The sequence below is a fragment of the Microbacterium sp. GXF0217 genome (genome assembly GCF_054798195.1).
On the sequence record NZ_JBSJZG010000007.1, the window covers coordinates 55,261 to 112,146 of the forward strand.

The following is a 56,886-nucleotide window of genomic DNA, read 5'->3' on the forward strand; positions in this document are numbered from 1 at the left end:
GGTACTTCGCCGCCAGCCGCTCGCCGAGCTCCCGCTCCGCCTGGCGGATGCCGCGCCCGTACTCGTCGTCCAACTGCACCGGGAGGTCAGCGATGAGCTTGTCCGGCAGGTCGGCGGCGACGTCCTTCTTCTTGCGTCGCACGATTCCCATCGAGATCACGGCGTCGCGGGCCTCGGCGTAGAACGCCTTGTCAGCCGGGGTGAGTCCGGTCGCGTCGAGCTTCTCCATCAGCTCGGACCCCGGCTTGTCCCCCGTCGTCCAGCCCAGGAAGCGCCAGATCGCGTCGAAGTCCTCGACGTCGTTGATGAGCGGCGTACCGGTCAGCGCCAGCATGAGCGGATTCCCGCCCGGAGTCTGCGCGCGCACGCGCGACGCCAGAGCCAGGACGTTCTGCGATCGCTGCGAGGAGAGGTTCTTGATGAAGTGCGCCTCATCGACCACCATGCCGCGCAGCCCGATCGAGCCGAGCCAGGACAGATGCCGATCGAGGATCTCGTAGTTCACGATGAAGACATCGGCGAACGCATCGATGTCCGCTCCGTCGCCCTGGATGACCGTGGCCCGGCGCTGCGGCGTCCACCGCTCCACCTCTCGGGCCCAGTTCATCTTCACGACGTTCGGCACGACCACGAGCAGGGGATAGGCACCGGCCACGGATGCCGCGAGCACCGACTGAGCCGTCTTGCCGAGGCCAGGCTCATCCGCGAGCAGGAAGCTGCGGTGCCCTGCCTTGACCGCCTCGAGGAAGCGCGACTGATGCACCATGACCTCGAGCCCCTTCGGGGACACGTGGTCGAACTCGGGCGTCGGCGGCAGATCCATCGTGGCGGACGCACCACCCGCACCGGTTTCGAAGGCCTTGTAGAGCGGCCCCATCAGCTCCCAGCCGTCCAGGCGACGACGCGGGTTCGACGTCTGGCGCGGCGTCAGATCCGGGGCGAGGAACGGATTCGCGAGCTGACGCGCCTCGACCGAGGGCGGCGTCACCTGGCGCTCCGCGACCGCGGCCGACACCACCGGCGCCGGAGCGACCGGCGCGATGTCGGTGATGATGAGCTCCTCCGGCGCGAGTTCGGCGCCCGATTCGAGCAGCCAGTCCCGCCGCATCCGCTTCGCCACCGGGCTCGTCGCCGAATCCACCTCGAGCAGCTGGATCAGCGACGTATCGCGTGCCGCCGTCTTGGCGAGAATCGTCGCGACGCCGTCCAGGCGCTTGAGCAGCTCCGCGCGCGCGGCGTCGGCGATCTCGGCATCCGACTTCACCCTGGCGCGCTCCTCGCGCACCAAGAAGGCGATGACCTGGAACTTGACCCGATTGGTCGGGCCGAGCTTTCCGCGTTGCGCCTTCGCCTCCACTTCGCGCACCTTGCGCGCGAGGATCGGAATCAGCGGGGCCTCGTCGTCTCGACGGGACGTCTTCCTGCGCCGCGTGGCGGCGGTTGCCGTAGTCGGCATGCTCCTCCTGAGCGTGAATCGCCGGAGTGCCGCAGACGACCTCCGAGCCGTTCTCGATGTCCGCGTGTGGCGCCAGCCAGGACCGTGCGGACGGGGTGATACCCGACTCCTCGTCGTTCGTCACATCGAACGCTCTGTGGAGTCTGGGGCCATTTTACGCCATGGTCGGCTCGGTCGGCACCGCAGCGGTCCACCCGGCGCGGCGCACTGCCGTCGGCGCGGTCGCCACGGCGATCCTCAGGGCTGATCGGCGAGCAGTTCGCGCGCGGCATCCACATCCGCGCCGATCTGCACCTTGAGCTTCTCGATGCCCTCGAACGCGACCATGCCGCGCAGCCGGTGCGTGAACTGCACGGTCACGTGGTGCCCGTACAGGTCCAGCCCGGTCTCGTCGAGGACGTGCGCCTCGACCTGGCGGCGGGCCACGTCGTCGAACGTCGGGTTGGTCCCGACCGAGACGGCGGCCGGATGCCGGATACCGGTGTCGTGGTCGATCAGCCACCCGGCGTAGATGCCGTCCGCGGGGACGAGCGCGTCGACGACGTCGGACAGGTTGGCCGTCGGGAAACCGAGCTCGCGTCCTCGCTTGAGACCGTGCACCACCTCACCGCGCACGTCGGGAACACGCCCGAGGAGCGCTGCGGCCTGATCGACATCGCCGTCGGCCAGCAGTTCCCTGATCCAGCTGGACGAGACGCGGCGGTCCGATCCGGGCAGGTAGACGTCGTCCACGACGTCGACCGTGAAGCCGTACTCGGGCCCGAGTTCGCGCAGCAGGTCGGGCGTGCCCGCACCGCCACGACCGAACCGGAAGTCGCGGCCGACCAGCACCGTCTCGACCTTCAGCGCCTCGACCAGGATCAGCCGGACGAAGTCGACCGCGTCGACCCCAGCCAGTTCTTCGTCGAAGCGGAGAACGAGCGCGGCATCGAGCTCGAGGTCGCCGAGCAGTTCGAGCTTGCGCTCGGTGCTCACGACGCTGTCCGGGCAGAGCTCCGGCCGCAGCACCGCGAGCGGGTTGCGGTCGAACGTCACCGCGACCGAGCGTGCACCGGCGGCCGCCGCATCCTCCCGCAGACGATCGATGACGGCACGGTGTCCGGTGTGAACTCCGTCGAACTTGCCTATCGCGACGACGGACGGCCCGAATTCAGCGGGCACCTCCGCTGGGTCCCGGAAGATGATCATGCGCCGACCTCGGACGGGCGATGTGCGCGCAGCCACCAGAGCCCGAACACCGGCAGGACGAGCGGGATGAACAGGTAGCCTCTGCCGTACAGCGACCAGACCGTCTCGTGCTGGAAGAGTTCGGGATAGACCAGGCTCAGCGTCCCCACGACCAGCACACCGGCGAGTTCGAACACGATCGCGACCCACGCGACCGTGTACCAGCCGCGACGGTTCGAGAGCACGAGCGCCAGCGTCGCGAGGATGTAGACGACAGCGGCGAGGGCGGACAGCGAATAGCTCAGCGGCGCCTCGTCGAAGCGCTGCACGATCTGGACGAAACTGCGACCGGTCGCGGCCAGCGCCATGACGGCGTAGACGATCACGAGGACACGGCCGATGCCGGTCATCCTGGTGGGGGTGGCGGTGGTGCTCATAGCGCCTTCCAGTTTAGGCGCGCGCGTCACGCGACCTGCACGGTCCAGATGACCTGCATGCGCCACGCCATGATCGCAACGGCCAGAGCGACCACGCCGAGGATGACGGTGCTCCACCGGCTGCGCTCCATGAGCGCCCAGAGCACCCCGCCGACCGGCAGCAGGACCGCGGCCACCAGATACACCCAGAACTCCAGCAGATCCCCCGTCGGCGGGTTGCCGGCGAACGGCGCGACGATCGCGATCACGACCTGCACGATCAGCAGCAGTTCGACCAGCGCCAGACTGCCGACAGTGAAGTCGCTCGGGCGTCGGGCCAGAAGGCCCGCGCCGACGCAGAACAGCCCGGCGGCGACGGCCACGACGATCTGCAGGATCGTGAACCACAGGATCATCGTGCCTCCTCCGGCATGTTCATCGCGCTCTTGACATCCGCCCCGCGCCGCTCGACGATGCCGACGAGCGCGCCGTCAGGATCGATGGCCGCGGCAGGGAAGGCATCCACTCTGGTGGCCTGTCCGGCGAGCCGCTTGCCGTGCCGCAGGTCGCGCGCCTCGTCGGCGGTGACGTCGAGGCGTGCGAGCACGAGCGCGGCGGCCTCAGCGGGGGCGAGCGTCGCCGCTCCGACCAGGTCGTCCGTCGTGACGGCCTCGGCGACGTCGAACGGACCGATCCGTGTCCGCCGCAGGGCCGTCAGATGCCCGCCGACGGCGAGTCCGGCTCCCAGGTCGCGTGCCAATGCTCTGATGTACGTGCCCGACGAGCAGTCCACCACGACGTCCAGGTCGATGACGCCGGCGTCGTCGCGCCGCTCGAGTACGGCGAATCGCGAGACCGTGACCTCGCGCGCCTTGAGCTCGACGGTCTCCCCCGCTCGGACGCGGTCGTACGCGCGGCGGCCGTCGACCTTGATCGCCGATACGGCGCTCGGCACCTGCGAGATGGCTCCGGTGAGAGCCGCGACACCCTCGGCGATGCGCTCGTCCGAGACCGCGGCGATGGCCGCGGCATCCGACGTCTCGATGATCTCGCCCTCGGCGTCATCCGTGGTGGTCGCCTGCCCGAGGCGGATGGTCGCGGTGTACGTCTTGTCCGCACCCACGATGTAGGTGAGCAGCCGGGTCGCGCCCTCGATCCCGATGACGAGCAGACCGGTCGCCATCGGATCGAGCGTGCCGGCGTGACCGACCTTGCGCGTGCCGAAGGCCCGCCGCGTGCGCGCGACGACGTCATGACTGGTGATGCCGCCCGGCTTGTCTACGAGCAGGATGCCGGGAGAGACCATTCCCCCAGCTTAAGCCGTGTCTCAGCCGCAGACTTCGTACGACGGCTCGTCACGCGTGGTGACGGTGACGGCCCAGGCCCGATCCGCGCCGGTGAGGAACTGGAAGAAGATCTGTCCGTCGGCGTCCGAAGGCACGCGGATCCACTCTCCGTCGATGCTCGCCGTGCCCTCCTCGGCATCCGGATAGGCGGCGAGGATCTCATCCCTCGTCGCACCGATGCCCAGGCTCTCCGCCGTCTCCGGCCCCACGGGCCCTGTGACCGAGTCCGCCATCGCGGATGCCGAGACCTCGGAGATCGGCTCGCTCTGATCTTCCGCACCGCGGACGAAGCGGATGCTGAAGGACGCGTCTGCGGCGTTCCAGAACGCCGCCCATGAGCACGCGGCGCCATCGCTCGTCCACGTGGTGGGCAGCTCCGCCAGCGTGGCGTCGAAGTCCCCGCCGATCAGGATCGGCCCGATGCCCTCGGCTCCCACGATCCAGGTCGAAGGATCTTCGAGATCCGGGTCGTCGGCACCGGGAGCGCTCGGGTCCGGCGACGCGCTCGGGTCCGGCGCCGCGCTCGCGCTGGGCGCGGGTTCGGATGACGTCGGCGACTGCTCAGGGCCGTTCGCCGGCGTGGCGCATGCCGAGAGCAGGAGCGTCGCGCTCAGCAGCATGACGGCAGCGGTGCGGATTCTCATGTCGATCTCCCAGCCCTCCCCCGCGAACGAGCTGGTTGATCCGTCTAGGCTAACCAGGTGCCTGCGCCATCGACACCCCTGCCCGACCTCGTGGAGGTCTCGGACTGGTATCGGTCGGACGCCCGCGACCTGCCATGGCGGCGGCCGGAGTTCCATCGCCGATACGCCGCCTGGGGCACGCTCGTGAGCGAGTTCATGCTGCAGCAGACCCCTGTCGCCCGCGTCATCCCGCATCTGGACGCCTGGTTGCAGCGCTGGCCGACGCCGCCGGCGATGGCGGCGGCAACGCCGGCCGAGGTCGTGACCCAGTGGGCGAACCTCGGATATCCGCGCCGCGCGCTCTGGCTGCACGGTGCGGCGATCGCCGTCACCGAGCGGCACGGCGGTGTCGTTCCGCGCGACGTCGACCTGCTGCTCGCACTGCCCGGCATCGGCGATTACACGGCGAGGGCGGTCGCCGTGTTCGCGTACGGCGACCGCCATCCGGTCGTCGACACGAACACCCGTCGCGTACTCGCCCGCGTCGTGGACGGCACGGCGCAGCCGGGTCCACCCGGCCGACGCGACCTCGAGACGATGCAGGGCCTGCTGCCGGTTCAGGATGCCGAATCAGCGCTCTTCAACGCCGCCGTGATGGAGCTCGGCGCCGTGGTGTGCACGGCGCGCGCTCCGAAGTGCGAGCAATGCCCCATCCGGACCAGCTGCCGCTGGTTCGCCCTGGGGCGTCCGGTCGGCGAGGACACCCGACGCCGGCAGGCGAGATACGAGGGCTCCGATCGTCAGGCGAGAGGTGCCGTCCTGCGGATGCTGCGTCAGGCGCAGTCCGCCGGAGTGCCGCTGGATACGGTGATCCCGGATTGGCCGGACAGCGCACAGCGCGACCGAGCGATCGACTCGCTGATCGCCGACGGCCTCGCGGAAGTCGACGGCGGCCTGCTGACGCTGCCCGCCTGACGACTCAGATGTGCTGATCGGTGCGATGCGCCAGCACGGTGAGCTCGACGCGGCTGCGCACGTCCAGCTTCACGAAGACCCGACCGAGGTGCACCTCGATCGTTCGGACCGAGAGCCCGAGGTCATCGGCGATCTCGCGGTTGGGGGCGCCGTCGACGACCATCATCGCGACCTGGAGCTCGCGCTCGGTCAGCAGCGGTGCCCACGCCGCCCGGCACGCCTCCAGCGGGTCGGACGCCGCGACAGGGATCGGCACGGTGTCGAGGCCGGCGAGGCGCTCGATCTGCTCGCCGAGCCTGCCCAGCCGGCGCGCGATGCTGTCTCGCCACGCGTCAGCCCCGGCATCCTCGAACAGGCTCCGCGCGGAGTGCAGGTGCCGCCGACCGGCGGCGCGATCACCGCGGATCACGCACGTGGTGCCGAGGAGTGCCTCGACACGGCCGCGCTCGAACGGGGACCGCACCGCACGCGCGCGCTCCGCGATGTCCGGGTACTCGCGCTGCCACGCCCCGTGCGCGGCGGTGCGGATCCGCCGGTACAGCTCCAGCGCGAGCACGCGGTCGGGCGGTTCGACAGCATCCGCTTCGGCGACGTCGCCGATCTCCTCGAGCCCGGAGACAGCGAGCACCGGGCTCGGCCGCCCACGGTCGTGCCACAGCTGCAGCTGCGCGCCGGCATCCTGAACCGACCCGGCGAGATAGGCGCCCAGCGCGCGGTCCACGAGCAGGTCCGGTCGGATGCCGGCGGGCAGCGCCTCGGTAAGGCTTCTCGCCGCAGAACCGACCACGCCCTGCACCGCCACGTCGAGGCGGCGCGCCAGGACGACTCCGAGGCCAGCGAACGGCATCCCGATCGGAAAGCGGACCATCGCCTCGTGCAGGCGAGCGCGCGCTGTCGCGATGTCGCCGCGCCACAGCCGCAGGAGCACCTCGGTCACGCACCGGTATGCGGATGCGAGCGGAGTCCGCTCGAACCCCTCCAGGAAGGGATCGGGTTCGCCCGCGATTCCGGCCTCGTGCCGTGCCAGCACCTCGAGGGCTTCGTCGATCTCACCGCCGAGCGCCAGGCGCACGGCGGCGACGATCCCGTACGACAGCGTCTCCTGCTCGAGCGGCGCATCCGAATCATCGCCGCTGAGAAGCCAGCACAGCGCCACGGCAGGACCGCGGATCGTGCCGTCTGCGCCGGCGCGGGCATCCGCATCGCGCACCTCGGCCAGCCACATCCGCATCGCGCCGTCAGCGCCGCGTTCGGCCGACAGCATGGCCGCCATCCCTACGGCGCGGGCCCAGCCGGACCAGAGTGCCGCGTCGTCATCGTCGTCCGGACGATGCGCGGACGGGTCGGCGATCGGCACGGCGCCGCGAAGCGTCGTCTCGGCGATCACGAGAGGCGCGAGTGCGCGTGCCCTCTGCTCGGCCGAGCCGTGCGGAAACAGGCTTCCGAGCCACGCCACGGCGTCGGCCATGAGCCCGGCGCACAGTGCCGCGTTCCCGGCGACCTGTCGCGCTTCGTCCGCATCGGCACCCTCCGCGTGGTCGAAGACCTCGACGGCGACATGGAATGCGGCCAGCGACTGGCCATCATCAGCCAGCCGACGCGCGGTGGGCAGGAGCAGCGGCACGACGTCCGGCATCCGCGCCGTCGCGCCGCGTGCGGCATGCCAGGCGGCTCGTTCGGCATCGCCTTCGCGCGCGTGCAGCTCCCCCAGCTCGCTGTGCGCCCAGGTGCTCTCCGCCGGCGAGATGGTGCCCTCGATCCACTCCGCCAGTGCGGGGTCGCGCATCGACACGTGCGCGGCGTCGACGATCAGGTGCTCCCCCAGCGCTCCGCCGGACAGATCGGCAGCGGAGAGCCCAGTGATCGTGAGCAGCACGTCGACCCTATCGGTCGTCGCGAGTGCGACGACGACGAGCGCTGCGCGCTCAGCATCCGACAGCGCGATGCCGTCCTCGAAGCCGACGGCCGCCGCCGACACCGGCAGCGGGACAGGAAGAGCGCGCAGCCCATGACGCTGGCTCTCGCTGAGCGTCTGCACGGTCGACAGGACGACGTCCCGCGCCGTGCCGATCCTGGCGTGAACGCGGGCCAGGACGTGCGGGGCGATCGAGATGCCCTCGACGCGGAGATCGTGCACCCCGTCCAGGACGCTGCGGGGATCCGGAGCGCTCAGCGGGCGCGATTCAGCCGCCCTTCGCGCCTCCGAGTCGCCCATGACCCCGCTCTCCCGATACCGCTGAGAGCGGTCCCGAACGACGCCAGGCTAACAAACGCAGGCACGTCGCGCGCGGAGCGCGCCGGTCAGGAAGTCAGTCCTCTTCGTCCTCGGTGCGGTACGGGTCCGCGTCGCCGGCGTGCTTCGACGTCGCCGCGAGCTTGGCGACCTCCGCATCGCGCTCGTGCGCCTCGCGCAGCAGCGCCGAGATGTGGTCTGCGTTCTCCGGCAGCGCGTCGGGGATGAACTCGAGCGTCGGCACGAGGCGGGTGCTCAGCTGACGGCCCACCTCTGTACGAAGCATCCCCGTGGCCGACGTCAGTGCCGCGGCGCTGGAGACGCGCTCCTCCTCGGTGCCGAGCACCGTGTAGAACACGCTCGCGTGCTGGAGGTCACCAGACACCCGGACGTCGGTGATGGTGACGTAACCAAGGCGCGGGTCGCGCAGGCCCTTGTCGAGTCGCTCAGCCAGGATCACACGAATGCGATCCGCCAGACGCGCCTGTCGTTCTCCAGCCATTTCCTACTCCCTCGTTGAGACTCATCGGGCGGGGATGCACTCGCATCCCCGCCCGACGATCAGACTCGATCAGCCGCGAGGCTTCTCGACGAGCTCGATGGTCTCGATCTCGTCGCCGACCTGGATATCGTTGTACTTGCCGAGGCCGATACCGGCTTCGAAGTCCGTGCGGACCTCGGTGACGTCGTCCTTGAAGCGGCGCAGCGACTCGATGGCCAGGCCATCGGCGAGCACGACGCCGTCGCGGATGACGCGCGCCTTGGCGTTGCGCGTGATCGTACCGGAGCGGACGATGACACCGGCGATGTTGCCGACCTTCGAGGAGCGGAACACCTCGCGGATCTCGGCCACACCGGACTGGACCTCTTCGTACTCCGGCTTGAGCATGCCCTTGAGCGAGCTCTCGATCTCGTCGATCGCGTTGTAGATGACGGAGTAGAAGCGGATGTCCACGCCCTCGCGCTGAGCACGCTCGCGCGCCTTCGTGTCCGGGCGGACGTTGAAGCCCACGATGATCGCATTGTCGATCGTCGCCAGGTTCACGTCGGACTCGGTGATCGCACCCACACCGCGGTGGATGATGCGCAACTGCACCGAATCGTCGACCTCGATCTTGAGGAGCGACTCCTCCAGCGCCTCGACGGCACCGGACACGTCACCCTTGATGATGAGGTTGAGCGACTCGACCTTGCCCTCCTCGAGTGCACGGGTGAAGTCCTCGAGCGAGATGCGCTTGCGGGCCTTGGCCAGCTGGGCGTTGCGCTCGACGGCTTCGCGCTTCTCAGCGATCTGACGCGCCATGCGGTCCTCTTCGGTGACGATGAAGACGTCACCGGCGCGGGGCACGGAGTTCAGACCCTGAACCTGCACGGGGCGCGACGGGTAGGCCTCGAGAACAGCCTCGCCGTTCTCGTCCGCCATCGCACGCACGCGGCCGTACGCCGTCCCTGCGACGATCGCGTCACCGATCCGGAGCGTTCCGGACTGGATGAGCACGGTCGCGACGGAACCGCGGCCCTTGTCGAGCTTCGCCTCGATGGCGACACCACGGGCGGCCTTGTTCGGGTTCGCCGTGAGGTCGAGGCCGGCATCCGCCGTCAGCAGGACCGCGTCCAGGAGCTCCTGGATGCCGGTGCCGGCACGAGCAGAGACGTCGACGAACATGACGTCTCCGCCGTACTCCTCGGCGACCAGACCGTACTCGGTGAGCTGCTGGCGGACCTTGGCAGGGTTGGCCTCCGGCTTGTCGACCTTGTTCACCGCGACCACGATCGGCACGTTCGCCGCCTGAGCGTGGTTCAGTGCCTCGACCGTCTGCGGCATGATGCCGTCGTCGGCCGCGACCACGAGGATCGCGAGGTCGGTCACCTGCGCACCACGGGCACGCATGGCGGTGAACGCCTCGTGACCCGGAGTGTCGATGAAGGTGATCGCGCGCTCGATCTCCTCGTGCTCGGTCCAGACCTGGTAGGCACCGATGTGCTGGGTGATGCCGCCGGCTTCGCCCTCGATGACGTTGGTCTTGCGGATCGCGTCGAGAAGCCGGGTCTTACCGTGATCGACGTGACCCATGACGGTGACCACGGGGGGACGGATCTCGAGATCCGAGTCGTCCTCCTCGGCCAGCTCGGCCTCGAGGTCGAGACCGAAGCCCTCGAGGAGCTCCTTGTCCTCGTCCTCGGGCGAGACCATCTGGATCTTGTAACCGAGCTCCTCCCCGAGGACCTCGAAGGTCGCTTCGTCCAGGGACTCGGTGGCCGTGGCCATCTCACCCAGGTTGAAGAGGATCGTCACGAGCGTTCCGGGCTGCACGGTGTAGCCGCGCAGCGCCTCGAGCTTGTCCGCGAAGTCGGCGATCGATGCACCGCGACGCAGGCGGATGATCTCGCCGTTGCCCTTCGAGACGTTGACGCCGCCGACGACCGGCGCCGACCGCATCTCGAATTCCTGCCTCTTCGCCCGCCGCGACTTGCGCTGCTTGCTCTTGCCGCCTCCCTTTCCGAAGGCGCCTGCCGTACCGCCGCCGGGGCCGCGACCGCGACCGCCGCCACCGCCAGGGCGACCGGCGAACCCGCCGGCCGGACGCTGGAAGCCACCGGCACCGGCACCGGCACCGCCCGGGCGACCGGGACCGCCGGGGCGCTGCTGGAACGGAGCGCCGCCGGGACGACCGCCCTGACCACCGCGCGGAGCGCCGGGACGGGGGGAACCGGGACGAGGTGCGCCCGGACGCGGAGCGCCGGGACGGGGAGCCTGCGGCCGCGGGATGTTACCCGGGGTCGGGCGCTGGCCCATGCCCTGCGCCGAAGCGAAGGGGTTGTTGCCAGGACGGGGTCCTGCCGGGCGCTGGCCCATGCCCTGCGCCGACGAGAAGGGGTTGTTGCCTGGACGAGGAGCACCGGGCTTGGGTGCGCCCTTGTCCGCCGATTTCGGAGCGGCGGGGGCAGCAGGTGCTGCGGCCGACGGGGTCGCGGCAGCCGGCTTTGCCGGAGCCTGGGGCTCCGGGGTCGCGGCCTCTGGCGCCTTGGGCTCAGGGGCGGGCTTCGGACCGGGCTTGGGTCCGGGGGTCGGCGCCGCAGCGCCGGGCTTGGGGGCGGGCGCAGCCTTGGGCTTCGCAGGCGCCGCCGCGGCCGCGGGCTTCGCGGCTCCGTCGGCCTCGATCGCCGCGCGCAGCTTGCGCGCCACCGGCGGTTCGATGGTCGATGACGGGCTCTTCACGAACTCGCCGAGCTCCTTGAGCTTCGCGAGTGCGACCTTGCTGTCGACGCCGAGTTCGGCGGCGATCTCGTGCACACGTGGTTTGGCAGCCACAATTCTCCTGTCTGGGTCGGTCCACCCAGGCAGGGCAGACCACTAGTCGCGGACGGGTCTCATTTCGAGCCGTTCACTTTGTTTCCATAGCCGTTCAGCCGTTTCTCGATGGTCTGCGTGTCCAGCGGAGCTGTGACACGGAGTGCTCGTGCGAAGGCCCGGCGCCGCAGCGCCTTGTCCAGGCACTCGGGTTCCGGATGCACCCACGCACCTCGCCCCGGCAGAACCGCGCGTTCATCGAGGATGAGAGCGCCGTCCTGGGCGACCACCCTGAGGAGGTCTGACCGGGAGGCACGTGCGCGGCAACCGACACACGTTCGTACAGGATCCATCTTACACCTCAGAGCCGAGGCCCGAGCGACGCCGGCCGGCGGTCGCTCGCAGCATCATTCGTCGAGGATGCTATCCGGCTGGATGTCGATCTTGGCGCCGGTGAGCTTCGCGGCCAGACGGGCGTTCTGGCCCTCCTTGCCGATCGCGAGCGAGAGCTGGTAGTCGGGAACCAGCGCCCGGACGGCCTTCGTGTTGGCGTCGAGCACGAAGGCGCTCGTGACCTTCGCCGGCGACAGCGCCTGAGCGACGAACGTGGCGAGGTCCGGGTTGTGATCGACGATGTCGATCTTCTCTCCCGACAGCTCCTCGGTCACGGCGCGGACGCGGCGTCCGAGCTCGCCGATGCACGCGCCCTTGGCGTTGATCGCCGGGTCCTTCGCGGTGACGGCGATCTTGGTGCGGTGGCCGGCTTCGCGGGCCAGCGAGACGATCTCCACGAGACCCGCCGCGATCTCGGGAACCTCGAGCGCGAACAGCTTGCGGACGAGACCGGGGTGCGTGCGCGACACGGTGATCTGCGGCCCCTTCAGGCCCTTGGCCACGCTGGTGACGTAGACGCGGAGCCGCTTGCCGTGGGTGTACTCCTCACCGGGAACCTGCTCCTCGGGCGGGAGGATGGCCTCGACGGAGCCGAGGTCGACGTGGATCATCCGCGGGTTCGGACCCTGCTGGATGACACCGGCGACGATGTCGCCCTCCTTGCCACGGAATTCCCCCAGCACGGCGTCGTCGGCGATGTCGCGCAACCGCTGGCTGATGACCTGCTTGGCGGCGAAGGCGCCGATGCGACCGAAGTCGTCCGGAGTCGCGTCCTCTTCGCCGATGATCGCGCCGTCCTCATCCGTGACGGGCTGGAGCACGGCGACGTGACCGGTCTTGCGGTCGAGCTCGACGCGGACGCCAGTGGGTACCGCTCCGTCCTCGGAGACGTGCTTGCCGTATGCGGTCAGCACTGCCTGCTCGATGATGGCGACGAGTTCGTCGAACGGAATCGCCTTCTCCTTCTCGATCCCGCGCAGCAGTCCGAGTTCGATATCCATGGCGGCCTCCCTGTATTCAGCTCTCATCCGCGGGCATCCCGCGGGCATCGGACCAGGATACCGGACGCGGCGGCTTTCGACCGCGTCGGGTCCGACGCGACGACGCCCTCCCGGCTCCGGTTCAGGAGCGGGAGGGCATCGTCGGCGACGACTCAGGCCCGGTGCACCTGGACCACGGACGGGCGCGGCGCGGTGGAGACATCGCCGGGGGCCGTGGAACCGTAATCCGGGAACAGCGACCGAGGCGCCTCGAAGGTGCCGTCCTCACCCGGGTGCTGCACGGCCACGAAGACCAGTCCGTCCTTGTCGTGGATGACGGGACCGCAGGTCTCGGCATCCCGAGGTACGGAGAGGAACTGCTGGACGTGGCCGCGCTCCTTGCCGCGCAGCGGCACCTTGAACAGGCCGTCGCCGTAGCCGATCGTGCCGGGCTGGCCGTCGGTGGAGATCCACAGCTCGCCCTCCGAGTCGAACGCGAGGTTGTCGGGGCAGGAGATCGGCGAGACCTTGTCCTTGGGGAACCCGGCGAAATAAGCGTTCCCGAACGTGCTCGGGTCGCCGCACAGCAGCAGGATGCTCCAGCCGAACTTCGTCCCCGACTGCCCGGCCGTCTCGGTGATCTCGAGCACGTGCCCGTAGCGGTTGCCTGCGACGGGGTTGATCTCGTCGACCGCCGTGCGGTTGGAGTTGTTCGTCAGCGCGACGTACACCTTTCCGGTCACCGGGCTGGGCTCGACATCCTCAGGACGATCCATCTTGGTCGCGCCGACCGCGTCGGCCGCGAGCCGGGTGTAGACGAGGACCTCTTCCGTGCTGAACCCTGGGACGACGCTCTTGCCGCCACGGGTCAGCGGGATCCACTGACCGCTCCCGTCGAACGCGCCGTCCGACGGGAGCGCACCGGTCCCGGTGATCTCGGCGGCCGGGGAGTCACCGGAGAACTTCGCGACATACAGGTCGCCCTCGCTGAGCAGACGGAGGTTCTTCTTGCGCGACCCGGAGACGCGGTTCTTGGAGACGAACTTGTACAGGTAGTCGTTGCGCTCGTCGTCGCCCATGTACGCCACCGCGCGCCCGTCCTCGGCGATGCGGATGTTGGCGCCCTCATGCTTGAAGCGCCCCATCGCGGTGTGCTTCAGCGGGGTGGAGGTGGGATCCTGCGGGTCGATCTCGACGATGTAGCCGAAGCGGTTCGGCTCGTTGACGTACTCGGGGTCGTGCGCGTTGAAGCGCGGGTCGTACGTCTCCCAGCCGGTCGACGTCGACGTGGTGCTCGAACCGCTGTACCGCTTCTGCTGCGGGGTGTCGGCCGCCCAGGCGAAGTACCCGTTGAAGTTCTCCTCACCGGAGAGGATCGTCCCCCACGGCGTCGTTCCGCCTGCGCAGTTGCCGAGCGTGCCGTGGACCCAGCGGCCCTCCGGGTCCGCAGCGGTCTTGACGAGGTCGCTCCCTGCGGCCGGACCGGTCAGTTCGAAGACGGTCTCGACCGTGATGCGACGGTTGCGACGTCCGTCGACGACGTAGCTCCACGGCTGGCCGGTGCGACGGCGGCGGATGTCGACGACCGACAGCCCCTGCGCCGCCTTGTAGATCTCACCGCGACGCTGGAGCTCAGCGGCATCCGCGGTCGAGGGGAACATGATGTTCGGGTTGACGTACTCGTGGTTGTTCACCAGGACGCCGGTCTTGCCGCTCTTGTCGGCGATGATGTCGAGGTAGTCGCTGTTGTAGCCGAACTGCCCGGCCTGCGCCTCGGGTGTCTGCGCGTCGATGTCGAACGCGGGCGTCCGGGAGAAGAGCGGGTCTCCCCAGCGAATCAGCGGGTCCCACGTGTACCCGGTCGGCACGGTGAACGCGTCGACGTCGGCGGGGACCGGCGCGATCGCGTCGAAGAGAAGGCTGCCGCGTGCCGGTCGCCCGAACGACGCGCCGGAGCCCGCGAGCCCTGCAGCCTGCGGCGACGAGGTCGGCGTCCCGCGTCCCGCTCCGACGACCACCGCGACGGCGGCTGCTGCGCCGAGTCCGAGGACGGCACGGCGGGAGAACACCGTCGATGCGATCGAGCGGAAGTCCTCGTTCGACGACGTGTTGCACTCCGGCCCGAGGCAGGCGTTCGCGCACTTCAGCTCGCACGTCATCGCCGAGCGCTTCCCGCTCACATGGGGTGCCATCGGCAGAGAGCGGCGGGGGATGTCAGTCAGGCTCATCATCGGTCCTTCGTCGTCGGGTGCTGGTGCCCCGGCTACGTTGCTCCCACCGGATGACCACCGGATGAACGACCGCTGAACCGCGCGTTTACTCAGCCGGCAGAGGCGAGGGCGTTGAGCGCGTCGATCAGCCGGTACAGACCGCCGACCTCGCGCTGTCTGAGCCGCAGGGCGATGCGCGGCAGCTCGATCCGGTCGTGATCGCTCACCTCGATCGGCAGCGGGTCGATGCGCTCGATCCGCCCGGACGCGATGAGCGCGGCGAACTCGGAATCGAGCGCGTCCACCTCGGCATCCGTCGGCTCGTGCTTCAGCCGCAGGATCAGCAGGTCGTCGACCCAGCGCAGCGAGTCGTAGTTCCGCCAGAAGCCGGTGATCCGGGCGACCGCCTGCTCGGCGGAGTCCGTGACGAGCACCCGATCGAAGTCGTTCGGCGAGATGACACCGGCAGGGATCAGCTGGTCGATGACGAAGCGTTCGAGCCCCCGCCAGAACGTGCCGCCCGGAGCATCCAGGAGCACGATCGGCGTCGGCTCTGCCTTTCCGGTCTGCTGCAGCGTCAGCAGTTCGAACATCTCGTCCATGGTTCCGAAGCCGCCGGGCAGGCAGATGAATCCGCTGGATTCCTTCACCAGCATGAGTTTGCGCGTGAAGAAGTACTTCATCTCCACGGAGTGCGCGTCGTGCGCGACGACCGCGTTCGGCTTCTCCTCGAACGGCAGCCGGATCGAGACGCCGAGCGCCATCTTCTGCCCTGCACCCTCGGCGGCGGCCTGCATGATGCCCGGTCCGGCGCCGGTCACGACCATCCAGCCGCGCCTGGCGAGTTCCGCCGCGACATCCCGCGCCGAACGATAGAGCGGATCCTCCTGCTGCGTGCGCGCCGAACCGAAGACGGTCACCTTGGGCACTCCGGCGTACGGAGCGAACAGCTGGAAGGCGTCGCGCATCTCGCTGAGCGCCGACGAGGCGATCTTGAGATCCAGACGCTGGGTGCGGTCCTGTCCGAGCTGGATGCCGGAGAGCAGTATGCGAGTGATCAGCGTGCGGTTGCCGGTGACCCCGGTCTCATCCAGAAGGGCATCGATGCGGCTGCGCAGCTCGTCCATGGCTCTACTCTTGCACGTCAGGAGCGCTCACCCTCGAGGGTGAGCGCTCGCACTCGCACGGGCGTCGTGGTCCACAATGGTTGCCGTCGCGGAGCGAATGCCGCGTCAGCTGAGGGAGCGTTCCATGGGTGAGATCATCGACAGGATCCGAGCCAGGCGCAGGGCGCGTGCCGAGCTGAAGAATCCGGCGTACGAGATCTTCATCGGCATCCTGTCGCTGCTGTCGATCCTGAACCTCGTCTTCGTGTACGCGTTACAGGGCGACACCGCGATGCAGGTCGTACTGACCGTCATGAACGGCCTGTTCAGCGTGATCTTCCTGATCGACTTCATCTTCCGGATGGTCACGTCCGAGGCCAGGTGGCGCTACTTCTTCCGAGGGTTCGGCTGGGCCGATCTGCTGGCCAGCCTTCCGCTCCCGCAGCTCAAGGTGCTGCGCGTCTTCCGGCTCCTCCGCGTGCTGCGGCTCATGCGCGACCTGGGTCCGAAGCAGATCTGGTCGACGCTCGTCAAGGACCGCGCCAACAGCACCCTCATGACACTGCTGCTGCTGGGCATCCTCGTGCTGCAGTTCGGGAGCCTCTCGGTGCTGGCGATCGAGGAGGACGCCGAGGGGGCGAACATCACGTCGGCCTCCGACGCGCTCTGGTACACGATCGTCACCATCTCGACCGTCGGCTACGGCGACCAGTATCCGGTCACCGATGCGGGGCGTGTGCTCGGCGTGCTCATCATCATCGTCGGCGTCGGCATCTTCGGCACGTTCACCGGTTACCTGGCGAATCTGTTCCTCGGGCCGTCGGATGCCGCCGATGACCGCAGCGAGGTCGGCAGCCTCTCGGACGGCGATGCAGCGGCTGCACCGGCCGGTCCGTCCGTCCTCGACACCGCAGCGGGAATGGCCGCCGGTGCGGCGTCCGGCGCCGTCGCCGTCGGCGCTTCCCTGTCCGATGCCGTCGCAGATCGTGCGGATCAGGATGCCGTCGCGGATCGACCGGATCCGGATGCCGGAGCGCACGCCGAGCGACTAGCTGTGCTGCTGGCGCAGTCGGAGATGATCACCGCCGAGATCAGGCGACTGATCGACGACGGCGCGGCCGGAGCCGAAGCGCGGTAACCGCGCTCAGGCGGTGAGGCGAGCGATCGCCTCGTCGACCGAGAGCGCGTCCCGCTCCCCCGTCCGGCGATCCCAGAGCTCGACCTGACCGTCTGCAGCCCCACGACCGACGACGAGCACGCGCGGGATGCCGACGAGCTCGGCGTCGCCGAACTTCACGCCGGGCGACACCTTCTGACGGTCGTCGTAGAGCACGTCGAGACGGGCGTCCTCCAGGCGCTCGGCGACCTGCTCCGCGACGTCGAACGCGACCTGGTCGCGCCCGGCGGCGACGACGTGCACGTCGAACGGCGCGACGGATTCGGGCCAGATGAGGCCCTTCTCGTCGTTGTTCAGTTCGGCGATGATCGCGAGGATGCGGGTGATGCCGACGCCATACGAGCCCATCGTGACGGTGACCAGCTTGCCGTTCTCGTCCAGGACCTTGAGGCCGAGCGTCTCGGCGAAGAACCGGCCGAGCTGGAAGATGTGGCCGATCTCCATGCCGCGAGCGAGCTCGACAGGACCAGAACCATCCGGGGCGGGGTCGCCCGCGCGGACATCGGCGATCTCGACGACGCCGTCGGCGAAGAAGTCGCGTCCAGCGACCACGTCGTGGGCGTGCTTCTGGTCGATGTTCGCGCCCGTGATCCAGCGGGTTCCCTCGCTGACACGGGGGTCGACGAGATAGCGGATCCCGGTGGCCGACTCCTCGCCCAATACGGCACCGGTCGGCGACCACGGGCCGATGTAGCCCTTGACGAGCAGCGGGTTGCGCTCGAAGTCGTCCGGCGTCGCGGTCGTGACCTCCGCAGGAGCGAACGCCACCTCGGCGCGCTTCTCGTCGACCTCGCGGTCGCCGGGGATGCCGACGACGACGAGTTCACGGGAGCCGTCGGCATGGGTTAGCGCGAGGACGACGTTCTTCAGCGTATCCGCGGCGGTGTACTCGCCCTCGAGCACCGCGTTCGAGTGCGCGACGAGCGTCTCGATGGTGGGGGTGTCCGGAGAATCGAAGACCGTGGCCTCGCCGATCCCCTCGAACGGCACCGGCTCGGGGATCGCCGTCGTGAACGCCTCGACGTTCGCGGCATAGCCGCCGGCCGACCGGACGAAGGTGTCCTCGCCCACGGGCGTCGGGTGCAGGAACTCCTCACTGCGCGCGCCGCCCATCAGTCCGTTGTCCGCGTTGACGATGACGTACTCGAGGCCGAGGCGCTGGAAGATGCGCTCATACGCATCCCGCTGCTTCTGGTAGCTGACCTCGAGCCCGGCATCCGACGAGTCGAACGAGTACGCGTCCTTCATCGTGAACTCGCGGCCGCGCAGGAGACCGGCACGGGGGCGCGCCTCGTCGCGGTACTTGTCCTGGATCTGGTAGATCGTCAGCGGCAGGTCCTTGTACGAGGAGTACAGGTCCTTCACGAGGAGCGTGAACATCTCCTCGTGCGTCGGCGCGAGCAGGTAGTCGCTGCCCTTGCGGTCCTGCAGCCGGAAGATGTTGTCGCCGTAGGACTCCCAGCGACCGGAGGCCTCGTACGGGTCACGCGGCAGCAGCGCGGGGAAGTGCACTTCGTGCGCGCCGGATGCGGCCATCTCGCCGCGGACGATGGCTTCGATCCTGGCCTTGACCTTGAGTCCCAGTGGCAGCCAGGTGAAGATGCCCGGCGCCGCACGCCGGATGTAGCCGGCGCGGACCAGCAGCCGATGGCTGGTGACTTCGGCGTCGGAGGGGTCTTCGCGGAGCGTGCGGAGAAAGAAGTTCGAGAGACGAGTGACCACGCGTCAAGTCTAGGGCGCGCGGCCACTCGCCCGATCCGATCAGTTCAGCGCGCGGGTGCTCGCCGGGATCGCGCCGTCGGCGTAGAGGCTCGATGCGAGGTCCTGCAGCGCGGTCAGGGCGACGCGCTGGGTCATCGGACCGTACGAGATCCGCGCGACGCCGAGTGCCTCGTACTCCGCGGCGGTGAGGGCGCCGGGGAGTCCGATGACGCTGACGCGGTTCTCTCCGATGCCGTCCACGAGCTGCCTGGTGACCTCGGCATCCAGGATGCCGGGGACGAACACGGTCGTCGCACCGGCGTCGAGGAACGCACGGCCGCGCTCGATCGCGTCGGCGAGGCTCTCCTGCGCGGGGCGATCGCCGCCGCGGACGAAGGCGTCGGTGCGGGCGTTGAGGACGAACGGCACGCCTTCGGCTTCGCCGGCCTTCACGATAGCCGCGACGTTCGCGACCGACTCGGCGAGCGGCTTCAGGCGGTCCTCGACGTTCGCGCCGACGGCTCCGGCCGCGATTGCGAGACGCGTGGTCTCGCCGGCCTCTCCGTATCCATCGTCCAGGTCGGCGGAGACGGGCAGGTCGACCGCCGCCGTGATGCGGGACACCATGTCGAGCATGAGTTCGCGCGGGATGGTGCCGTCGGCGAAGCCGAAGGTCGCGGCGATCGAGTGCCCGGCCGTGGCGAGGGCCTTGGTCTCGGGAAGAGCGGCGACGGTCTGGGCGGACACGGCGTCCCAGACGTTCACGACGCGGAGGATCTCCGGCGCGCGGTGCAGATCGATCAGGGTCTGAGCTTTCTCGGCAAGGGTCATGTTCACACGCTAATCCCCCTCGGCGTCCGTGTCGCTGGATAGTCTCGATTCATGCCTCAGCGTCGCGCCCATGTCGCCCCGTCCGCTGCCCAGGGCGAGTTGGCCCGAGCCCTGGCAGAGCTGCGGGCGTCGCTGGATGCACCGGTGGACTTCTCCGCGGAGGCGCTCGCCGAGGCATCCGCCGTCGCACCGACGCCGCCCGAACTGGACCTGCGGGACGTGCCGTTCGCGACCCTCGATCCGCCGGGGTCGAAGGATCTGGATCAGGCGTTCCACCTCGCCCGCGTCGGCACCGGATTCGAGGTGCGGTACGCGATCGCCGACGTGCCGTCGTTCGTCACGGCGGGTGGGGCGCTGGATGCCGCGGCCCGCGAGCGCGGCCAGACGCTGTATGCGGCCGACGGTTCGATCCCGTTGCATCCGCGCGCGCTGAGCGAGGATCGGGCATCACTGCTGCCTGATGTCGAGCGTCCGGCGCTGGTGTGGACGTTCGCTCTGGCAGCGGACGGCGTCACCACGGACTTCCGGCTGGAGCGGGCGCTGATCCGCTCGCGCGCGCAGCTCGAGTACGGCGCCCTGCAGCGCGCTCTGGATGCCGGCGAGGAGACCCCGGCGACTCTGCTGCGCGAGATCGGCGAGCGTCGAGTCGAGCAGGAGCGCGTGCGCGGAGGTGCGAGCCTCAACCTGCCGGACGAAGAGGTCGTGCGCGCCGACGACGGCACGTATCGGATCGTGCGGCGCAGCCCGCTGCCGGTCGAGGAGTGGAACGCCCAGCTCTCTCTGATGACCGGCATGGCCGCGGCATCCCTCATGCTGGACGCGAAGGTGGGCGTCCTGCGGACCATGCCGGAGCCGGACGAGAAGTCCTTCGCGGCGTTCCGCAGGCAGACCGAGGCACTCGGGCGGCCCTGGACGACGGGGACGTACGGCGAGTACCTGCGCGGCCTGGACCGCACCGACCCGCTGACGCTGCCGGTACTCGAGGCGGCCGCGATGCTGTTCCGCGGAGCCAGTTACGTCGTGTTCGACGGCGACGCGCCAGCGGATGCCGAGCAGGCCGCCATCGCGGCTCCGTACGCGCATGCGACCGCTCCCCTGCGCCGGCTCGTGGATCGCTGGTCGCTCGCGATCTGTCTGGCTGTCGCGTCAGGGCAGGAGGTCCCGGCGTGGGCGCGCGAGTCGCTGCCGGAACTACCGGGGCTCATGCAGGCGTCCTCCCAGCGGGCATCGCGGCTGAACGCCGCAACGATCAACTGCGTCGAGGCGGCGCTGATGACGCCGTTCGTCGGTGCGCGGATCGAGTCGAGCGTGATCGAGGTGCGCGACGGTGGCCGCGCGACGATTCAGATCGCGGATCCGGCAGTGACGGCATCCGCGCCTGCGCCCGACGGCGTCGCCCCTGGCGACGTCGTGTCTCTGCGGGTCGTGCGGGCAGACATCGCGAAGGGCGAGGTGGAGTTCGCCCTCTGAGCACGTGGACGCGCGGGATCACCAGCGCTGCCCCCGGCCCACCTCGGCGCGATGCGCGCGTACGCGCGCTCCGTGACCGCGACGACATCGGTGGCCCGGTTCCGGTCGTCGGATTCGTCGCCCTGCAGGCGGCAGAACGGACACGAATAGTCGGCCGGCGCGTGCGAGACGGGCGGCATCGCTCAGTCCTCGCCGAGGAGGGTCGCGATCATCCGATGTCCCTGCGCTTCGAAGTCCTCGTCGCCCACTTGATGAGCCCACGCCGCGGTGCCGACCGCCTCGACGATGCGCAGCGCACGCCAGTGGTCGTCGGCGCCGGAGCGCGGATCGCGGCCGTAGCCCTCGAAGAACGCCGTCTCGCATTCCGGGGCGAGACGCCATTGCTGGGCGTCGAGCCGCACGAGATCGGATGCCCGACTGCGGAATGCGAAGCGACCGAAGTCGATCACGCGCACGTCGCCCTGATCGATCAGCCAGTTCCGCGGCTGCCAGTCGCCGTGCGTGGGCACCAGCTCGACGGCGCCGAGGTCGAAGCCTTCGAGCAGGGCTTCGACTCGCACGACCGTCTCCGCCGCGATCCGGTGCCCGGATGCGAGTGCCCGTTGCACCCGTTCGACAAGACGCTCATCCCCGACCCGCGACTCCTGGTCGTGGAACACCCGCAGCAGTTCGCCGGCACGACGGTGCACGCGAGGGTCGACCGCCGCGGGAGTCCGGTCGATGAGGTGTCCCGGCACCCACTCCGCGACGAAGATCCGATTCTCGCGATCAGAGTGCCGGACTCGTGTCGTGATGCCCTCGCGCCCCCAGATGGCCGTCCACCCGTCGTGCGCATCGAGCTCGCGGCCGATGTGATGGTTCGTCGGTCCACCGGCTTTGACCACCAACCGCTCGTCGTCCTGCTCGACCTCGAGCACGTACGCCTCGATCTGGCCCCAGCTGTGATCCGCGAGGATCGTCGCGCCAGGAATCCACTCGTTCAGCCGCGCTCGCTGCGCAGCGCTCAGCCGGTGGTCATCCCTCACCGGGTGAGGACCGCGGTTGCGATCGGGGGTGGAAGAACGCGAAGGCATTCTTCATGCTCCCACGCGCGATGCGGCGCCGAAGACCTCCGGCAGAACCGTGACGAACTCCTCGAAGTGGCTGAACCAGACCGTATGAGCCGCGCCGGGGATCGCGCGCACATCGACGCCCCGAGCGGCGAGTCGACGCGCGTCCTCATCAGGGACGAATCGGCTCGGGTCGGCGCGGACCAGGATCGAACCGGGAGCCGGGACGTGTTCGACATCGGCACCGGACGAGATCGATGCGGCCGTCACCGCATCGAAGCGTTCAGCCGCCCGCGCTTCGACGACGGCATCCGTCTCGCTGTAGAACGGGCGTGTCTCGCGCAGCGATGCGGCATCCATTCTGGACCGCCGATCTCGCACGTAGTGCGCGATGAGTTCATCACGGTCGGCTCCGCCGGCGAATGCGCAGATGGTGTCGACGTACACAGCAGTGTCGATCGGCAGCCGGTCGGCCGCCGCGGCCAGGACGGTACCGCCGTACGAGTGTCCCATTGCGACGAGGCGCCGTCCCGGTGCCAGCATCCCGAGGGTCTCGATCACGGCGTCCGCCGCCGAATCGATCGTCGACGACGGATCGCGCGGCGAGAGACCGTGACCGGGCAGGTCGAGCGCCAGCACACGGGCGCCGCCGTTCGCGAGCGCCTCTGACACGCGCCACCAGCTCTCCGCCGACCCGGACATGCCGTGCAGCAGCACGACCGTCCGCTCACCGGAACCGGACTCGACGGCGTTGAGGCGCATCCAGTCAGTCAAGCACGGGCGTCGGGCGAGACGAGGATCTGCGCGACGGCAGCAGGCACGTCAGGTGCCGTGATCGTGGCGATGGATGCTGGATCGTCTTCACCTCCATCAGTGATCCACGCGGTCGTCAGTCCCGCCGCCACTCCCCCGGCGATGTCCGATTCGAGGCCGTCTCCGACCATCCAGCCGCCCAACGGGACGCTCAGGCGACGCGCGGCGAGCGCGAAGATCTCGCGATCGGGCTTGCGGACGCCGGCCTCGGCCGAGATCACCCAGCCGTCGACCGCGTCAACCAACCCGGTGCGAAGGACCTTCGCCTCCTGATTGTCGATCTCGCCGTTGGTGACGATGCCGATCGTCCAGCGTGCGGTTCGCAGGGCGGACAGCGCGTCGAACACGCCGTCCGTGCAGGTCACGAGCTCCGGCATCCGGTGACGGTAGTCGGCCCACAGACGCAGCGGGTCGTCCGGCAGGCGGAGATCCACCACGAGCTCCCGGAACACCGCCTCCTTCGAGCGTCGTTGCGCCAGCTTCGCGGCGACGGCGCCGATCTGCTCCGCCGTCAAGCCGCGGACCCGTCCGAGAGGTTCCCTCGCACATCCGTGATCAGAAAAGGTCGGATCGCGCGCCGAAGACAACTTCGAATGTCGGAGGCCCCGAACATGATGGTGCTATCAACTTCTTCACCGAGATCGACGCACAGGTCGCCTCCTTGCGCGCGCTCTTGGGTGAGGAGGCCGCGGCAGCCGATCTCGCAGCAGCGCTTCGATCGCTGTCCGACGACGAACTCGTCGAGGCGATGCGCGCCTCCGCGACTCTGACCCGATGCGTCGAGAAGGTGACCGCGCTTGGAGCCGGCGTCGCCGCGGCCCGCTCGACGCGCGAGTCCGGCCACACCGGGCTTGCGCAGTCCCGCGGCCACCGCAACCCGGTTGGCCTTCTGCAGGAGGTCACGGGCGGCAGCCGCTCCGATGCCGCCCAGCGCATCCGCGTCGGCTCCGCGCTGCTGGAGGCGCAGGCGGCGGACGCCGAAACGCTCCATGACCATGAGGATGCCCGTCCGGAAGAGGACTCTCCCGCCCGCGCCTGGCACGTGCCAGCCGATGCAGCGCTTCTGGCCGGCCGCATCTCCGCGGCGCAGCACGATGCGATCGTGCGCGGGTTGGGAGAGCCGCCGCACGGATCGACAACCGCGGATTCGCACCCGGATGCCGATGCGCAGGCCGCTTGGCTCGCTGCCGCCGAGCAGCTCGTGGACGAAGCAGCGCATCGCACCGTCGAAGAGCTCGGTTCGTCTGCGCGCACCTTGCGCGATCTCCTCGACTCGGAGGGAGCCGAGCGACGTTTCCAGCAGCGCTTCGAGGCTCGCTCCTTCCGCTTGTGGACCGATCGGGACGGCATCCATCACGGTTCGACGACGTATGACGACGAGGGATTCGCGCTCGTGAAAGGCGTCAACGACGCGGCGCTTCGTCCTCGACGCGGCGGACCCCGGTTCGTCGGTTCGGCCGAGAAGGACGCCGCGCAGAAGCTCGTCGAGGATCCTCGCACCAACGATCAGCTGGCCTACGACCTCATGATCGATGTGGTCTCCGCGGGCGCGCGCGCCGAAGCGGCGACCGTGTTCGGCGTGAAGCAGACCGGCGTGCGACTGGTCCAGACGGTCGATCGCGAGGGCGGACGCCGAGCCGCCCTGACTGAGGATGGGCTGATCGCGCTCCCCCGCGCCAGTGCGGAACAGCGGATCTGCGATACGGGTGCGCTCGTCGTGACCGTCGACTCGTGCGGCAACCCGCTGCAGGTCGGGCGGGAGCAGCGCCTGTTCACTCCGACGCAGCGCGTCGCCCTCGCGATCCGCGACGGTGGATGCCGGTGGCGCAACTGCGACCTACCGGCGTCGTACTGCGAAGCGCATCACATCGATGAATGGGCAAGCGGCGGACGGACCGACGTGGACCGCGGGATCCTGCTCTGCCGCTTCCACCATATGCAGCTTCACCACGGCGGGTGGTGGATCACACGAGACGGCACGGCTGATTTCGTCCTGCATCACCCCAACGGCGCGACCCACGTGCTGCCGGCGCGCATCGTGCTTCGGTATGCGTTCGCGGATGTCGATCCTCCGCCACGAAGGTTCGCGCCGGCGGCCTGACGTCTCTGGGGAGTCGCGGTTTCTGCGTTGCGGCACGGCGGCGTGCGCACGGCCGCGACAACCTGGACCGGGCGCGTGGGTAGGCCAGCCGGCGGTGCGGACCAGTGGCGCATGCGCAAGAGTGCGCGGCGTGGACCAACCGTGTACGCGCAGAAGTGCGCGGTTCGACCGTGACGGCGCAACAGCATGGACCATGCCGCACGCGATACGACAGCGCGAACCAGCCGCGTCACGCTGCGGCGTACGCGTGCAACGGCAGCATGGCCTCCACGCGGACACGGCCCAGCACCAGGTGCCGGCCGGCAGCATCCGCTCCGGTGAGACCGCCGCCGACGCGGCTGTCCGCGAGCTGCTCGAGGAGACCGGCCTGCACGGCCGCGTCGTGCGTGCGCTCGGCACCGTCGATTACGACCTCGCGCCGATGCGCGATGAGGTCGCTCGCAGGCACTTCTTCGTGATGGTCTCGAACGACGCCGACACCAGCGCGATGTGGTCGGCCGGCGAGACCGATCCGTCCGACGGCAGCGGCACGCACCACACGTGGCCGTGCCGTTGGATTCCACTCGTCCAGGCGCATGCCCTGGCCGGCGGACTGAGCGCGAAGCTCGGCGAAGCGACCAGACCGGCCTAAGCCGCGGATGTCGCGGTCGTCGTCATCACGAGCAGCTGCGGATCCGAGAGGCCCAGGGACACCGAGATCGCGGCGAACTCCGACAGCGCATGTACATGCGTCCCTCCGCACGGGATCGACGCCGTGCCCTCGGGCAGATCGCATTCCCATCGGCGCATGTCGACGATCGTCGGACCGTCCGTCACGATGCGACTCGCCGCACCCGACGCGACCCAGGCGGCCAGCTGCGCGTTGATCCGGCGCTCTCGTTCCGCCAGCGATGCGGCGAACCCCTCCGTGTCGAAACCGGCCCGGCGCAGACTCTTGCCCAGTCGGTACTCGTCGACCGAGCCATCCTCGTGGATACGACTCGTCTGGTTCGCGCGCCCCTCGAAGTCGGGGTGGCCGAGCGCGTCGGTTCCCGGGTCCTTGCGCCACAGGTCAGCCACGGCGAGATCGAGTGCCAGCGAGGCGAGATGGCATGCGGTGTGCGCCCGACTGAGACCCGCGCGACGCTCGGCATCCACCTCCAGTGTGACGGCAGACTCCGGCCGCAGCCAGGTGGGGGCATGCCCCGCGAGTCGGTGTCCGACCAGCCAAGTCCAGCCGTCGACACCGCGCTTGACCGGGATCTCAGCACCGACGAAGAAGTCGCCGTCCTCGCTCTCGGCGGCCATCACGGCTTCGACGACGTCGACCGAGTCCTGATCGGATGCGATCGTCCCGGCATCCCCCGGCTGATCGGGCCAGGTGTGATCGACCGGGTGGAAAGGCGTCTCGTCTACGACGACGATCGCGCCCTCCGGACGCGAGTGGACGGTGCGAACGACGCTCTCTCCCATGGTCGCGCCGGACGCGAACGAGACGCTCGTGGAACCCCCCATCAGTGGTTCGGGGGAATCGTGAAGCTTGCGAGATGGTCGCCGTCGACCACGAAGATGCCAGTCGACTCGCCGGTGAACACGCGACTCGACCAGGCGAACCTCACGCTCGTCCTGTCGCCCTCGGTCTCCGCGCTCAGCAGCGTCATCTTCGCTCGGGCGCCGATCGCGTCGCTGCCGGCCCAGCGATGGACGCCGTCTCGTCCGCGCATCACCCGACCCCAGTCGTCGATGAAGCCGTCCTCGGTGAACGCCGCCACGAACGCGTCCGTGTCCGCGGCGTTGATCGCATCCACCATCGCCTGTACCGGCGCGGGAACAGTCAGGTCAGACATCTTCATCCTCCATCCGTGTCGAACATCACTCGGTCTCGAAATCGCCCTTCACCGCCACCCGCACGGTGATCTCGGGAATGGTGAGCTCGGGTCCGCCGCCGGCGCCGCGGGCGCTCTGCGGCACGTACCCCTCGTCTTCGCGAATCGCGAGAACGCGCTGCACCGTCTGCCCGAGAGCTGCTGCGAAATCGTCCGCCTTCGCCCGGGCATCCTTGACCGCCACCGTGCGGAGATGACGGGTCACGGCATCACGCGTGATCTCCGTCAACGCCCACGTCGTCGACACGGTGGCCCCGAGCGCGCTCAGCGCGGCCACCGCGTCGGGGACCTCGGCGAGGCGCGACATCTTCACCCGGACGATGCCGCGCGTGACGTGATCGCGGTGCTTCGCACCGTCCTTGTCCGTCCAGACCCGCGCAGACGTGCTGAGCACGTCGACCGAGTGCCACGTCGCCGCACCTGAGGAACGAAGTCGCACGACCTGCTCGGCCAGTTGCGCATGCACCGCCGTGCCCTGGCGGATCGACGTCGCACGATCCTGATGCGCGATCGCGACCTCCGCGGCCAGCGTGGCGCGTTCGGCCATCCGGTGACTCTCACCGAGACCGGCGACCGTGATCACCGTCATCAGACGGTCGTCACCTGCGCCGTGCCGAGCGGAGCGTCCGGACCCATCTCGGCGGCGATGCGGTTCGCCTCCTCGATCAGTGTCGCGACGATGTCCGCCTCCGGGACGGTCTTGATGACCTCGCCCTTGACGAAGATCTGGCCCTTGCCGTTGCCGGAGGCGACACCGAGGTCGGCCTCGCGCGCCTCGCCGGGGCCGTTCACGACGCAGCCCATGACGGCCACGCGCAGCGGCACGGTCATATCCTTGAGCCCCTCAGTCACGTCTTCGGCGAGCGTGTAGACGTCCACCTGAGCGCGGCCGCAGGACGGGCACGACACGATCTCGAGCTTGCGCTCGCGCAGGTTCAGCGACTGCAGGATCTGGTGACCGACCTTGACCTCCTCGGCCGGCGGCGCGGACAGCGACACGCGGATAGTGTCGCCGATGCCCTCGCCCAGCAGGATGCCGAAAGCCGTCGCGCTCTTGATCGTGCCTTGGAACGCGGGTCCAGCCTCGGTCACGCCGAGGTGCAGCGGCCAATCCCCCATCCCGGCGAGCAGACGGTACGCCTGCACCATGATCACCGGGTCGTTGTGCTTGACCGAGATCTTGAAGTCGTGGAAGTCGTGCTCCTCGAACAGCGACGCCTCCCATCGCGCGCTCTCGGCGAGCGCCTCCGGCGTCGCCTTGCCGTACTTCTGCAGCAGGCGGGGGTCGAGCGACCCGGCGTTCACGCCGATGCGCAGCGAGACCCCGGCATCCTTGGCGGCCTGGGCGATCGCGCCGACCTGGTCGTCGAACTTGCGGATGTTGCCCGGGTTCACCCGGACGGCGGCGCAGCCGGCGTCGATCGCCTGGAAGACGTACTTCGGCTGGAAGTGGATGTCGGCGATCACCGGGATCTGGCTCTTCTTCGCGATGATGTGCAGCACATCCGCGTCGTCCTGAGACGGCACCGCGACACGCACGATCTCGCAGCCGGATGCCGTGAGCTCGGCGATCTGCTGCAGAGTCCCGTTGATGTCTGTGGTCTTCGTGGTCGTCATGGACTGCACGCTGACGGGAGCGTCACCGCCGACGAGCACCTTGCCCACCTTGATCTGGCGGGACTTGCGGCGCGGGCTCAGGACTTCGGGGACGCGTGGCATCCCAAGATTGACTGCAGGCACAGGTCCAGATTACGCGGCTGCAACGCAGCCAGGCTGGATACACGCAGTGTGATAGTTTCGCCCCATGCTCGCGAACCCCACCTGGTGGCCCGCCTCCTAGGCGGTGTGTTCGCGTTCCCACGAATTCAGACCGCCCCCGGGCGGTCTTTTCGTTGAGTCGCGCCGGATGCCCGATCCTCAGGAGACCCCGATGATTCAGCTGCCCGACCAGAGCGCCGCCTTCGTGCTCATCGCACGCGACGGCTCGGACAGCGTCGAGCTGCTGACCGGCGACGTCATCGACGTCGATCTGCTCGCCGACATCCCGCTGACGTCCGAGGGCGCAGCTCAGGAGGTGTTCGCGCTCGTTCCATACCGCCAGGTCCGCGAACGCGGCTTCGAGGCGCAGGACGACGAGACCCCGCTGCGCTGCCTCATCGTCGACCGCCACGAGCACCTGCCGTTCGCCGAGCTCGTCGCGTCGCTCCCCCACGATCCGATCGCCCTGCATGATGCCGGCTTCGACATCTCCGACGACGACTACGCCGGTGTGGTCGAGCGGGTCATCGCCGACGAGATCGGTCGGGGCGAGGGCGCGAACTTCGTGATCCGCCGCGACTACACCGCACGCTTCGAGGGCGACGACCGCACCGCGGCGCTCACCTGGTTCCGCGCTCTGCTCGAGCACGAACGCGGTGCGTACTGGACGTTCGCGGTCGTCACGCCCGGCCAGGTGCTCGTGGGCGCGAGCCCGGAGGCGCACGTCGTCGCTCAGGACGGCATCGTCACGATGAATCCGATCTCCGGCACCTTCCGGCATCCGGCAGGCGGCGCGACGAAGGAGTCGCTGGTCGAGTTCCTCTCCTCCACCAAGGAGACCGAGGAGCTCTTCATGGTCGTCGATGAGGAGCTCAAGATGATGAGCGCCGTCTGCTCGGACGGCGGCCGCATCACCGGCCCGCACCTCAAGCAGATGTCGCGCCTCACGCACACCGAGTACATGCTGCGCGGATCCAGCAGGCTCGACCCGCGCGACATCCTCCGCGAGACCATGTTCGCCCCCACAGTGACGGGTTCGCCCATGCAGAACGCCTGCACGGTGATCCGTCGCCACGAGACCAAGCCGCGCGGCTACTACTCCGGCGTCGCCGCGCTGTTCACCCCGAACGCGCACGGCGGGCACGACCTCGACGCCCCGATCCTCATCCGCACGGTCTACGCCGAGGACGGTGCCCTGCGCGTGCCCGTCGGGGCGACGCTGGTGCGGCATTCCGACCCGCACGGCGAAGTGAGCGAGACGCATGGCAAGGCCGCCGGCGTCCTCGGCGCGATCGGCGCCATCGACCGCGATACGCGCGTGGATGCGGACGCACCGGCCGAGCCCGTCGATCTCGCGGCGGATGCCGATGTCAGCGCCCTGCTGAACGCGCGCAACTCGCGCCTGGCCGAGTTCTGGTTGAACCCCCAGGGCGACGACACCGGCGGGCCGTTCGCCGGCCGCTCAGCGCTCGTCGTCGATGCCGAGGACCGCTTCACCACGATGCTCGCGCACCAGTTGCGCCACCTGGGTCTCGACGTCCGCATCGCGCCGTGGGATCAGGTCACGGACGGCGATCTGGATGCCGCCGACCTCGTCGTCGCCGGCCCCGGCCCCGGCGACCCTCGGGACGCATCGAACGCGCGCATCTCCCGCATGCGCGAGGTCGTCGGACGCCGCCGCGCGCAGTCGCGCCCGCTCGTCGCCGTGTGCCTGAGCCACCAGATCCTCGCCGACTCCCTCGGCATCGATCTCGCCCCGCTGGACAGCCCGCACCAGGGCCTCCAGAAGGTCGTCCCGGTTTTCGGGGAGGATGCCTCGATCGGCTTCTACAACACGTTCACCGCGCGGGTCGCGCCCGGAACGGACCCCGTCGGAGTGTTCGCGGGGCCGGTCATCGGCGCGACGGACGCGCCGAACGAGCACCACCTGCCCGCAGACCATGCACTCGACGCGCTGGCATCTCTTTTCGAGGTCTCAGCGGATGCGACGACGGGTGATGTGTACGCGCTCCGCGGACCGCAGGCGGCCAGCATCCAGGGGCATCTGGAGTCGATCCTGTCGCGCGACGGCATCCACACCCTGGAGCGGCTCGTCGCGCACGCCCTGGCCTGACCGCAGGTCAGCCGCCCAGCAGATCGACGGGGTTGAAGACGTCGGCGATCAGCAGCAGCGCGCCCATCGCGATCAGCAAGGTCGCCACGACGACCGTCAGCGGCACCAGACGCGTCGCATCCACCGGCGCCGGTGGAGGGAGACGGAACAGTTTCGCCCAGACGCGACGGATGCCGTCCCACAGCGCGACGGCGATGTGACCGCCGTCCAGAGGCAGCAGCGGGATCATGTTGAAGACGAAGAGCGCGACGTTCAGCGAGCCCAGCAGGTTCAGCAGCACCGCGAACCGGTTCAGCACCGGAGCATCCGTGGCGGCGACCTCTCCCGCGAGGCGACCGACGCCGACGACGCTGAGCGGTCCGTTCGGATCCCGCTCGCCGCCGGTGAAGGTCGACACGGCGATGTCCCACAACCGGACCGGCAGTGTCGCGATCATGGTCGTCACGCGTCCAGCCGCATCCATCGTCATCTCGAAGCCCGCGCTCGGCGGCTGCTGCACGAAGCCCATCTGCGAGCCCATGCCGACGCACCCGACCTCGGCCACGATCTCGTCGCCGTTCTCGTCGAGCAGCGGCTGCCCTGAGGCATCCGTCAGCGTGCGCTCGACCTGAATGGGCGTGATCTCGAGCGGGACGAGCTCTCCGTCGCGCTCCACCACGACCTCGAGCGCCTCGCCGGCAGACGCCTGCACGATCTCGGTCGCCTCGGCGAAGGTCGCGACATCCGCTCCATCGATCGAGACGATCACGTCGCCGGGCTGGATGCCGGCCTCAGCGGCCGGGGTCGCCGGATCGTCCGCGGCGCACTCCGTCTGCGTGGTTCCGGCCGGCAGCACGCACTCCGACACCGACGCGATCGTCGTCGTGCCCTGCTGCATCCCGATCCCGGAGGCCAGGACGGTGAAGATGACGATCGCGAGGAGCAGGTTCATCAGCGGCCCGCCGAGCATCACGATCACGCGCTTGTAGACCGGCAGACGGTAGAAGACGCGGTCCTCGGCACCGGCGGCGATGGTCTCGTCGTTGGCTGATCGGGCGTCCTGGATCAGCGTGCGGAACATCCCGCCGGCCGGCTTGTCGCTCGTCGACGCCGGGTACATGCCCGACATCGAGATGAATCCGCCCAGCGGCAGCGCCTTGAACCCGTATTCGGTCTCGCCGATCTTCTTCGACCAGAGCCGGGGGCCGAAGCCGATCATGTACTGGCCGACGCGCACGCCGAACAGCTTCGCAGGGACGAGATGGCCGACCTCGTGCAACCCGATCGAGACGCCGAGGCCGACGAGCATGAAGAGGATGCCGACCACGTACAGCAGGATTTCCACCTGATCACCGTACTGGTCCGTCACGAGGAATCCGCTGAGTCCGCCTAGACTTCAGAGGTGACCTTTCGGCAGCTGCGACTCCTGCGCGCGGCTGCGGCGACCTCGGTGGCGACGACGCTCGCCGCCGTCTCGCACACGATCGGCGGTGGGATGCCGCCGCATCCGCTCCTCGTGATCGCGCTCAGCGTCCTGCTGATCCCCCTCGCCGCCGTCCTGATCGGGCGACGTCCGTCGGCGACGCGCACCGCGCTCACCGTCCTCGTCTCGCAGGCCGTCTTCCACGTGCTGTTCCAGGTGCTCGCCGGAAGCCTCACGGATGCCGCGGTGCCTTCGGGCGGTCACGCCCACCACGTCGCGACGCTCGGCCCGGTCGTCGCGGTCGTCGCGCCGGATGCTCCCATGCTGCTCTCGCACCTCCTCGCGGCCCTCGCCACGACGCTGCTGCTCTGGCACGGCGAGCGGATTCTGCGCGCCGTCGCCGATTGGACGCGCGCCCGCCTGCTGCCCGTCATCCCCGCGCTGCCCGTGCGCACGCGGGTTCGGTGGACACCGACGGCGCTCGTCGTCACGACGAGCCTTACGCCCCTGACCACGGTCGTCCGCCGACGCGGTCCTCCTTCGGTCTGATCCGCACGTTCCGCTCCGCGTCCTCGGGATGCGGTGCCTCGACGTGCGCGCCCGTCGCCCGTTCGGCGGGCTTCGGCGCCGCGCTCTGCGGCGACCGCTCATCAGACTCAGGAGATTCACGCATGTCCCGTACGTCCCGTACCACTTTCCGCCGCACTGCCCTCGCCGTCGTCCTCGGCGCCGGCCTCGCGATCGCCGCACCAGCGGTCGCATCAGCGCACGTCGGCGTCAGCCCTGACGCACTCCCCGCCGATGCGTCCACCGTGCTCACGTTCTCGTTCACCCACGGGTGCGAGCACTCGCCCACCACCGCCCTGCGGATCACGATGCCCGAGGGCCTCGCCTCGGTGTCGCCCACGGCCGAGGCCGGGTGGGACATCGCCGTCGAGCGCGGTGACGACGGCCTCGTCGACGTCGTCACGTACACGGCGGCGACGCCCGTGGCCACCGACCTCCGCGGCGCCGTCAGCATGCAGGTGCGTCCCGCAGAGGACGCAGCCGAGTCGCTGGCCTTCCCCGTCGAGCAGCTCTGCGAGAGCGGAGCGAACGAGTGGACCGAGATCGCCGAGGAAGGTCAGGACCCGCACGATCTGGAGGCCCCGGCCCCCGTCGTGAGCCTGGTCGCCGCCGCGGATGGCGCGGATGCCGAGCACAGCGAGCACACGGCATCCGGCGCTGCCGCGTCCGGCGACGCTGCGTCCGAGCCGTCTGAGACGTCCGCCCCGATGGCGATCGCACTCGGGGCCGGCGGCCTCGTCGCCGGCGTCGCCGCCCTGGTCGTGGCGATCCTCGCCTACCGGCGCCGCGCGGCGTGACGCTCCGGGGTGGGAGCGCGCGCTCCCACCCCGGCCCGCGCGCACCGCGTGAGAAACTGGACAGGACATGGTCACCGAACGCGCATCCGCTCCCCTGCCACCCGTTCTCCGCCCTGAGCAGCCGCCACGCAGATCGTTGGCGGAACTCGCGGAGCACTTCGCTCTCGATGTCCGCGGCGACCTGACCGGGCCCTCTGCGCAGGGCATCACGCTCGCGACGGCGGACCTGCGTGCCGGCGAGATCTTCGTCGGCATCCAGGGGGCCCGCCGCCACGGTGCGGAGTTCGCGCAGACCGCGGCGGACCAGGGCGCCGTCGCGATCCTGACCGATGCGGCTGGTGCGGCGCTCGCCGAACCGACCGGGCTTCCCGTGCTCGTCGCCGACGACCCGCGCGTGGTGCTCGGCTACATCAGCTCCTGGTTGTACGGCACGGACCAGGACATGCCGCAGCTGTTCGCCGTGACCGGCACCAACGGCAAGACCAGCACCGCCCACGTGCTCGAGGGCATCCTCGGCCAGCTCGGCGTCGTCACCGGGCTCAGCTCGACGGCCGAGCGGCACATCGCCGGTCGCACCATCGTGTCGCGACTGACCACGCCTGAGTCATCAGAGATGCACGCGCTGCTCGCGCTCATGCGCGAACGCGATGTGGCCGCAGTGGCCGTCGAGGTGAGCGCGCAGGCGCTGTCGCGGCATCGTGTCGACGGCATCCTGTTCGATGTGGCCGGCTTCACGAATCTGACGCACGATCATCTGGACGACTACGGCGACATGGCGACGTATCTCGAGGCCAAGCTGGCACTGTTCCGCCCCAATCGCGCGCGACGCGGTGTGGTGTGCGTCGACACGGCGTCGGGTGGAGACGTCATCCGACGGTCCGAGATCCCCGTCGTCACGGTGGGTGCGCCCCAACTCGCCGAGGATGCGGATGCCGCGGCCGGCGCCGACTGGATCGTCACGATCGTCGACGAGAACCAGCACGGCACGACCTTCACGGTGCGGGCACCCGATGGTGCCGAGCTCACCACGAGCATCCCGGTCATCGGAGCGCACATGGCCGCCAACACCGGCCTCGCGATCGCGATGCTCGTCGAGGGCGGCTTCGCGTTCGAACGCATCGCCGCGGCCCTCTCCAGGGACGGGCGCGTCGCCGCGGCGCTGCCCGGCCGCACCGAGCTCGTCTCGGGCGCCAGCGGCCCCGCCGTCTACGTCGACTTCTCGCATACCCCGGATTCCTTCGAGAAGACCCTCGCAGCGGTGCGGAAGGTCACGCCCGGCCGCGTCGTGATGATGTTCGGCGCATCAGGCAACCGCGACACGCTCAAGCGCCCGGTCATGGGGCGCGTCGCCGCCGAGGGCGCCGACGTCGTCATCGTGACCGATCACCATCCCCGCTACGAAGATCCTGCGCCGATCCGCGCGGCGCTTCTCGAGGGTGCGCTCAGCGCCGGATCGGATGCCGAGATCCTGGAGGTGGCCGCTCCGGAAGAGGCGATCCGCACGGCCGTCGGCATGACCGGCGACGGCGACGCGATCCTCTGGGCAGGTCCTGGCCATCAGGACTATCGCGAGATCGACGGCGTCCGGACGCCGTTCTCGGCCCGCACGCTCGCCCGTCAGGCGCTGCAGGATGCCGGGTGGCCCGTCCCGTGACCGACGCACCCGCGAGACTTGCGCCGTGCGATGACTCTTGCGCCGGCTGGCCAATCGTCACCCCGCAGAGTACATCTCGCGGGATCAGGGAAGGCGCACGCGTCAGGAGGCGATGAGGCGGTCGGCGCGCTCACGCGCCCACCGCTCGGCCTCGTTGAGCGTCTCGACAGAAAGCGCGTCAGGCGGCTCGTGCGCGTCGACCACCGCGGCGATCGTGTCGACGATTCCGAGGAAGGACAGCCGGCCGTCGTGGAACGCGTCCACCGCCTGCTCGTTGGCCGCGTTGTAGACCGCCGGGAACGTGGACCCGGCTCGTCCGACCGCCTTCGCCAGCGCCACCGCAGGGAACGCTTCGTCGTCGAGCGGTTCGAACGTCCACTGGCTCGGCTGAGTCCAGTCCATCGGCCGTCCGACTCCTCCGACCCTGTGGGGCCAATCAAGGCCGAGCGAGATCGCGAGCCGCATGTCGGGTGGAGAGGCCTGCGCGATCGTCGAACCATCGATGAACTCGACCATGGAGTGCACGATCGACTGAGGGTGCACGACGACGTCGATGTCGTCGTAGTCCACGTCGAACAGTAGGTGCGCCTCGATGACCTCGAGTCCCTTGTTCACCAGCGTCGCGGAATTCGTCGTGACCACTCGGCCCATGTTCCAGGTCGGGTGGGCGAGGGCCTCAGCCGGGGTGACGTTCGCCAGGTCGGCGCGCGTGCGCCCGCGGAAGGGCCCGCCGGACGCCGTCACCACCAGTCGGCGCACTTCGTGCTTGGACCCGGAGCGCAGCGCCTGCGCCAGCGCCGAGTGCTCCGAGTCGACCGGCACGATCTGCCCTTCGGATGCCGCGGCCAGCACGAGCTCCCCGCCGACGATGAGCGATTCCTTGTTCGCCAGCGCCAGGGTGCGGCCCGACTTCAGCGCCTCCAGCGTCGAGCCGAGTCCGATGGACCCGGTGATCGCGTTGAGGACGACATCCGCCTCGACATCCCGCACCAGGGCCTGCGCCTCATCGGCGCCGAGCGCGGTGTCCTCGACCCGGAACTCCTCCGCCTGCTGCGCGAGCAGGTCGGCGTTGGAACCGGCGGCGATCCCGACCAGCTCGAACCGGCGCGGGTTGGCGCGGATCACATCCAGCGCCTGGGTGCCGATGGAGCCGGTGGAGCCGAGGACGATGACGCGACGCATGCCGCCAGCCTAGCGGCGCGACTACTGCTGAGTGACGGCCGTCTGGTTCGCGAGGATGTCGATCACGAAGACGAGCGTCTTGCCCGCCAGCTCGTGGTCGCTCGTGCCTTCTTCGCCGTAACCGAGCGCCGGCGGGATCACGACGAGAACCTGAGAGCCGACCTTCTGGCCCTCGAGCGCCTGGATGAACCCCTCGACGTAGGTGTTGCCCTGGATCGAGATCGGCGCGCCGTTCTGCCAGGACGAGTCGAACACCTCGCCGGTCTCCCAGTCGACGCCCGAATACTGCAGCAGGGTCGTGTCGCCGGCTGCGACGGGCATCCCGTCGCCCTCCTTGAGCACCGAGATCTGCACCTCGGCCGGAGCCTCGGCATCCGGGATCTCGATGGTGGGCTCTCCGTCGTCGGCGAGCGTCACGGTCGGCATGCCGTCGACCGGCTCCTTCTCGGTGCCCCACGCGGCGGTCGGCGTGACGCCGAGCACGTCGATGATGTAGAACTGCGCGGCGGCCTGCTCACTGGTGGGGAAGGCGACCGAGAGGCGCGTGCCGACGGTCGCGCAGCCCATGACCTGGGCGAGCGAGGCATCCGCGGTGATCTGGGCGGGCAGGAGCTCGCCCTCGGTGTACCCCGCGTCGCCGACGCGCTCACCGGTATCTGAGGCGAATGCGCTCAGCGCGTAGGCGACGTAGTCGCCGTCCGCGATCTCCTCGCCGTCGCCCTCGCTGACCACCGTGCGCTGCAGCTCGTCGACGGTCTGGCCGGTCTCGAAGGTCGCCGTCGACACCTCGCCGAAGGTTCCGTCGATCGTCACGCCGTCCGACGCGTCACCGGATTCCGCCGCCACCGAGCACAGGTCCGTCGAGGCATCAGGAGTCTCCGTGGCCTCCGGCGTGCTCGAGCCGCAGCCTGCGAGAAGCAGGGTTGCCGCGGCGAGGGTGGAAAAGAGGGCGATCGGACGCGTGCGCACAGGGAAACCTCAAGTCATGGAAGGGGACTCACCCATCCTGGCGCATCCGCCTTTGCCCGCGCTGGGAGACACAGCGAATCGAAAGCCACGGTGGTTGCATTCCCATAACGGAATGATCCCGGGCGTAGGCTGAACGGATGACCTCTGAGCCGTCCGACGCGCCCGAAACGTCGACGGAAGAGTCCGACGGCCCCCGCCACGCAGGATTCACGTACACGCTGGGCCGCGCCGTCATCCGCCCGCTGGCCGGCGTCATCTACCGCCCGCGCGTCGAGGGCAAGGACCTCGTCCCGCGCACCGGCCCGGTGATCTTCGCGAGCAATCACCTGTCGTTCATCGACTCGATCGCCATTCCTGTCGCCGCTCCTCGTCCGGTTCACTTCCTCGCGAAGTCCAGTTACTTCGAGGGCACCGGAATCAGCGGAGCCCTCAGCCGGACATTCTTCGAGTCCATCGGCGCCATCCCGGTGCGCCGCGGTGCAGGACAGGCGGCCCTCGATGCGCTCGATCAGCAGCGCAAGCTGCTCGAGGAGGGACTCGCGGTGGCGCTCTACCCCGAGGGCACCCGCTCGACCGACGGACGCCTGTACAAGGGACGCACCGGCGTCGCCTTCCTGGCTCTGCAGACCGGTGCGCCGGTCGTCCCTGTCGGCCTCATCGGCACCGACCGCGTCATGCCGAAGGGCGCCAAGATGCCCTCGCTGCGCGAACGGATCACGGTCAAGTTCGGCGAGCCGATCGATGTCTCCCCGCACGGCCCCGCCACCAGCGGCAAGGCGCGCCGCCTGGCGACGGACGAGATCATGGCGGCGATCCACGCGCTCTCCGGTCAGGAACTCGCCGACGCGTACAACGAGGCTCCGGCCCAGGGAACGATCGAGAAGATCAAGCAGGCGCTGCCGCACGAGCGGCGCTGATCGCTCGGCGGGCCCGAGACCGTCGTAGGTGACGACTACGCCGCGGTGATCGTCGCCTCATGGCGCACGGGGAAGTTCACCGAGTTCGCGATGAAGCACCACGCATTGGCCTGTGCGTGCGCCTCCTCGGCAGCGGGAATCATCTCGGCCTCCGCCACCACCACCTCGGGGTGCAGGACCACCTCAGCGAACGCACCACCGCCCTTGCCGTCCTCGCGCATGACACCGGTCGCGCGGTCACGGTAGGACACGACGACGACGCCGGCCGTGACGCACGCGTGCAGGTACGACAGCAGGTGGCATTCCGACAGGGCCGCGAGCAGAAGGTCCTCGGGGTTCCACCGCGTCGGGTCTCCCCGGAACGGCTTGTCAGCCGAGGCGAGCAGTTCCGGCTTGCCGTCGACCTCGACCGTGACGGCGCGAGCGTATTCGCGGTAGCCGCTCGTACCGCTGCCCTGGTTTCCGGTCCAGGTCGACGTGAGTTCGTAGTGGTGTTCGCCCAAGCTCATGTCCCCAGTCTGGCACCCGCGTTAGGCTTGTGAGGTGCTGGAAACTCTCACTGCTGCGGATGCCGTCGAACTCGCTGTCGTCGAACGGAGCGGATTCATCGAGTCCCGGCATGTCGGCGCTGCCGTCGTGCTCTCCCCCGAAGGAGATGTCATCGCCAGGCACGGAAACGCCGATGCGCTGATCCTCCCTCGGTCGAGCCTCAAGCCGCTTCAGGCCGTGGCATGCATCACGGCGGGCGCCCCGCTCGAAGGCGAGCAGCTGGCGCTGTCGACCGCGAGCCACGTCGGCACTGACCGTCATGTCGAGACCGTGCGCGAGATGCTCGTCGCCGGTGGTCTGAACGAGGACGATCTCGGCTGCCCTCCGGCGTGGCCGAGCGACAGCGCGGCGCGCGACGACCTCGTGCGCGATCACGGCTCCGCGAGCCGCGTGCGGATGAACTGCTCCGGCAAGCATGCCGCGATGCTCCGCGCCTGCGTGGCGACCGGGTGGCCGACGCAGGGCTACCTGGAACCGTCCCATCCGCTGCAGATCCACATCCGCGAGGTGGTCGAGCGGCTCACCGGCGAGAAGATCGCGCACACGGCCATCGACGGCTGCGGCGCTCCCGTGTACGCGATGACGCTGACGGGCCTCGCCCGTGCGATCCATCGGATCGGCTCGGCGTCAGAGCGCTCTCCGTTCGCACTGCATCGAGTCGCCGGCACTCTCGTGCGCGCGGTGCGCGAGAACCCGTGGACGATCGAGGGCCCAGGGCGTCCGGACACGATCGCGATCGAGAAGCTCGGCGTCTTCGCCAAGGGCGGTGCCGAGGGTGTGATGGTCATGGTCGCCCCGAACGGAGCCACCGTCGCACTCAAGATGCTCGACGGCGCTGCGCGCGCCTCCACGATCGTCGCTGCGACCCTGCTCGCGCGCGCCGGCGCACTCGCCGACGCGGATGTCCGCGCGCTGGCGGAAGAACTTCCCCTCGCCATCACCGGCGGCGGGAGCGATGTCGGCGTCATCCGCCCCGGCAACGCCATCTGAGCCCCCACCAGGGGCGGTGATCCCCCTCGACGATGAGGGGAGGAAAGGAGCCACGATGAGGATCAGCGTCCCCACCGAGGTGAAGAACAACGAGTACCGGGTCGCCCTCACGCCGTCCGGCGTTCATGATCTCGTGATGAGCGGCCACGAGGTGGTCGTGCAGACCGGCGCAGGTGCCGGCTCGTCCATGCCCGATGCCGAGTACGTCGACGCGGGTGCCATCCTGGTCGATGACCCGGCCGAGGTGTGGGCGCGCGCAGAACTGGTGATGAAGGTCAAGGAGCCGATCGCGAGCGAGTACGAGCACTTCCGCGACGACCTCACGCTGTTCACCTATCTGCACCTCGCCGCCGATCGCGCGCTGACCGACCGGCTGATGGCATCCGGTATGACGGCGATCGCGTACGAGACCGTCCAGCTCGCGGGCGGAGGCCTGCCGCTGCTCGCCCCGATGAGCGAGGTCGCCGGCCGGCTCGCTCCGCTCGTCGGAGCGCACACGCTGATGCGGTCGCAGGGTGGTCTCGGTCTCCTGATGTCCGGCGTCCCCGGAACACGCCCTGCGCGTGTGACGGTGATCGGCGGCGGGGTCGCCGGCGCGAACTCGGCGGTCATCGCCAGCGGCATGGGTGCGGACGTCACGATCTACGACACGAACATCCCGCGCCTGCGGATGCTGGACGACCATTTCGGGGGCCGCGTCAAGACCGCGGCATCCAACCCCCTGGATCTCGGACGCGCCGTGGTCGACTCCGACCTCGTCATCGGCTCGGTGCTGATCCCCGGCGCGCGGGCGCCCAAGCTCGTGACGAGCGCGACGGTCGAGCAGATGCGCCCCGGGAGCGTCCTGGTCGACATCGCGGTCGATCAGGGCGGATGCTTCGAGGACACGCATCCCACGACGCACGACGACCCCACCTTCGGGGTGCACGGCACCGTGTTCTACTGCGTCGCGAACATGCCGGGCGCGGTGCCGAACACCTCGACCTCCGCGCTGACCAACGCCACGCTCCCGTATGCCCGCGCGATCGCCGCGAACGGGTGGCGCACGGCCATGGCGAAGGACGGTGCTCTGGCCGCCGGGCTGAACACGACCGGCGGCTCGGTCGTCAATGCCGGCGTCGCGACCGCACACGATCTGCCGCTGGTGCCGCTCGCTGAGGTGCTCTGACCGCTCGGACGGGCCAGCCATGGCTCAGCCGGCCTCGGTCTCGCGCGGCAGCACGACGCGCGTCGGAGGCCGGCCGTCGAGCACGCGCCACGCGCGCGCCCGATGCGGCCGGGCGTAGGGGGCGAGTTCGCGGAAACCGACCATCGTGCGCAGCTGCGCTGCGCATTCGGCGATCACGAGGATCTCCCCCTCGGCACGCACCTGCTGCCACCTCGTCCAGTCGCGCTGCCAGCTCTCGCCGTCGCCGACGATGATGCACCCGGTCGAGGTACTCGACCCGTCGGCGAAGCCCTGTGCGCTCTCCCCTGCCACGCTGGGACCCGGGCCCGCAGGAACGACGTCCCAATCCGAAAAGGCCGAACGGAGCCCGTCGAGAAGGCGCGCGGACCCGTTGCCGATCACGCCGACGAGGCGCCGCTGCGGACGCCATCGGTCCTCCACGGCCGGGCCCACGGTACCGGTCGCATCGGTCTCCGGCTCCACCCAGGCCACCTGCACCTCGCGCGCCGCCAGGTGTCCCCTGCCCGGCGCGCGCTCGCGCAGGAAAGTGGCGGTCTCGCCGCCCGCCGCGAGATGGTCACTCCGGGTGGGAAGCCGCAGCAGCATCCGCTCCGGGAGCGCCTCGAGCACGCGGGATGCCGTGCCGGACGAGCGTCCGGCGGTGAGGACGATGCCGCGCCCCTCCGCGGAGCGGATGAACTGCTCCAGGCGATCCGCGAAGGCCAGGGCGTAGTCGGTGGGGTAGCCGGCGAGCAGCCGGTCCACGTCGTCACACAGAATGAGACTCGCAGCCGTCCCTCCGCGTTCCAGGATGCCGAGAGCATCCCACGCGTGCTCGGGGTCGGGAGGGATCGTGAAAGCCGCGGGGTCCTGGGCGCGCAACGTGCGCAGCACGGAGCTCTTGCCCGAACCGGGGCCGCCGATCACGCCGAACCCGCGCTCGCGTCCCGCCCGCAGCGTGATGACGGGCTGCCGCTGCCGCTGCGGCTCATCCGCGAGCCCGATGATCGCCTCGCCGCCGGAGACCGACGCGATCGACTCCAGCGGCAGCATCGTCGGCAGCGCGGGCAGCCACGGACCCAGCGGGCGCTCGGTGTGCGACCAGCGCGCCACGATCTCGGCGCGATGATCGTGCCCCGTCAGGCCCACGCGCATGGCATAGGCGACCGCATCCTGCGGACGGCGGACGAACGCGATGCCGCGCGCGAGCGGTCCTCCCTCGAGGTCCGCGGCGTCTTCGGATCCGATCACCATCCGGCTGTCTCCGGGATCGGAGACGCGCAGGCTGATGCGCAGCGGACAGTTCGCCGCCAGGGCATCCCTGATCACGCCCGCCGCGCGCTGCGTCCCGAGGATCAGGTGCATGCCGAGTGCGCGGCCTCTGGCCGCGATGTCGGTGAACACCGCACCGAGATCGGGGTGCTCCTGCAGCAGTGCCGCGAACTCGTCCACCACGATCACCAGGCGCGGCATCCGCACGGCCGGGTCCGAGATGTCTTTCGCCGCAGCGCCCGCGAGCATCCGCTCCCGGCGCCGCAGTTCCGCGGTGAGACTCTCGACGCCGCGTCGTGCACCCTCGTCGTCGAGATCGGTGAGCACGGCCGTCACGTGCGGCAGGCCGGAGAGCGGATCGAAGGCCGTCCCGCCCTTGAAATCGGCGAGCACGAAGACCACCTCCTCCGGCGCATGGGTGGCCGCGATCGCCGCCACCCACGTGACCAGCAGCTCGCTCTTGCCGACACCCGTCATACCGGTCACCATCGCGTGCGGACCGTCCGCGACGAGGTCGACCATGACGTCTCCGCCGACCCGCCGACCGATCGCCGCCGACAAACCGCCGGGGTGCGGTGGCGGCGCCGCCAACTCGGCCAGCCGCACCCGCTCAGGCAGGGCTGCCGCGTCGCCGACCTGCTCCGCGCTGACGCGCGCGAGCTCGGTGAGCTGCGCCGCGGACAGGCATTCGACGGCCAGCTGCTGATCGCCGTCTGCAGTGCGCAGCGTCGCATCGGTCGGATCGGTGCAGTCGATCACGGTCATGATGCCGTCCGGCACGGCGTCTCCCTGCTCGCAGACCCAGATCACGGAGTCCGCCGCCGGCGCGGCATCGCGCCCCAGCCCGACCCCGACCGTCCAGACGCCGCGCGCGGCTGTTCCGGCGTGCCCGAAGCTCCACCCCTCAGGCAACGGCGCCGTCAATGCGAGGCGGGTCGGCAGGTACCTCAGGCACAGCTGGGCGACGAGCGCTCTGGCGATCGCCAGCCCGATCGCCCGCGGTGCCCGGATGCAGACACCGCGCCCCAGCGCGACCGCGACAGGCGCGCCGTCCAGCACCGCCGCTCGACGCCGCATCTCACGGCTCCGATCGTCGTCGCCGCCGGCGAGCCGGATCCCACTCGGTCTCTCGCCGCAGCCGAGCACCAGGGATGTCTCGGCATCAACCGGCTGATCCTCATGCAGCGGCTCCGCCGTGAGGCACCTGGCCACGTCGGGATGTCTCCGCCACAGCTGAGCACCCTCCTGACGCCGTCGTTCGGCGAGCTCGTCTTCCGCGCGTGTCCACGCCGCTTCGGCCTCCGCCGTCAGGCGCCTGGTCTCACGACGACGCTGACGGATGCCGTCGAGCAGCGAGCCGAAGATCATGAGCGGGCCGAGCAGCGCGAAGCAGAGCGACAGGATGGACCCGGTGACCGTCCAGAGCACGATGCCGGCGGCGACCGGAACCAGAGCGGCGACGAACGGGATCGGCGGGCGCCGAGGCGGAACGACAGCGGCCGGGAGCGAAATGGGATCGGACGTCATGCCGCCCAGCGAACACCCTCACCATCGCCCCTGGCGCCCTGTGCACAGGGTCGCGCTCTGATTCAGCCGATCAGGCCTCTGTGGAGGGCGAGTGCGCGACGACCTGAACGACGATGAGCGTGACGTTGTCGCGCCCGCCGTTCTCCAGCGCGGCATCCAGCATCGCATCGACGGCGGCACCCGGCTCGGCGTGCTCGCGCAGAAAGTGCTGGATGCCGTAGTCCGTCAGCTCCTTGGTCAGCCCGTCGGAGCAGATGACGAATCGATCGCCGTCGTGCACTTCGATGCCGAGATAGTCCGGGGCGAACAGCTCGCTGGCTCCAACCGCGCGCGTGATCACGTTGCTGTAGGGGTGGCCTTCGGCCTCTTCCGGGCTGAGGCGCCCCGAGGCGATGAGTTCCTGGACGACCGAATGATCGGTCGTGATCTGCACGAGCTGGTCATCGCGCAGAAGGTAGACGCGGGAGTCCCCGATGTTGAGCGACACCCAGCGCGGCGGGTCGGAGACCACATCGATGTAGACGCCCGTCAGGGTCGTTCCCGTCCCCTCGTCCGTCGTGTCCGGATGAGAGGCGATGTCCTTGACGGCCAGGGCGAGGGCGGCCTCGATCGCCTCGGCATCGACGGTGCCCTGCTGCACGACGGCCTGAAGCCGCTCGATCGTGCTCTGGCTCGCGATCTCTCCCCCGGCATGGCCGCCCATGCCATCCGCGACGACGAACAGCGGGAACTCGGTCAGGAAGGCATCCTGGTTGGTGTCGCGCCGACGACCGCGATCGGTCGCCCCCGCCCAGCTCAGCGTGAAGCGATCGTCGACGTCGAGCGTCTTCGCTGTTCGGTCAGCCACGAGCTTCCTCCGGTGTACCAGCGGCGATCCGGGTGGCCGCAGGACTCCCACACATCGTAGTGGACACGGAACGGTGCGAGAACGCCATACGTCAACGCTATCCGGTGTCGGACGCGCCGGGCGCCGTATCCACAGGGCCGTGTCGCCGCACAGAGAGAAGGAGCCCCCGACGAGACGTCGGGGGCTCCTTCTCGATCACTCTGACGAGGTCACTTGACCCACTTCGGGGCGAGGTAGAACTTGCCCTCCTGGCCGGCCTGCAGCTGCGTCGGGACGTTGATGGCGTGGATGATGCCGATGATCAGCTGCGCGATCGGCAGCAGCGCGTACAGGAACGCCGCGATGCCGAAGGTGACGATCGTGAGCAGACCGACGGCGGCGTACGCGATCACGACGATGATCTGGTAGTTGAGGTTGGCCGCGTTCGCGCGCTGGTAGTTCGGCGCGACCTTGTCCTTCTCGACCAGGTAGAAGATCAGCGCCGGAACCCAGCTGAAGAACACCGAGAGCCACAGGTTCGCGGTGATGTTGCTCGGCTGGAGCGGTGCCCCGCCATAGCCGGATGCTCCGTACGCCGGTGCGCCGTAGCCGGGCTGCTGTCCGTACTGCGGCTGTCCAGCGGCCGCGTAGCCGGGCTGCGCGTAACCGGGTGCGGACTGGGGGTAACCAGGTGCGGGCGGTGCGGGCTGGCCGTAGACCGGCGCGCCAGGCTGCGCCTGAGCGGGCTGCTGCGGCTGGACGGGCGGCTGCGGAGCTGCGGGAGGGGCTGCAGGAGGCTGGGGTGCTGCAGGAGGCTGCGCCGGAGGCGCTGCGGGCTGCTCCGGTGCGGTGGGCGGAGTCGGCGGCACGCCAGCCCCTGGCTGCTCTGGGCTCGTCGGATCCCCGGATCCGGTTGCATCGTTCGACATGGAAGTCCTTCCCTGGAGTGGCTTCTTCGGAAGCCGAAGCAGGACTACTCTCCCATACCGGTCAGGACCAAGCAACGAAGCGCCCGGCCGGGCGGACACGTCAGGCCTGGTGAGGACGTCACACATTTCAGTATGCGACCACGAGCTCCCAGATCCCCTGCTCCGGACCCTCCCGCAGACGGATTCCTCGACCCTCGGCCCACTCGAGCAGCTCCGTGGCCGATGCCGGCAGGACGTCGTCCTCGGCGAAGGCCCGGACGAACTCGCCCTTGGCCTTCTTGTTGAAGTGGTTGAGGGCCCGCGTCGCGCCATCGGCATCCGTCACGACGCGCACGTACGCCGACGGAACGGATGCCGGGATCGGACCGAGCGCGACATAGGCCTCGCTGCGCAGGTCCAGCACGAACGACGCGTCTTCGTGCGCGAGCGCACGCGTCACCGCGTCCGCCCAGTGCCGCCGGAGCGGCGGCACGCCCGGCAAGGACGTACCGGCGGACAGACGGTACATCGGGATCGGGTCGAGGGCTGCGACCGGACCGAACGGTGCCGAGTGGATCAGCACGTGCTCATGCAGGCGCGCCCTGGCCGCGGTATCCAGGGTCGACGCGTCCAGCGCGTCGTAGAGAACGCCGGTGTACCTGTCCACCGCTGGCAGCGTGGGCGCTGTGCGCAGCACCCGGTTGTGCTGAACGTCACCGGCCTGACGCTCGCTCAGCTTCAGCGCGCGACGGGACGCGGCCTCGTCGGCGGCCAGCGCCACCAGCGCGTCGACGACGCTCTCACGGTGCGCGCGCAGCGTCGGAAGCGCCAGATGCCCGCCGCGCAACGGAGACGGATCACCGCCGGAGCGCTTCGTCTCAGACGGTGGCAGAAGGATCTTCATAGTGATTCCCTGGGCGGACGCGTCGAGGCGCCCGCCCCGGAGAACCGGAGACGGGCGCCTCGATGAGATGAATCGGTCGGATCAGGCGATGAGCGCGGCGTTGCCCGCCACGATCGTCAGGGTGTCGCCCTCCATGGAGAGGAAACCGTCCTGCGCGTTGGCGAGCACCTTGGACCCGTCCTCACGGGTGATGCGCACCTCGCCCTGCGCGAGGATGGCGAGCACGGGCTCGTGACCGGTCATGATGCCGATCTCCCCCTCGACGGTCTTGGCGACGACGAGGCTCGCCTCGCCCGACCAGACCTCCGCGTCCGCGGAGACAAGGCTGACGTTCAGGGCCATGATCAGGCGTTCTCCTTCTGGATCTGCGCCCACTTCTCCTCGACGTCGCTGATCGCGCCGACGTTGAAGAAGGCCTGCTCGGCGACGTGGTCGAACTCGCCCTTGGCGATCGCATCGAAGGACTCGATGGTCTCCTTGAGCGGCACGGTCGAACCCTCGACACCGGTGAACTTCTTGGCCATGTAGGTGTTCTGCGAGAGGAACTGCTGGATGCGACGTGCACGCGACACGACGATCTTGTCCTCTTCGGAGAGCTCATCGACACCGAGGATGGCGATGATCTCCTGCAGTTCCTTGTTCTTCTGGAGGATCTGCTTGACCGTCGTGGCGACGCGGTAGTGGTCCTCGCCCAAGTAGCGGGGGTCCATGATGCGCGACGTCGAGGTCAGCGGGTCGATGGCCGGGTACAGACCCTTCGACGCGATCTCACGGCTGAGCTCGGTCGTCGCGTCGAGGTGCGCGAAGGTCGTCGCCGGAGCCGGGTCGGTGTAGTCGTCGGCGGGCACGTAGATCGCCTGCAGCGAGGTGATCGAGTGACCACGCGTCGAGGTGATGCGCTCCTGGAGCACACCCATCTCGTCGGCGAGGTTCGGCTGGTAGCCCACGGCGGAGGGCATGCGGCCGAGCAGCGTGGAGACCTCGGAACCGGCCTGCGTGAAGCGGAAGATGTTGTCGATGAACAGCAGCACGTCCTGCTTCTGAACGTCGCGGAAGTACTCCGCCATCGTCAGAGCCGACAGCGCGACGCGCAGACGCGTTCCCGGCGGCTCGTCCATCTGGCCGAAGACGAGGGCGGTCTTGTCGAAGACGCCCGCCTCTTCCATTTCGCCGATGAGGTCGTTGCCCTCACGGGTGCGCTCACCGACACCGGCGAACACCGAGACACCACCGTGGTCCTGAGCCACACGCTGGATCATCTCCTGGATGAGGACGGTCTTGCCGACGCCGGCGCCGCCGAACAGGCCGATCTTTCCACCCAGCACGTACGGCGTGAGGAGGTCGATCGACTTGATGCCGGTCTCGAACATCTGCGTCTTCGACTCGAGCTGGTCGAAGTTCGGCGCCTTGCGGTGGATCGGCCAGCGCTCGGTGATCTCGATCTTCTCGCCGGGCTCGGCGTTGAGGACCTCGCCGATCACGTTGAAGACCTTGCCCTTGGTGACGTCGCCAACGGGGACCGAGATGGCCTCGCCGGTGTCGCGCACCTCCTGGCCGCGGACGATGCCGTCGGTCGGCTTCAGCGCGATGGCGCGGATGAGGTCATCGCCGAGGTGCTGTGCGACCTCGAGCGTGATCTCGGTCGACTCGTCGCCGATCGTGATCGTGGTCTTGAGCGCGTTGTAGATCTCGGGGATCGAGTCGTGCGGGAACTCGATGTCGACGACCGGGCCCGTGACGCGTGCGACGCGCCCGACGACCGCGGTCGCAGCCTCAGCTGTGGCGGTGGGGGTCATATCTTCGTCTCTTTCTTGAGGGTCTTATTTGCTCGACGAGAGCGCGTCGGCACCGCCGACGATCTCTGCGATCTGCTGCGTGATCTCCGCCTGACGCGCGTTGTTGCGCAGACGGGTGTAGTCGGTGATGAGCTTGTCGGCGTTGTCGCTGGCAGACTTCATCGCCTTCTGCGTCGCGGCCTGCTTGGCGGCCGACGACTGCAGCAGGGCGTTGAAGACCCGGCTCTGGATGTACACCGGCAGGATCGCGTCGAGCACGGTCTCGGCATCCGGTTCGAACTCGTAGAGCGGGTACACCGCGCCCGACGTGTCCGTCTCGTCCGACTCCGTGATCTCGAGAGGAAGCAGACGCACCGTCTCCGGGCTCTGCGTCATCATGCTCACGAAGCGGTTGTACACGAGGTGGATCTCGTCCACTCCGCCTTCGACGCCACCGCGGTTGAAGGCCTCGAGCAGTGCAGCCGAGATCTCCTCCGCCGTGGAGAAGTGCGGGGTGTCCGTGTCGCCCGTCCACTCCGCAGCCGCCGCGATGCCGCGGAACTGGAAGTAGCCGACGGCCTTGCGACCGACCAGGTAGAACACCGGCTCGCTGCCCTCGGAGCGGATGAGCTCCGCCAGCTCCAGCGCCTCTCGCAGGATCTGCGAGTTGAAGGCACCGGCGAGGCCGCGGTCCGACGAGAAGATCACGACCGCGGAGCGGTGGACCGTCTCTGGCTCACGGGTGAGCGGGTGGTCGACATTGGAGTACGTCGCGACGGCGGAGACGGCTCGGGTCACGGCACGCGCGAAGGGAGATGACGCGCGCACGCGCGCCATCGCCTTCTGAATGCGCGAAGCCGCGATGAGCTCCATCGCCTTCGTGATCTTCTTGGTCGTCTGAGCAGAAGAGATCTTCTGCTTGTAGACCCTGAGTTGAGCGCCCATAAGTGCGTACCCCGCGCGTTACGCGCGACGACCCTTGACGATCTTCTCCTGGTTGACGTCCGAAGCCTCTGCCGCAGCGTGCTCCTCGTGGCCAGGGGCGCCGATCGACTGCCCCTTGCCGCCCTGGAACTCCAGGATGAACGCGTCAGTGGCCTTGTTCAGCTCAGCGACGGTGTCGTCGTCCAGCACGTTCGTGGCACGCAGCGTGTCGAGAACCTGAGTGTTGCGACGCAGGTGGTCGAGCAGCTCGCGCTCGAAGCGGAGGACGTCGGAGACCTCGATCGTGTCCAGCTTGCCGTTGGTGCCGGCCCAGATCGAGACGACCTGGTCCTCCACCGGGTACGGCGAGTACTGCGGCTGCTTGAGCAGCTCGGTCAGACGCGCACCGCGGGACAGCTGACGGCGGGATGCCGCGTCCAGGTCGCTCGCGAACATCGCGAACGCCTCGAGCGAGCGGTACTGCGCCAGCTCCAGCTTCAGCGTTCCGGAGACCTTCTTGATCGACTTGACCTGAGCGTCACCGCCGACTCGCGAGACCGAGATACCCACGTCGACCGCGGGGCGCTGGTTGGCGTTGAAGAGGTCGGACTGCAGGAAGATCTGGCCGTCGGTGATCGAGATCACGTTGGTCGGGATGTACGCCGAGACGTCGTTGGCCTTGGTCTCGATGATCGGCAGACCCGTCATGGAACCGGCGCCGAGCTCGTCGGACAGCTTCGCGCAGCGCTCGAGCAGACGCGAGTGCAGGTAGAAGACGTCGCCGGGGTATGCCTCGCGGCCCGGCGGGCGGCGCAGCAGAAGCGAAACAGCACGGTAGGCCTCGGCCTGCTTCGACAGGTCGTCGAAGATGATCAGGACGTGCTTGCCGCCGTACATCCAGTGCTGGCCGATGGCCGAACCGGTGTAGGGAGCGATGTACTTGAAGCCGGCCGGGTCGGATGCCGGGGCGGCGACGATGGTGGTGTACTCCATCGCGCCGGCGTCCTCGAGCGCACCCTTGACAGAGGCGATCGTCGAGCCCTTCTGGCCGATGGCGACGTAGATGCAGCGGACCTGCTTCGTCGCGTCGCCGGACTCCCAGTTGGCCTTCTGGTTGATGATCGTGTCGATCGCGATGGCCGTCTTGCCGGTCTGGCGGTCGCCGATGATCAGCTGACGCTGTCCGCGGCCGACGGGGATCATCGCGTCGATCGCCTTGATACCGGTCTGCAGCGGCTCGTGCACGCTCTTGCGCTGCATGACGCCAGGTGCCTGGAGCTCGAGCTCGCGGCGGCCCTCTTCGGCGATCGCGCCGAGGCCGTCGATCGGGGTGCCGAGCGGGTCGACCACGCGGCCGAGGAAGCCGTCGCCGACCGGGACGGAGAGGACCTCACCCGTGCGGGTGACTTCCTGCCCGGCCTCGATGCCGGTGAAGTCGCCGAGGACGACGACGCCGATCTCGTGCTCGTCGAGGTTCAGCGCCAGGCCCTTGGTGCCGTCGCCGAACGTGACGAGCTCGTTCGCCATGACGCCGGGCAGTCCCTCGACGTGCGCGATGCCGTCGGCGGCGTCGATGACGGTGCCGACCTCGGTCGCTGCAGCGCCACTCGGCTCATATGCGGCGGCGAAGTCCTTCAGCGCGTCACGGATGACGTCGGGGCTGATCGATAGTTCTGCCATTGTCTTCCCTTTGTATCTGGGTGCGCGGTTCCCCGCGCGAAGTCGTGTTAGCCGGCGAGCTTCTGGCGAAGATCGGCGAGTCGTGCGGAGATGCTGCCGTCGATGACATCATCGGCGACCTGAACGCGCAGGCCTCCGACGACGCCGGCGTCGATGATCTCGGTGAGCGTCACCTGGCCGTCGTAACGACGGGACAGGCTGTCGATCAGGCGGTTGCGCTGGGCGTCGCTCAGAGGCGTCGCCGTGTGCACCGTCGCGACGATGAGGCCGCGCTGCGCTGCGACGATGCGGATGGCGCGGTTCAGCAGCTGGCGCACCCGGCGCTCGCGCGGCTGACGCACGAGCGAGGAGATGATGAGAGTGGCCGGAGCACCGGTGGCACCGCTCATGACCTTCTCGACGAGAGCGCCCTTGGCGTCGGCGTCGCCCAGGCGGCTGCCCAGTGCGAGCTCGAGCTCCGGGTTGCCTGCGACGACGCGCAGGAACCCGAACAGCTCGCCTTCGATGTCATCCTTCGGCTTCGCGATCGCCACCGCGCGGATGGCGAGCTCCTCGATGCCGTCGACGAGATCGGAGGCGCTCGACCAGCGCTGAGCCGCGAGCGAGACGAGTGCATCCTGCGCACTCGCCGACAGCCCTGCGAACACGGCGCGGACGACCTTCTCGCGCGCCTCGGCCGTGGCAGAGGGATCTGCGAGCGCGCCGCTCAGCTGGGACGAACCGCCCACCAGCCGCGCGGCGGCGAACAGCTCTTCCGCCGTGCCGAGGGTCACGCCCTTGGCCTGCGAGAGAGCCGTCGTCGTCGCCGACAGAGCCTGAGTGGTCGCGCTGCCCATTACTTGGCCGCCTCGGATGCTTCGAGGTCAGCCAGGAAGCGGTCGACCACTGCCGTGGCACGCGCGTCGTCGGAGAGCGTCTCGCCGACCACGCCACCGGCGAGGTCGAGGGCGAGCGTGCCGACCTCGGAACGCAGCGAGACCAGGGCGGCCTGACGCTCCGCCTCGATCTGCGTGTGCGCTGCTGCGGTCACGCGTGCGGCTTCGGTCGACGCGGCATCCTTGGCCTCGGCGACGATCTTCTTGCCGTCCTCGCGGGCGGCCTCACGGATCTCACCCGCCTCGGTGCGTGCTTCGGCGAGCTGGCGGGTGTACTCCTCGAGCGCGGCCTCGGCCTGCTTCTGAGCCTCATCCGCCTTCGCGATGTTGCCTTCGATGGCTGCGGAGCGCTCGTCGAGCATCGTCGTGAAGCGCGGAAGGGCGACCTTCCAGACCACGACGAGGATCACGACGAACCACAGGGCCGACCAGATGATGTCGTACCACGCGGGGATCAGCGGGTTGGGTGCTTCCTCCGCCGCGAGGTTCGTGACAAGAGCGTTCAGCATCCTGTCTCCTTCAGAAGTCGGTTCGGATTACGGGAAGGGGATGAATCCGACGGCGATGCCGACGAACGCAAGTGCCTCGGTGAAGGCGATACCGATCCACATGAGAACCTGCAGGCGGCCGGCCAGCTCGGGCTGACGTGCGACACCCTCGATCGTCTTGCCGACGACGATGCCCACACCGATAGCCGGACCGATCGCTGCGAGGCCGTAGCCGACCGCCGCGATGTGACCGTTGATTTCAGCGAGAACCGTAGTTGCGTCCACGGGTTTTTCCTTTCGTTGGGTGGGAAGGCAGTTGCCGACCCGCTCAGTGCTCTTCTGCCACCGCGAGCTGGATGTAGATCGCGGTGAGGACGGTGAAGACGTAGGCCTGCAGGACGACGACCAGGATCTCGAAGATCGTGAACGCGCCACCGAAGGCGAGGGTTCCGATGCCGAGCAGCGACCATCCGCCGCCGGCAGTGAAGAAGAAGAACCAGGTTGCCGAGAAGCACAGCACCAGGATCATGTGCCCGACCACGAGGTTCATCATGAGTCGGAGCGTGAGGGTCACCGGCCGGATGATGAAGGTCGAGATGAACTCCAGCGGCGTGACGATGATGTAGACCGGCCACGGGACGCCGGCCGGGAACAGCGAGTTCTTCCAGAACCCGAGCGGACTCTTCTTCATGCCCGCGTAGATGAACGTCACGTAGCTGATGACGGCCAGCGTGAGCGGCACGGCGATGATCGCGGTACCCGGCATGTTCAGGAACGGGATGATGCCCGTGATGTTCATGAACAGGATCATGAAGAACATCGTGGTGAGGATCGGCAGGAACCGGTCGCCGTCCTTGCGGCCGAGCAGGTCGTGCGCGATGCCGCTGCGGACGAAGCCGAGCCCCATCTCGACGACGCTCTGGAAGCGGCCGGGGACGACGCGCATGCGGCGCGTGCCGAGCCAGAGGAGCAGCACGACGGCGATGACCGAGAGCAGCTGGATCAGGTGGATGCGGTGCACAGGCACCCCGAGCACGCTGAACAGGATCTCCGGGAAGAAGTCATCCATCGAGGGGCCATGGAACTCGCCATCGGCGGCCAGGCGGGGAATCAGGGTCGCAGCAAGATTAGACAGCGCGGGCTCCAGCTTCGGGGCACCGGTTCAGGACCGGGGCGACGATGGTCGGTGTGATGCGGTGGCGCAAGCGCTCATGGGACACGAGCGGGCACTCCTCAACACTATCAGAGTCAGGACTTCGGCACGTTCCCCGCAGAGCCCTCGGCACCGGCCGCAGGGTCGTCGTCCTCCGGATTCACCGTGGGCAGCGAGATGTCGCTCACATTGGGCAGCCGCATCTGGGTGAGGACCACGACGTCGATGATCAGCGACATCGCGACTCCGGCCACGATCGACAGGAAGAAGACCATCGGCACGATCCACGGCTGACCGGCCAGCACGATCATGATGACGATGAAGAGCCCGAGCTTGAGCAGCCATCCGCCCAGCACGATCGCGAAGAAGAACTGCACGTAGAGCGGGTCGCCGTACCAGCGGTTGGCGATCAGGATGCTGAGACCGGTGATCCCCAGGAACAGGACGGCGAGCAGCACGCCGAGCAGGCCGCTGACGAGGCCCTCTCCCCCTGCGACGGCGAAACCGATCCCTCCGGCGAGGATCGCCAGGATGCCGGCTGCGATGGCGGACCAGATCAGGGTCCTGCGCAGAATCGGCGTGCTTGAGACAGGACTCGGGCTCATCGGGGCTCCAGGGTTTCGGTGGCGGATGCCGCGGTGGGTGCCGCGTCCGCCGTCGACGGGTCATCGGTGGTCGTTTCGGAGGGTGCTGCGCGCCGCGTCGGCATCAGGGTGACTACGAGGCAGGCCGCGACGCCGATGGCCCCGAAGATCACGCCGATCCAGTACTGGCCCGGCCAGTCCTCTCTGGTGCCGATGTACATCAGCAGCAGCGCGAGCGAGATCACGGCGGTCCAGGCATAGAAGATCAGCACGGCGTCTCGATCGCGGTGGCCGAGGTCGAGCATGCGGTGGTGCAGGTGCTTGCGGTCCGGCGAGAACGGCGACTTTCCGGCGCGCATCCGCCGGAACACGGCGAGCCCGAAGTCCAGCAGCGGCAGCATCACGACAACGATCGGCAGCAGGATCGGGATGAACGCACCGAGCAGCTGGGATCGGCCGAACTCCTCGGGGTCAAGAGCGGATGCGGGCCACTGCCCGGTCAGCACCACGGTCGATGTCGCCATGAGCAGCCCCATGACGAGCGCTCCGGAATCCCCCATGAACAGCTTGGCCGGGCTCCAGTTCCACGGCAGGAATCCGATGCAGGCGCCGATCAGGGTCGCGGCGAGGAACGTCGAGAGATTGAAGTACGTGGTGGCGCCGATATCGCGCGACACGATGTACGAATACGCGAAGAACACGCTGTTGGCGATGAGGCAGACGCCGGCGACGAGACCGTCGAGTCCATCGATGAAGTTGACGGCGTTCATCACGATCACGATCGCGAACATCGTGACGGCGATGCTGACCCAGCTGGAGAACAGGATCATCTCGCCGAACGGCAGCGAGAGGATCTGCATCCCTCCCCACACCGTGATGATGCCCGCTGCGAGGAACTGCGCGCCGAGCTTGATCATCCAGTCGAGGTCGACGAGATCATCGATGACGCCGATCACGGCGATGAGCAGGGCGGCGCACAGCACCGACCACATGGTCTGCGGCGGAACCCACAGCGTCGCGAAGAACGCGTTGGCCGCGGATACGCCGATCGCCGTGGCGATGCCGAGGAAGATCGCGACCCCGCCGAGGCGGGGCGTCGGCGTGGTGTGCACATCGCGCTCGCGGATGCCCGGGTACAGCTTGAATCTCAGGCTGAGCTGCCAGACCACCCAGGAGAGCACGAACGTGATCGTCGCGGTGAGGATGATCGTGAACAGGTACTGCTTCACGCGGTGCCGTCCGAGACGTCGTCCGGATCGACGTCGCCCGGCTGTTCGGCACGCTCGAGAAGGTCGCCGAGCACGTCCTCGAGTTGTTCCCGGGTCACCGCCCCCTCGCGGAGGATCCGGACCAGCGGCGCCGGGGAGTCCTCGCCGCGCGCGACCAGCGAGGTCGCGTCGATGATGGTCGAGGCGATGCCGTCCCGGCTGATCCCGGTGTCCAGGTAGATCGCCACGCTGTCGCCCAGCATGCCGAGCGCATCGGATGCGGTGAGGGCGGCATCCTTGCCGGTGAGATTCGCGCTGGAGACGGCCAGCGGGCCGGTCTCCTCGAGCAGTTCGAGGGCGACACGATTGTCCGGCATCCGCACGGCGACAGTTCCCTGGGTCTCGCCGAGGTCCCAGCTCAGCGAGCGCTGGGCAGGGAGCACGATCGTCAGGCCGCCCGGCCAGAACGCGTCGACGAGCCGCTGAACGGGCTCCGGAACGCTCTCGGCGAGGGCGCTGAGGGTCGCGGGCCCTGCCACGAGCACGGGCGGCGGCTGGTTGCGTCCGCGACCCTTCGCGTCGAGCAGCCGCTGTACCGCGGTCGGCGAGAAGGCGTCGGCGGCGACACCGTAGACGGTGTCGGTGGGGATGACGATGAGCTCGCCGCGGCCGATGGCCTGGCGGGCACGGCGCATGCCGGCGAGCAGCTGCTCCTCATCGCGGCAGTCGAAGACAGGGGACATGACGAATCGATTCTACGCGGACGTGTCTGGGAAGGGCGGCACGCGGACGCTCACGGTCGGATCGCCGTGGTCGCACGGTCGCGGTGGGTGAGGTCGGGATGCGTCGCGGCGGCACGCCATCCGTCCGCCGTGAGCAGTGCACGGATCTCGGCGCCCTGCAGCTCGCCGTGCTCGATGACGAGCAGACCGCCCTGGCGCAGCAGCTCCTGCGCCCGACGGCTGAGGACGCGGACGACGTCGAGCCCGTCCGGCCCGCCGTACAGCGCCAGCGCCGGGTCGAACAGCCGCACCTCGATGTCGCGCGGGACGGCGTCATCGGGGACGTACGGCGGGTTCGAGATCACCACGGCGGCCTGCCCGTCGAGCTCACGGAACGCGTCGGCGAGGTCGGCGTTGATGAGAGTCAGGTTCGATGCGGATGCCGTGTTGCGCGCCGCCCATGCGTAGGCGTCGGGCGACAGCTCAGCGGCGAAGACCCGTGCATGCGGCACCTCGGTCGCCATAGCGAGCGCGATCGCACCCGATCCGGTGCCGAGGTCGACGCCGATGGGCTCGGCATCCGGCGCATTGACGAGTGCGTCGATCGCGAACTGAGCGACCTGCTCGGTCTCAGGGCGCGGCACGAAGACGCCGGGGCCGACGGCGAGCTCGAGATGCCGGAACGGGGCAGTTCCCGTGATGTGCTGCAGCGGTTCGCGCGCCGCACGACGATCGACGAGCAGTGCGAGGGCCTCGGCATCCGCATCGTC

General features: G+C 69.1%; 54 protein-coding genes (2 of these 54 cut by a window edge). 12 read left to right on the plus strand and 42 right to left on the minus strand.

Going from position 1 to position 56,886, the window contains the following annotated elements:
• From ACWAT3_RS14335 to ACWAT3_RS14360, 6 genes are all read right to left on the minus strand, one after another.
• A protein-coding gene (locus tag ACWAT3_RS14335) for a DEAD/DEAH box helicase (RefSeq protein ID WP_460799487.1) crosses the window boundary here: on the minus strand, positions 1–1,456 show its 5' portion. 710 nt of this gene lie to the left of the window's left edge; the window shows 1,456 of its 2,166 coding nt (coding positions 1–1,456); its start codon is at positions 1,454–1,456; the stop codon falls past the left edge of the window.
• 237 nt (positions 1,457–1,693) lie between these two features.
• The gene (locus ACWAT3_RS14340) at positions 1,694–2,644 is read right to left on the minus strand and encodes a bifunctional riboflavin kinase/FAD synthetase (protein ID WP_460799489.1); all 951 of its coding nucleotides are present in this window, start codon (positions 2,642–2,644) and stop codon (positions 1,694–1,696) included.
• Entirely contained in the window at positions 2,641–3,033 is a 393-nt protein-coding gene (locus tag ACWAT3_RS14345; RefSeq protein ID WP_460799749.1) for a hypothetical protein, read from the minus strand. Before ACWAT3_RS14345 ends, ACWAT3_RS14340 begins: the two co-directional genes overlap by 4 nt.
• A 53-nt stretch (positions 3,034–3,086) precedes the next feature.
• Positions 3,087–3,455 (minus strand): hypothetical protein, encoded by a 369-nt coding sequence (locus ACWAT3_RS14350; RefSeq protein ID WP_460799491.1) that lies wholly within the window; start codon positions 3,453–3,455, stop codon positions 3,087–3,089.
• Positions 3,452–4,345 carry a tRNA pseudouridine(55) synthase TruB gene (gene truB, locus ACWAT3_RS14355; RefSeq protein WP_460799492.1) on the minus strand — a complete coding sequence of 298 codons (894 nt, stop codon included), beginning with the start codon at positions 4,343–4,345 and terminating at the stop codon, positions 3,452–3,454. Before truB ends, ACWAT3_RS14350 begins: the two co-directional genes overlap by 4 nt.
• A gap of 21 nt (positions 4,346–4,366) precedes the next feature.
• Positions 4,367–5,029, minus strand: a complete 663-nt coding sequence (locus ACWAT3_RS14360; RefSeq protein WP_460799494.1) for a hypothetical protein — start codon at positions 5,027–5,029, stop codon at positions 4,367–4,369.
• 78 nt (positions 5,030–5,107) lie between these two features.
• On the opposite strand from ACWAT3_RS14360, the gene ACWAT3_RS14365 reads away from it, so the two are divergent.
• Positions 5,108–5,983 carry an HhH-GPD family protein gene (locus ACWAT3_RS14365; protein ID WP_460799751.1) on the plus strand — a complete coding sequence of 292 codons (876 nt, stop codon included), beginning with the start codon at positions 5,108–5,110 and terminating at the stop codon, positions 5,981–5,983.
• Between the two features lie 4 nt (positions 5,984–5,987).
• Here the strand turns inward: ACWAT3_RS14365 and ACWAT3_RS14370 are convergent, their stop codons facing one another.
• The 7 genes from ACWAT3_RS14370 to ACWAT3_RS14400 form a co-directional block, all read right to left on the minus strand.
• Positions 5,988–8,198 carry a helix-turn-helix transcriptional regulator gene (locus ACWAT3_RS14370; RefSeq protein WP_460799495.1) on the minus strand — a complete coding sequence of 737 codons (2,211 nt, stop codon included), beginning with the start codon at positions 8,196–8,198 and terminating at the stop codon, positions 5,988–5,990.
• A gap of 94 nt (positions 8,199–8,292) precedes the next feature.
• Complete coding sequence (rbfA, locus tag ACWAT3_RS14375) at positions 8,293–8,718, minus strand: 30S ribosome-binding factor RbfA (protein WP_460799497.1); 426 nt, start codon at positions 8,716–8,718, stop codon at positions 8,293–8,295.
• A gap of 69 nt (positions 8,719–8,787) precedes the next feature.
• Complete coding sequence (gene infB, locus ACWAT3_RS14380; protein ID WP_460799499.1) at positions 8,788–11,529, minus strand: translation initiation factor IF-2; 2,742 nt, start codon at positions 11,527–11,529, stop codon at positions 8,788–8,790.
• A gap of 59 nt (positions 11,530–11,588) precedes the next feature.
• On the minus strand, positions 11,589–11,861 hold the full coding sequence (locus ACWAT3_RS14385; RefSeq protein ID WP_460799500.1) for a YlxR family protein: 273 nt from the start codon (positions 11,859–11,861) through the stop codon (positions 11,589–11,591).
• Between the two features lie 54 nt (positions 11,862–11,915).
• A complete protein-coding gene (gene nusA / locus ACWAT3_RS14390) occupies positions 11,916–12,902 on the minus strand; it encodes a transcription termination factor NusA (RefSeq protein WP_460799502.1) in 987 nt (328 codons plus the stop codon).
• Between the two features lie 152 nt (positions 12,903–13,054).
• On the minus strand, positions 13,055–15,109 hold the full coding sequence (locus ACWAT3_RS14395; RefSeq protein ID WP_460799504.1) for a PhoX family protein: 2,055 nt from the start codon (positions 15,107–15,109) through the stop codon (positions 13,055–13,057).
• 92 nt (positions 15,110–15,201) lie between these two features.
• Positions 15,202–16,218, minus strand: coding sequence for an LOG family protein (locus tag ACWAT3_RS14400; RefSeq protein WP_460799506.1), 1,017 nt, complete (start codon positions 16,216–16,218; stop codon positions 15,202–15,204).
• Positions 16,219–16,342: 124 nt separating this feature from the next.
• On the opposite strand from ACWAT3_RS14400, the gene ACWAT3_RS14405 reads away from it, so the two are divergent.
• Positions 16,343–17,335, plus strand: a complete 993-nt coding sequence (locus ACWAT3_RS14405; RefSeq protein WP_460799507.1) for a potassium channel family protein — start codon at positions 16,343–16,345, stop codon at positions 17,333–17,335.
• A 6-nt stretch (positions 17,336–17,341) separates the two neighbouring features.
• Here ACWAT3_RS14405 and ACWAT3_RS14410 read toward each other — a convergent pair whose 3' ends face one another.
• Together ACWAT3_RS14410 and ACWAT3_RS14415 are read right to left on the minus strand one after the other, a co-directional pair.
• Positions 17,342–19,096 carry a proline--tRNA ligase gene (locus ACWAT3_RS14410; RefSeq protein ID WP_460799508.1) on the minus strand — a complete coding sequence of 585 codons (1,755 nt, stop codon included), beginning with the start codon at positions 19,094–19,096 and terminating at the stop codon, positions 17,342–17,344.
• 39 nt (positions 19,097–19,135) lie between these two features.
• Positions 19,136–19,906, minus strand: coding sequence for an isocitrate lyase/PEP mutase family protein (locus ACWAT3_RS14415; protein WP_460799510.1), 771 nt, complete (start codon positions 19,904–19,906; stop codon positions 19,136–19,138).
• Between the two features lie 51 nt (positions 19,907–19,957).
• Between ACWAT3_RS14415 and ACWAT3_RS14420 the strand changes: the two genes are divergently transcribed.
• On the plus strand, positions 19,958–21,376 hold the full coding sequence (locus ACWAT3_RS14420; protein ID WP_460799512.1) for an RNB domain-containing ribonuclease: 1,419 nt from the start codon (positions 19,958–19,960) through the stop codon (positions 21,374–21,376).
• A 182-nt stretch (positions 21,377–21,558) separates the two neighbouring features.
• Here the strand turns inward: ACWAT3_RS14420 and ACWAT3_RS14425 are convergent, their stop codons facing one another.
• The 3 genes from ACWAT3_RS14425 to ACWAT3_RS14435 are packed head-to-tail and all read right to left on the minus strand — an operon-like array spanning position 21,559 to position 23,753.
• Positions 21,559–22,449 (minus strand): phosphotransferase, encoded by an 891-nt coding sequence (locus ACWAT3_RS14425; protein ID WP_460799513.1) that lies wholly within the window; start codon positions 22,447–22,449, stop codon positions 21,559–21,561.
• Positions 22,450–22,452: 3 nt separating this feature from the next.
• Positions 22,453–23,187: an alpha/beta fold hydrolase gene (locus ACWAT3_RS14430; protein WP_460799514.1), complete on the minus strand. Its 735-nt coding sequence runs from the start codon at positions 23,185–23,187 to the stop codon at positions 22,453–22,455.
• Positions 23,188–23,195: 8 nt separating this feature from the next.
• Positions 23,196–23,753, minus strand: coding sequence for an HAD family hydrolase (locus ACWAT3_RS14435; RefSeq protein WP_460799516.1), 558 nt, complete (start codon positions 23,751–23,753; stop codon positions 23,196–23,198).
• 146 nt (positions 23,754–23,899) lie between these two features.
• Here ACWAT3_RS14435 and ACWAT3_RS14440 point away from each other — a divergent pair, with 146 nt between their 5' ends.
• Both ACWAT3_RS14440 and ACWAT3_RS14445 read left to right on the plus strand, forming a co-directional pair.
• On the plus strand, positions 23,900–25,339 hold the full coding sequence (locus ACWAT3_RS14440) for an HNH endonuclease signature motif containing protein (RefSeq protein WP_460799517.1): 1,440 nt from the start codon (positions 23,900–23,902) through the stop codon (positions 25,337–25,339).
• Between the two features lie 247 nt (positions 25,340–25,586).
• Positions 25,587–25,970, plus strand: coding sequence for an NUDIX domain-containing protein (locus tag ACWAT3_RS14445; RefSeq protein WP_460799519.1), 384 nt, complete (start codon positions 25,587–25,589; stop codon positions 25,968–25,970).
• Here the strand turns inward: ACWAT3_RS14445 and ACWAT3_RS14450 are convergent.
• Genes ACWAT3_RS14450 through ispG form a run of 4 tightly spaced genes read right to left on the minus strand, consistent with a single transcriptional unit; the run spans position 25,967 to position 28,944 of the window.
• Positions 25,967–26,833, minus strand: coding sequence for an alanyl-tRNA editing protein (locus ACWAT3_RS14450; RefSeq protein ID WP_460799521.1), 867 nt, complete (start codon positions 26,831–26,833; stop codon positions 25,967–25,969). The two genes, ACWAT3_RS14445 and ACWAT3_RS14450, sit on opposite strands and share 4 nt — an antisense overlap.
• Positions 26,833–27,165: a nuclear transport factor 2 family protein gene (locus ACWAT3_RS14455; protein WP_460799523.1), complete on the minus strand. Its 333-nt coding sequence runs from the start codon at positions 27,163–27,165 to the stop codon at positions 26,833–26,835. The genes ACWAT3_RS14450 and ACWAT3_RS14455 overlap by 1 nt, the downstream gene beginning before the upstream one ends.
• Before the next feature lie 25 nt (positions 27,166–27,190).
• Entirely contained in the window at positions 27,191–27,793 is a 603-nt protein-coding gene (locus ACWAT3_RS14460) for an SIMPL domain-containing protein (protein ID WP_460799525.1), read from the minus strand.
• On the minus strand, positions 27,793–28,944 hold the full coding sequence (gene ispG / locus ACWAT3_RS14465; protein WP_460799527.1) for a flavodoxin-dependent (E)-4-hydroxy-3-methylbut-2-enyl-diphosphate synthase: 1,152 nt from the start codon (positions 28,942–28,944) through the stop codon (positions 27,793–27,795). Before ispG ends, ACWAT3_RS14460 begins: the two co-directional genes overlap by 1 nt.
• Before the next feature lie 190 nt (positions 28,945–29,134).
• Here ispG and ACWAT3_RS14470 point away from each other — a divergent pair, with 190 nt between their 5' ends.
• Positions 29,135–31,075, plus strand: coding sequence for a chorismate-binding protein (locus ACWAT3_RS14470; protein WP_460799529.1), 1,941 nt, complete (start codon positions 29,135–29,137; stop codon positions 31,073–31,075).
• Between the two features lie 7 nt (positions 31,076–31,082).
• On the opposite strand, the gene ACWAT3_RS14475 is transcribed toward ACWAT3_RS14470, so the two are convergent.
• The gene (locus ACWAT3_RS14475) at positions 31,083–32,399 is read right to left on the minus strand and encodes a M50 family metallopeptidase (protein WP_460799753.1); all 1,317 of its coding nucleotides are present in this window, start codon (positions 32,397–32,399) and stop codon (positions 31,083–31,085) included.
• Positions 32,400–32,456: 57 nt separating this feature from the next.
• Here ACWAT3_RS14475 and ACWAT3_RS14480 point away from each other — a divergent pair, with 57 nt between their 5' ends.
• From ACWAT3_RS14480 to ACWAT3_RS14490, 3 genes are all read left to right on the plus strand, one after another.
• A complete protein-coding gene (locus tag ACWAT3_RS14480) occupies positions 32,457–33,026 on the plus strand; it encodes a hypothetical protein (RefSeq protein ID WP_460799530.1) in 570 nt (189 codons plus the stop codon).
• 122 nt (positions 33,027–33,148) lie between these two features.
• The gene (locus ACWAT3_RS14485; protein ID WP_460799532.1) at positions 33,149–33,841 is read left to right on the plus strand and encodes a YcnI family copper-binding membrane protein; all 693 of its coding nucleotides are present in this window, start codon (positions 33,149–33,151) and stop codon (positions 33,839–33,841) included.
• 67 nt (positions 33,842–33,908) lie between these two features.
• Entirely contained in the window at positions 33,909–35,495 is a 1,587-nt protein-coding gene (locus ACWAT3_RS14490) for a Mur ligase family protein (protein ID WP_460799534.1), read from the plus strand.
• A 102-nt stretch (positions 35,496–35,597) separates the two neighbouring features.
• Here the strand turns inward: ACWAT3_RS14490 and dxr are convergent, their stop codons facing one another.
• Together dxr and ACWAT3_RS14500 are read right to left on the minus strand one after the other, a co-directional pair.
• The gene (gene dxr / locus ACWAT3_RS14495) at positions 35,598–36,677 is read right to left on the minus strand and encodes a 1-deoxy-D-xylulose-5-phosphate reductoisomerase (RefSeq protein ID WP_460799536.1); all 1,080 of its coding nucleotides are present in this window, start codon (positions 36,675–36,677) and stop codon (positions 35,598–35,600) included.
• A gap of 21 nt (positions 36,678–36,698) precedes the next feature.
• Entirely contained in the window at positions 36,699–37,646 is a 948-nt protein-coding gene (locus tag ACWAT3_RS14500) for an FKBP-type peptidyl-prolyl cis-trans isomerase (protein ID WP_460799537.1), read from the minus strand.
• A 137-nt stretch (positions 37,647–37,783) separates the two neighbouring features.
• On the opposite strand from ACWAT3_RS14500, the gene ACWAT3_RS14505 reads away from it, so the two are divergent.
• Positions 37,784–38,563, plus strand: coding sequence for a lysophospholipid acyltransferase family protein (locus ACWAT3_RS14505; RefSeq protein WP_460799538.1), 780 nt, complete (start codon positions 37,784–37,786; stop codon positions 38,561–38,563).
• Positions 38,564–38,598: 35 nt separating this feature from the next.
• Here the strand turns inward: ACWAT3_RS14505 and ACWAT3_RS14510 are convergent, their stop codons facing one another.
• On the minus strand, positions 38,599–39,072 hold the full coding sequence (locus ACWAT3_RS14510) for an OsmC family protein (RefSeq protein ID WP_460799540.1): 474 nt from the start codon (positions 39,070–39,072) through the stop codon (positions 38,599–38,601).
• 34 nt (positions 39,073–39,106) lie between these two features.
• Here ACWAT3_RS14510 and ACWAT3_RS14515 point away from each other — a divergent pair, with 34 nt between their 5' ends.
• Together ACWAT3_RS14515 and ald are read left to right on the plus strand one after the other, a co-directional pair.
• Positions 39,107–40,102, plus strand: coding sequence for an asparaginase (locus ACWAT3_RS14515; RefSeq protein ID WP_460799542.1), 996 nt, complete (start codon positions 39,107–39,109; stop codon positions 40,100–40,102).
• A 55-nt stretch (positions 40,103–40,157) separates the two neighbouring features.
• Positions 40,158–41,270, plus strand: a complete 1,113-nt coding sequence (gene ald / locus ACWAT3_RS14520; RefSeq protein ID WP_460799543.1) for an alanine dehydrogenase — start codon at positions 40,158–40,160, stop codon at positions 41,268–41,270.
• Between the two features lie 24 nt (positions 41,271–41,294).
• On the opposite strand, the gene ACWAT3_RS14525 is transcribed toward ald, so the two are convergent.
• From ACWAT3_RS14525 to prmC, 16 genes are all read right to left on the minus strand, one after another.
• Positions 41,295–44,069 carry an FtsK/SpoIIIE domain-containing protein gene (locus tag ACWAT3_RS14525; RefSeq protein ID WP_460799545.1) on the minus strand — a complete coding sequence of 925 codons (2,775 nt, stop codon included), beginning with the start codon at positions 44,067–44,069 and terminating at the stop codon, positions 41,295–41,297.
• Positions 44,070–44,139: 70 nt separating this feature from the next.
• Entirely contained in the window at positions 44,140–44,916 is a 777-nt protein-coding gene (locus ACWAT3_RS14530) for a PP2C family protein-serine/threonine phosphatase (RefSeq protein WP_460799546.1), read from the minus strand.
• 209 nt (positions 44,917–45,125) lie between these two features.
• Positions 45,126–45,824, minus strand: coding sequence for a DUF4870 domain-containing protein (locus tag ACWAT3_RS14535; RefSeq protein WP_460799548.1), 699 nt, complete (start codon positions 45,822–45,824; stop codon positions 45,126–45,128).
• A 127-nt stretch (positions 45,825–45,951) separates the two neighbouring features.
• Positions 45,952–46,707, minus strand: coding sequence for a YaaA family protein (locus ACWAT3_RS14540; RefSeq protein ID WP_460799550.1), 756 nt, complete (start codon positions 46,705–46,707; stop codon positions 45,952–45,954).
• Between the two features lie 81 nt (positions 46,708–46,788).
• Complete coding sequence (locus ACWAT3_RS14545; RefSeq protein WP_264157494.1) at positions 46,789–47,049, minus strand: F0F1 ATP synthase subunit epsilon; 261 nt, start codon at positions 47,047–47,049, stop codon at positions 46,789–46,791.
• 2 nt (positions 47,050–47,051) lie between these two features.
• On the minus strand, positions 47,052–48,503 hold the full coding sequence (gene atpD, locus ACWAT3_RS14550) for a F0F1 ATP synthase subunit beta (protein ID WP_460799551.1): 1,452 nt from the start codon (positions 48,501–48,503) through the stop codon (positions 47,052–47,054).
• A gap of 24 nt (positions 48,504–48,527) precedes the next feature.
• Positions 48,528–49,427, minus strand: coding sequence for a F0F1 ATP synthase subunit gamma (locus ACWAT3_RS14555; RefSeq protein WP_460799553.1), 900 nt, complete (start codon positions 49,425–49,427; stop codon positions 48,528–48,530).
• Between the two features lie 18 nt (positions 49,428–49,445).
• Positions 49,446–51,086, minus strand: coding sequence for a F0F1 ATP synthase subunit alpha (gene atpA / locus ACWAT3_RS14560; protein ID WP_460799555.1), 1,641 nt, complete (start codon positions 51,084–51,086; stop codon positions 49,446–49,448).
• A gap of 47 nt (positions 51,087–51,133) precedes the next feature.
• Positions 51,134–51,922: a F0F1 ATP synthase subunit delta gene (locus ACWAT3_RS14565; RefSeq protein WP_460799556.1), complete on the minus strand. Its 789-nt coding sequence runs from the start codon at positions 51,920–51,922 to the stop codon at positions 51,134–51,136.
• Positions 51,922–52,470 (minus strand): F0F1 ATP synthase subunit B, encoded by a 549-nt coding sequence (locus tag ACWAT3_RS14570; protein ID WP_460799558.1) that lies wholly within the window; start codon positions 52,468–52,470, stop codon positions 51,922–51,924. Before ACWAT3_RS14570 ends, ACWAT3_RS14565 begins: the two co-directional genes overlap by 1 nt.
• Before the next feature lie 27 nt (positions 52,471–52,497).
• Entirely contained in the window at positions 52,498–52,734 is a 237-nt protein-coding gene (atpE, locus tag ACWAT3_RS14575) for an ATP synthase F0 subunit C (RefSeq protein ID WP_067115091.1), read from the minus strand.
• 43 nt (positions 52,735–52,777) lie between these two features.
• Positions 52,778–53,518: a F0F1 ATP synthase subunit A gene (gene atpB, locus ACWAT3_RS14580; protein WP_460799560.1), complete on the minus strand. Its 741-nt coding sequence runs from the start codon at positions 53,516–53,518 to the stop codon at positions 52,778–52,780.
• A 179-nt stretch (positions 53,519–53,697) separates the two neighbouring features.
• Entirely contained in the window at positions 53,698–54,207 is a 510-nt protein-coding gene (locus ACWAT3_RS14585; protein WP_460799561.1) for a hypothetical protein, read from the minus strand.
• Positions 54,204–55,415 carry an MraY family glycosyltransferase gene (locus tag ACWAT3_RS14590; RefSeq protein WP_460799563.1) on the minus strand — a complete coding sequence of 404 codons (1,212 nt, stop codon included), beginning with the start codon at positions 55,413–55,415 and terminating at the stop codon, positions 54,204–54,206. Before ACWAT3_RS14590 ends, ACWAT3_RS14585 begins: the two co-directional genes overlap by 4 nt.
• Positions 55,412–56,137, minus strand: a complete 726-nt coding sequence (locus ACWAT3_RS14595; protein WP_460799564.1) for an L-threonylcarbamoyladenylate synthase — start codon at positions 56,135–56,137, stop codon at positions 55,412–55,414. The genes ACWAT3_RS14590 and ACWAT3_RS14595 overlap by 4 nt, the downstream gene beginning before the upstream one ends.
• Before the next feature lie 50 nt (positions 56,138–56,187).
• Positions 56,188–56,886 carry the 3' portion of a peptide chain release factor N(5)-glutamine methyltransferase gene (gene prmC / locus ACWAT3_RS14600; RefSeq protein ID WP_460799566.1) on the minus strand. It continues 159 nt past the right edge of the window, so the window shows 699 of its 858 coding nt (coding positions 160–858); its start codon lies beyond the right edge, outside the window; it ends in the stop codon at positions 56,188–56,190.

Bases quoted from the DNA above. Each gene is read 5' to 3' on its own strand.
- ACWAT3_RS14525 (WP_460799545.1), bottom strand. From the start codon at position 44,069: ATGACGTCCGATCCCATTTCGCTCCCGGCCGCTGTCGTTCCGCCTCGG.
- ACWAT3_RS14490 (WP_460799534.1), top strand. From the start codon at position 33,909: ATGGTCACCGAACGCGCATCCGCTCCCCTGCCACCCGTTCTCCGCCCT.
- ACWAT3_RS14540 (WP_460799550.1), bottom strand. From the start codon at position 46,707: ATGAAGATCCTTCTGCCACCGTCTGAGACGAAGCGCTCCGGCGGTGAT.
- ACWAT3_RS14535 (WP_460799548.1), bottom strand. From the start codon at position 45,824: ATGTCGAACGATGCAACCGGATCCGGGGATCCGACGAGCCCAGAGCAG.
- rbfA (WP_460799497.1), bottom strand. From the start codon at position 8,718: ATGGCTGGAGAACGACAGGCGCGTCTGGCGGATCGCATTCGTGTGATC.
- ACWAT3_RS14345 (WP_460799749.1), bottom strand. From the start codon at position 3,033: ATGACCGGCATCGGCCGTGTCCTCGTGATCGTCTACGCCGTCATGGCG.
- nusA (WP_460799502.1), bottom strand. From the start codon at position 12,902: ATGGATATCGAACTCGGACTGCTGCGCGGGATCGAGAAGGAGAAGGCG.
- ACWAT3_RS14565 (WP_460799556.1), bottom strand. From the start codon at position 51,922: ATGGGCAGCGCGACCACTCAGGCTCTGTCGGCGACGACGACGGCTCTC.
- ACWAT3_RS14350 (WP_460799491.1), bottom strand. From the start codon at position 3,455: ATGATCCTGTGGTTCACGATCCTGCAGATCGTCGTGGCCGTCGCCGCC.
- ACWAT3_RS14595 (WP_460799564.1), bottom strand. From the start codon at position 56,137: ATGTCCCCTGTCTTCGACTGCCGCGATGAGGAGCAGCTGCTCGCCGGC.
- ACWAT3_RS14570 (WP_460799558.1), bottom strand. From the start codon at position 52,470: ATGCTGAACGCTCTTGTCACGAACCTCGCGGCGGAGGAAGCACCCAAC.
- ACWAT3_RS14585 (WP_460799561.1), bottom strand. From the start codon at position 54,207: ATGAGCCCGAGTCCTGTCTCAAGCACGCCGATTCTGCGCAGGACCCTG.
- ACWAT3_RS14460 (WP_460799525.1), bottom strand. From the start codon at position 27,793: ATGACGGTGATCACGGTCGCCGGTCTCGGTGAGAGTCACCGGATGGCC.
- atpB (WP_460799560.1), bottom strand. From the start codon at position 53,518: ATGGATGACTTCTTCCCGGAGATCCTGTTCAGCGTGCTCGGGGTGCCT.
- ACWAT3_RS14420 (WP_460799512.1), top strand. From the start codon at position 19,958: ATGCCTCAGCGTCGCGCCCATGTCGCCCCGTCCGCTGCCCAGGGCGAG.
- ACWAT3_RS14415 (WP_460799510.1), bottom strand. From the start codon at position 19,906: ATGACCCTTGCCGAGAAAGCTCAGACCCTGATCGATCTGCACCGCGCG.
- ACWAT3_RS14555 (WP_460799553.1), bottom strand. From the start codon at position 49,427: ATGGGCGCTCAACTCAGGGTCTACAAGCAGAAGATCTCTTCTGCTCAG.
- ACWAT3_RS14510 (WP_460799540.1), bottom strand. From the start codon at position 39,072: ATGAGCTTGGGCGAACACCACTACGAACTCACGTCGACCTGGACCGGA.
- ACWAT3_RS14455 (WP_460799523.1), bottom strand. From the start codon at position 27,165: ATGTCTGACCTGACTGTTCCCGCGCCGGTACAGGCGATGGTGGATGCG.
- ACWAT3_RS14485 (WP_460799532.1), top strand. From the start codon at position 33,149: ATGTCCCGTACGTCCCGTACCACTTTCCGCCGCACTGCCCTCGCCGTC.
- ACWAT3_RS14405 (WP_460799507.1), top strand. From the start codon at position 16,343: ATGGGTGAGATCATCGACAGGATCCGAGCCAGGCGCAGGGCGCGTGCC.
- ACWAT3_RS14430 (WP_460799514.1), bottom strand. From the start codon at position 23,187: ATGCGCCTCAACGCCGTCGAGTCCGGTTCCGGTGAGCGGACGGTCGTG.
- truB (WP_460799492.1), bottom strand. From the start codon at position 4,345: ATGGTCTCTCCCGGCATCCTGCTCGTAGACAAGCCGGGCGGCATCACC.
- dxr (WP_460799536.1), bottom strand. From the start codon at position 36,677: ATGCGTCGCGTCATCGTCCTCGGCTCCACCGGCTCCATCGGCACCCAG.
- ald (WP_460799543.1), top strand. From the start codon at position 40,158: ATGAGGATCAGCGTCCCCACCGAGGTGAAGAACAACGAGTACCGGGTC.
- ACWAT3_RS14450 (WP_460799521.1), bottom strand. From the start codon at position 26,833: ATGGGGGGTTCCACGAGCGTCTCGTTCGCGTCCGGCGCGACCATGGGA.
- atpD (WP_460799551.1), bottom strand. From the start codon at position 48,503: ATGACCCCCACCGCCACAGCTGAGGCTGCGACCGCGGTCGTCGGGCGC.
- ACWAT3_RS14505 (WP_460799538.1), top strand. From the start codon at position 37,784: ATGACCTCTGAGCCGTCCGACGCGCCCGAAACGTCGACGGAAGAGTCC.
- ACWAT3_RS14370 (WP_460799495.1), bottom strand. From the start codon at position 8,198: ATGGGCGACTCGGAGGCGCGAAGGGCGGCTGAATCGCGCCCGCTGAGC.
- ACWAT3_RS14400 (WP_460799506.1), bottom strand. From the start codon at position 16,218: ATGGACGAGCTGCGCAGCCGCATCGATGCCCTTCTGGATGAGACCGGG.
- ACWAT3_RS14425 (WP_460799513.1), bottom strand. From the start codon at position 22,449: ATGCCTTCGCGTTCTTCCACCCCCGATCGCAACCGCGGTCCTCACCCG.
- ACWAT3_RS14545 (WP_264157494.1), bottom strand. From the start codon at position 47,049: ATGGCCCTGAACGTCAGCCTTGTCTCCGCGGACGCGGAGGTCTGGTCG.
- ACWAT3_RS14360 (WP_460799494.1), bottom strand. From the start codon at position 5,029: ATGAGAATCCGCACCGCTGCCGTCATGCTGCTGAGCGCGACGCTCCTG.
- ACWAT3_RS14385 (WP_460799500.1), bottom strand. From the start codon at position 11,861: ATGGATCCTGTACGAACGTGTGTCGGTTGCCGCGCACGTGCCTCCCGG.
- ACWAT3_RS14395 (WP_460799504.1), bottom strand. From the start codon at position 15,109: ATGAGCCTGACTGACATCCCCCGCCGCTCTCTGCCGATGGCACCCCAT.
- ACWAT3_RS14470 (WP_460799529.1), top strand. From the start codon at position 29,135: ATGATTCAGCTGCCCGACCAGAGCGCCGCCTTCGTGCTCATCGCACGC.
- atpA (WP_460799555.1), bottom strand. From the start codon at position 51,086: ATGGCAGAACTATCGATCAGCCCCGACGTCATCCGTGACGCGCTGAAG.
- ACWAT3_RS14340 (WP_460799489.1), bottom strand. From the start codon at position 2,644: ATGATCATCTTCCGGGACCCAGCGGAGGTGCCCGCTGAATTCGGGCCG.